Source organism: Leifsonia soli, from assembly GCF_013408745.1.
GTDB lineage: Bacteria > Actinomycetota > Actinomycetes > Actinomycetales > Microbacteriaceae > Leifsonia > Leifsonia soli.
Map to the genome: position 1 here is coordinate 1 of NZ_JACCBJ010000001.1, position 57671 is coordinate 57671.

The 57671-nt window shown below is 71.0% G+C and carries 49 protein-coding genes, 2 tRNA genes and 1 other RNA gene (1 of these 52 running past the window's edge); 39 read left to right on the forward strand and 13 right to left on the reverse strand.

Annotated elements, in window-relative coordinates:
- From BJ963_RS00005 to BJ963_RS00020, 4 genes are all read left to right on the forward strand, one after another.
- A partial coding sequence (locus BJ963_RS00005; protein ID WP_179453685.1) for an ROK family protein occupies positions 1-872 on the forward strand: 872 nt, incomplete at its 5' end.
- A gap of 326 nt (positions 873-1198) precedes the next feature.
- Positions 1199-2428 (forward strand): multidrug effflux MFS transporter, encoded by a 1230-nt coding sequence (locus BJ963_RS00010; RefSeq protein WP_089913639.1) that lies wholly within the window; start codon positions 1199-1201, stop codon positions 2426-2428.
- Positions 2429-2493: 65 nt separating this feature from the next.
- Positions 2494-3216 (forward strand): phosphatase PAP2 family protein, encoded by a 723-nt coding sequence (locus BJ963_RS00015; RefSeq protein ID WP_179453687.1) that lies wholly within the window; start codon positions 2494-2496, stop codon positions 3214-3216.
- Between the two features lie 5 nt (positions 3217-3221).
- A complete protein-coding gene (locus BJ963_RS00020) occupies positions 3222-5081 on the forward strand; it encodes a helicase HerA-like domain-containing protein (protein ID WP_179453689.1) in 1860 nt (619 codons plus the stop codon).
- Positions 5082-5133: 52 nt separating this feature from the next.
- Here BJ963_RS00020 and BJ963_RS00025 read toward each other — a convergent pair whose 3' ends face one another.
- The 4 genes from BJ963_RS00025 to BJ963_RS00040 all read right to left on the reverse strand — a co-directional run bounded on the left by BJ963_RS00025 (position 5134) and on the right by BJ963_RS00040 (position 7961).
- On the reverse strand, positions 5134-5964 hold the full coding sequence (locus BJ963_RS00025; protein WP_179453691.1) for an aminoglycoside phosphotransferase family protein: 831 nt from the start codon (positions 5962-5964) through the stop codon (positions 5134-5136).
- Positions 5961-6797 carry a helix-turn-helix domain-containing protein gene (locus BJ963_RS00030; RefSeq protein ID WP_179453693.1) on the reverse strand — a complete coding sequence of 279 codons (837 nt, stop codon included), beginning with the start codon at positions 6795-6797 and terminating at the stop codon, positions 5961-5963. Before BJ963_RS00030 ends, BJ963_RS00025 begins: the two co-directional genes overlap by 4 nt.
- A 61-nt stretch (positions 6798-6858) precedes the next feature.
- Positions 6859-7425, reverse strand: coding sequence for a hypothetical protein (locus BJ963_RS00035; RefSeq protein ID WP_343037193.1), 567 nt, complete (start codon positions 7423-7425; stop codon positions 6859-6861).
- An 86-nt stretch (positions 7426-7511) separates the two neighbouring features.
- Positions 7512-7961 (reverse strand): iron chaperone, encoded by a 450-nt coding sequence (locus BJ963_RS00040; RefSeq protein WP_089913628.1) that lies wholly within the window; start codon positions 7959-7961, stop codon positions 7512-7514.
- A gap of 179 nt (positions 7962-8140) precedes the next feature.
- On the opposite strand from BJ963_RS00040, the gene BJ963_RS00045 reads away from it, so the two are divergent.
- A complete protein-coding gene (locus BJ963_RS00045; protein WP_179453695.1) occupies positions 8141-9451 on the forward strand; it encodes a DUF445 domain-containing protein in 1311 nt (436 codons plus the stop codon).
- 19 nt (positions 9452-9470) lie between these two features.
- Here BJ963_RS00045 and BJ963_RS00050 read toward each other — a convergent pair whose 3' ends face one another.
- The 4 genes from BJ963_RS00050 to BJ963_RS00065 form a co-directional block, all read right to left on the reverse strand.
- Entirely contained in the window at positions 9471-10049 is a 579-nt protein-coding gene (locus BJ963_RS00050) for a GNAT family N-acetyltransferase (RefSeq protein WP_218856987.1), read from the reverse strand.
- Entirely contained in the window at positions 10042-10557 is a 516-nt protein-coding gene (locus BJ963_RS00055) for a DUF2076 domain-containing protein (protein ID WP_179453697.1), read from the reverse strand. Before BJ963_RS00055 ends, BJ963_RS00050 begins: the two co-directional genes overlap by 8 nt.
- Positions 10533-12059 (reverse strand): alpha/beta hydrolase, encoded by a 1527-nt coding sequence (locus BJ963_RS00060; RefSeq protein ID WP_343037194.1) that lies wholly within the window; start codon positions 12057-12059, stop codon positions 10533-10535. Before BJ963_RS00060 ends, BJ963_RS00055 begins: the two co-directional genes overlap by 25 nt.
- A gap of 290 nt (positions 12060-12349) precedes the next feature.
- Positions 12350-12437: transfer RNA gene (locus BJ963_RS00065), tRNA-Ser, on the reverse strand.
- Between the two features lie 103 nt (positions 12438-12540).
- Here BJ963_RS00065 and ffs point away from each other — a divergent pair.
- The 23 genes from ffs (at position 12541) to msuE (ending at position 41424) form a co-directional block, all read left to right on the forward strand.
- Positions 12541-12637: signal recognition particle sRNA small type (gene ffs, locus BJ963_RS00070), an RNA gene on the forward strand.
- Between the two features lie 114 nt (positions 12638-12751).
- Positions 12752-14086 carry a DUF1254 domain-containing protein gene (locus tag BJ963_RS00075; RefSeq protein ID WP_179453700.1) on the forward strand — a complete coding sequence of 445 codons (1335 nt, stop codon included), beginning with the start codon at positions 12752-12754 and terminating at the stop codon, positions 14084-14086.
- 1 nt (position 14087) lies between these two features.
- Complete coding sequence (gene pta / locus BJ963_RS00080; protein WP_179453702.1) at positions 14088-16223, forward strand: phosphate acetyltransferase; 2136 nt, start codon at positions 14088-14090, stop codon at positions 16221-16223.
- The gene (locus BJ963_RS00085) at positions 16220-17422 is read left to right on the forward strand and encodes an acetate/propionate family kinase (RefSeq protein ID WP_179453704.1); all 1203 of its coding nucleotides are present in this window, start codon (positions 16220-16222) and stop codon (positions 17420-17422) included. Before pta ends, BJ963_RS00085 begins: the two co-directional genes overlap by 4 nt.
- A gap of 14 nt (positions 17423-17436) precedes the next feature.
- Positions 17437-18798 carry an acyl-CoA thioesterase/bile acid-CoA:amino acid N-acyltransferase family protein gene (locus BJ963_RS00090; RefSeq protein WP_179453706.1) on the forward strand — a complete coding sequence of 454 codons (1362 nt, stop codon included), beginning with the start codon at positions 17437-17439 and terminating at the stop codon, positions 18796-18798.
- Between the two features lie 14 nt (positions 18799-18812).
- The gene (locus BJ963_RS00095) at positions 18813-20096 is read left to right on the forward strand and encodes an acyl-CoA thioesterase/bile acid-CoA:amino acid N-acyltransferase family protein (protein WP_343037195.1); all 1284 of its coding nucleotides are present in this window, start codon (positions 18813-18815) and stop codon (positions 20094-20096) included.
- Entirely contained in the window at positions 20093-21331 is a 1239-nt protein-coding gene (locus tag BJ963_RS00100; RefSeq protein WP_343037196.1) for an acyl-CoA thioesterase/BAAT N-terminal domain-containing protein, read from the forward strand. The genes BJ963_RS00095 and BJ963_RS00100 overlap by 4 nt, the downstream gene beginning before the upstream one ends.
- Before the next feature lie 48 nt (positions 21332-21379).
- Entirely contained in the window at positions 21380-23908 is a 2529-nt protein-coding gene (locus BJ963_RS00105) for a DNA polymerase III subunit gamma and tau (protein ID WP_179453710.1), read from the forward strand.
- A 3-nt stretch (positions 23909-23911) separates the two neighbouring features.
- Entirely contained in the window at positions 23912-24508 is a 597-nt protein-coding gene (gene recR / locus BJ963_RS00110; protein WP_089913595.1) for a recombination mediator RecR, read from the forward strand.
- Between the two features lie 160 nt (positions 24509-24668).
- Positions 24669-25955, forward strand: a complete 1287-nt coding sequence (locus tag BJ963_RS00115) for an aspartate kinase (RefSeq protein ID WP_089913591.1) — start codon at positions 24669-24671, stop codon at positions 25953-25955.
- A gap of 70 nt (positions 25956-26025) precedes the next feature.
- Positions 26026-27111: an aspartate-semialdehyde dehydrogenase gene (locus tag BJ963_RS00120; protein ID WP_179453720.1), complete on the forward strand. Its 1086-nt coding sequence runs from the start codon at positions 26026-26028 to the stop codon at positions 27109-27111.
- Positions 27112-27235: 124 nt separating this feature from the next.
- Positions 27236-28711 carry a malate:quinone oxidoreductase gene (locus BJ963_RS00125; RefSeq protein ID WP_179453722.1) on the forward strand — a complete coding sequence of 492 codons (1476 nt, stop codon included), beginning with the start codon at positions 27236-27238 and terminating at the stop codon, positions 28709-28711.
- Between the two features lie 216 nt (positions 28712-28927).
- Positions 28928-30541, forward strand: a complete 1614-nt coding sequence (locus BJ963_RS00130) for an ABC-F family ATP-binding cassette domain-containing protein (RefSeq protein WP_179453724.1) — start codon at positions 28928-28930, stop codon at positions 30539-30541.
- A gap of 27 nt (positions 30542-30568) precedes the next feature.
- Positions 30569-31717, forward strand: coding sequence for an Rv2578c family radical SAM protein (locus BJ963_RS00135; RefSeq protein ID WP_179453726.1), 1149 nt, complete (start codon positions 30569-30571; stop codon positions 31715-31717).
- Positions 31718-31855: 138 nt separating this feature from the next.
- A complete protein-coding gene (locus BJ963_RS00140) occupies positions 31856-33073 on the forward strand; it encodes a sensor histidine kinase (protein WP_343037197.1) in 1218 nt (405 codons plus the stop codon).
- Complete coding sequence (locus BJ963_RS00145; protein ID WP_179453730.1) at positions 33070-34314, forward strand: hypothetical protein; 1245 nt, start codon at positions 33070-33072, stop codon at positions 34312-34314. The genes BJ963_RS00140 and BJ963_RS00145 overlap by 4 nt, the downstream gene beginning before the upstream one ends.
- Positions 34311-35018 carry a response regulator transcription factor gene (locus tag BJ963_RS00150; protein ID WP_218856988.1) on the forward strand — a complete coding sequence of 236 codons (708 nt, stop codon included), beginning with the start codon at positions 34311-34313 and terminating at the stop codon, positions 35016-35018. The genes BJ963_RS00145 and BJ963_RS00150 overlap by 4 nt, the downstream gene beginning before the upstream one ends.
- Positions 35019-35062: 44 nt before the next feature.
- A complete protein-coding gene (locus BJ963_RS00155; protein WP_179453732.1) occupies positions 35063-35737 on the forward strand; it encodes a thymidine kinase in 675 nt (224 codons plus the stop codon).
- 47 nt (positions 35738-35784) lie between these two features.
- Entirely contained in the window at positions 35785-37092 is a 1308-nt protein-coding gene (locus tag BJ963_RS00160; protein ID WP_179453734.1) for a UDP-glucose dehydrogenase family protein, read from the forward strand.
- 67 nt (positions 37093-37159) lie between these two features.
- Positions 37160-39037, forward strand: a complete 1878-nt coding sequence (locus tag BJ963_RS00165; RefSeq protein ID WP_179453736.1) for a DUF4012 domain-containing protein — start codon at positions 37160-37162, stop codon at positions 39035-39037.
- Positions 39038-39090: 53 nt separating this feature from the next.
- Positions 39091-39654, forward strand: coding sequence for a hypothetical protein (locus BJ963_RS00170; protein WP_179453738.1), 564 nt, complete (start codon positions 39091-39093; stop codon positions 39652-39654).
- An 80-nt stretch (positions 39655-39734) separates the two neighbouring features.
- The gene (locus BJ963_RS00175; protein WP_179453740.1) at positions 39735-40745 is read left to right on the forward strand and encodes an MsnO8 family LLM class oxidoreductase; all 1011 of its coding nucleotides are present in this window, start codon (positions 39735-39737) and stop codon (positions 40743-40745) included.
- Positions 40746-40833: 88 nt separating this feature from the next.
- Positions 40834-41424: an FMN reductase gene (gene msuE / locus BJ963_RS00180; protein WP_089913561.1), complete on the forward strand. Its 591-nt coding sequence runs from the start codon at positions 40834-40836 to the stop codon at positions 41422-41424.
- 204 nt (positions 41425-41628) lie between these two features.
- Here msuE and BJ963_RS00185 read toward each other — a convergent pair.
- From BJ963_RS00185 to BJ963_RS00195, 3 genes are all read right to left on the reverse strand, one after another.
- Positions 41629-41702: transfer RNA gene (locus BJ963_RS00185), tRNA-Pro, on the reverse strand.
- A 131-nt stretch (positions 41703-41833) separates the two neighbouring features.
- The gene (locus tag BJ963_RS00190; RefSeq protein ID WP_179453742.1) at positions 41834-42811 is read right to left on the reverse strand and encodes a metallophosphoesterase; all 978 of its coding nucleotides are present in this window, start codon (positions 42809-42811) and stop codon (positions 41834-41836) included.
- Positions 42811-45342: a transglycosylase domain-containing protein gene (locus tag BJ963_RS00195; RefSeq protein ID WP_179453752.1), complete on the reverse strand. Its 2532-nt coding sequence runs from the start codon at positions 45340-45342 to the stop codon at positions 42811-42813. The genes BJ963_RS00190 and BJ963_RS00195 overlap by 1 nt, the downstream gene beginning before the upstream one ends.
- Before the next feature lie 81 nt (positions 45343-45423).
- On the opposite strand from BJ963_RS00195, the gene sp36 reads away from it, so the two are divergent.
- Together sp36 and BJ963_RS00205 are read left to right on the forward strand one after the other, a co-directional pair.
- Positions 45424-45591: a Sp36 family protein gene (gene sp36, locus BJ963_RS00200; RefSeq protein WP_157696942.1), complete on the forward strand. Its 168-nt coding sequence runs from the start codon at positions 45424-45426 to the stop codon at positions 45589-45591.
- Complete coding sequence (locus tag BJ963_RS00205) at positions 45591-46061, forward strand: RidA family protein (protein ID WP_179453754.1); 471 nt, start codon at positions 45591-45593, stop codon at positions 46059-46061. Before sp36 ends, BJ963_RS00205 begins: the two co-directional genes overlap by 1 nt.
- A 54-nt stretch (positions 46062-46115) precedes the next feature.
- Here the strand turns inward: BJ963_RS00205 and acs are convergent, their stop codons facing one another.
- Positions 46116-48065: an acetate--CoA ligase gene (gene acs / locus BJ963_RS00210; RefSeq protein WP_179453756.1), complete on the reverse strand. Its 1950-nt coding sequence runs from the start codon at positions 48063-48065 to the stop codon at positions 46116-46118.
- 344 nt (positions 48066-48409) lie between these two features.
- On the opposite strand from acs, the gene BJ963_RS00215 reads away from it, so the two are divergent.
- From BJ963_RS00215 to BJ963_RS00235, 5 genes are read left to right on the forward strand one after another with little or no spacing between them, the layout of a single operon-like run.
- On the forward strand, positions 48410-49417 hold the full coding sequence (locus BJ963_RS00215; RefSeq protein WP_179453758.1) for a TadA family conjugal transfer-associated ATPase: 1008 nt from the start codon (positions 48410-48412) through the stop codon (positions 49415-49417).
- A gap of 5 nt (positions 49418-49422) precedes the next feature.
- On the forward strand, positions 49423-50325 hold the full coding sequence (locus BJ963_RS00220; protein WP_179457975.1) for a type II secretion system F family protein: 903 nt from the start codon (positions 49423-49425) through the stop codon (positions 50323-50325).
- A gap of 59 nt (positions 50326-50384) precedes the next feature.
- The gene (locus BJ963_RS19490) at positions 50385-50657 is read left to right on the forward strand and encodes a DUF4244 domain-containing protein (protein ID WP_179453760.1); all 273 of its coding nucleotides are present in this window, start codon (positions 50385-50387) and stop codon (positions 50655-50657) included.
- A 44-nt stretch (positions 50658-50701) separates the two neighbouring features.
- The gene (locus BJ963_RS00230) at positions 50702-51031 is read left to right on the forward strand and encodes a hypothetical protein (protein WP_179453762.1); all 330 of its coding nucleotides are present in this window, start codon (positions 50702-50704) and stop codon (positions 51029-51031) included.
- The gene (locus BJ963_RS00235; protein ID WP_246297962.1) at positions 51028-51420 is read left to right on the forward strand and encodes an Rv3654c family TadE-like protein; all 393 of its coding nucleotides are present in this window, start codon (positions 51028-51030) and stop codon (positions 51418-51420) included. The genes BJ963_RS00230 and BJ963_RS00235 overlap by 4 nt, the downstream gene beginning before the upstream one ends.
- A 70-nt stretch (positions 51421-51490) precedes the next feature.
- On the opposite strand, the gene BJ963_RS00240 is transcribed toward BJ963_RS00235, so the two are convergent.
- Positions 51491-51736 carry a hypothetical protein gene (locus BJ963_RS00240; protein ID WP_179453764.1) on the reverse strand — a complete coding sequence of 82 codons (246 nt, stop codon included), beginning with the start codon at positions 51734-51736 and terminating at the stop codon, positions 51491-51493.
- 304 nt (positions 51737-52040) lie between these two features.
- Between BJ963_RS00240 and topA the strand changes: the two genes are divergently transcribed.
- The 4 genes in view from topA to BJ963_RS00260 are tightly spaced (at most 58 nt apart) and all read left to right on the forward strand, a layout consistent with a single transcriptional unit that may run on beyond the window.
- Positions 52041-54803: a type I DNA topoisomerase gene (gene topA / locus BJ963_RS00245; RefSeq protein ID WP_179453766.1), complete on the forward strand. Its 2763-nt coding sequence runs from the start codon at positions 52041-52043 to the stop codon at positions 54801-54803.
- The gene (tmk, locus tag BJ963_RS00250) at positions 54800-55420 is read left to right on the forward strand and encodes a dTMP kinase (RefSeq protein WP_179453768.1); all 621 of its coding nucleotides are present in this window, start codon (positions 54800-54802) and stop codon (positions 55418-55420) included. The genes topA and tmk overlap by 4 nt, the downstream gene beginning before the upstream one ends.
- 58 nt (positions 55421-55478) lie before the next feature.
- Positions 55479-56669, forward strand: coding sequence for a DNA polymerase III subunit delta' (locus tag BJ963_RS00255; RefSeq protein WP_179453769.1), 1191 nt, complete (start codon positions 55479-55481; stop codon positions 56667-56669).
- Positions 56666-57671: the 5' portion of an alpha/beta fold hydrolase gene (locus BJ963_RS00260; RefSeq protein WP_179453771.1), read on the forward strand. It continues 569 nt past the right edge of the window; only the first 1006 of its 1575 coding nucleotides appear in the window; it begins with the start codon at positions 56666-56668; its stop codon lies off the right edge, out of view. Before BJ963_RS00255 ends, BJ963_RS00260 begins: the two co-directional genes overlap by 4 nt.

Consider the following 57671-nt stretch of genomic DNA (forward strand, 5'->3'; position numbering starts at 1 on the left):
TCGACGGGACCGTGCGGCGGCGCGTGCGGTACCCGACCGGGCACATCCCCTCGGCGGCGGAGGCGGTGGCCATCGCCGCGGCGGTCGTCGACGGACTGCGTCCCGACCTCGCCGGGGCCTCGCGCGTCGTCGGGATCGGCGTTGCCGTGCCCGGACTCGTGCGGGAGGAGGACGGGGTCGTGCGGCTCGCTCCCCACCTGGAGTGGGCCGAGGAGCCGTTCGCCGCCGAGCTCGCCGCGGCCACGGGGTACCCGGTGCTCGCCGCGAACGACGCGAGCCTCGGTGCCAACGCCGAGCGCCTGTTCGGCGCCGGCCGTGGCGCGAGCGACCTGGTGTACCTGAACGGCGGCGCCTCGGGCATCGGCGCCGGGGTCATCGTCAGCGGGTCGCCCCTGACCGGCATCAGCGGCTATGCGGGTGAGCTCGGGCACACCCTCGTCAACTCCGCGGGCGTCCGCTGTCACTGCGGAGCCATCGGCTGCCTGGAGACCGAGGTGAGCCAGAGCGCCCTGCTGCGCGTCCTCGGCATGGAAGCGGCCGACCCGGAGGAGCTCGACCGGGCGCTCTCGGCGGCCATCGCCGCGGGCGACCCGGCCGTGGCGGAGGAGGTCGACCGGCAGGTGGGGTTCCTGGCGACGGCGCTCCGCAACGCCACCAACGTGTTCGACCCGCAGCTCATCGTGCTCGGCGGGTTCCTCGGCGCGCTGCACGCGCTCGACCCCGATCGGCTGCCGCGGCTGGTCGGCGAGCAGGCGCTCGCGGCGAGTGCGGAGCGGCTCTCGATCGTCCGTGCGGGGCTGGGCTCCGACATCCTGATGATCGGCGCCGCCGAGCTCGCCTTCGGCCCGCTGCTGGCCGCCCCCGCGTCCTGACCGCGTTCCGTCCGCATCCCGTCGCTCCCTGGGCGTCCGGCCTGCTCAAGATGTGGCGCAAATGTGTGTTTTGGCGCCGCCATAACGCACATTTGGCGCAAATCTGCGCCCTGGGAACGCCTGCAGGAGATTTGGCGCACATCTCGGCGAGGAGAACGTGATGTGCACGTTCACATCGAGGGGCTGTACGGTATAGAGTTTGTTGTAGTCGATCAATCGAATCGATTCGAACCACACTCCCGACAGCACCGCTTGCGCGCGGTGCTGTTCGTGCGTCCGACGGCGGGCGCGACCCGCATCCACCTCGACCTGCCAAGGACCCTCTCGTGACCACCGTCGTGCATCCCGGAGACTCGCTCTCCGGCCGCCAGCGCCTCGCCTACATCCTGATCCTCGGCGCGCTCACCGCACTGGGCCCGTTCACGATCGACACCTATCTGCCGGCGCTGCCGACCCTGCAGAACGACTTCGACGTCTCGACCGCGGCCATCCAGCTGACCCTCACGGCCACGACGATCGGCTTCGGCGTCGGGCAGCTGCTGGTCGGACCGTGGTCGGACAAGATCGGCCGCCGCACGCCGCTCATGGCCGCGACCGCCGTGCACATCATCGCCTGCCTCGCGGCGGCCATCGCCCCGAACGTCGAGCTCCTCGGCGTCGCGCGGGCTCTGCAGGGCATCGGCGCCGCGGCGGGCGGCGTCGTCGCCATGGCCATGGTCCGCGACCTCTTCGGCGGCCGCCCCCTGGTCCGGATGCTGAGCCGCCTGGCGCTCGTCAACGGCCTCGCCCCGGTGCTCGCCCCCGTGCTCGGCTCCTGGCTGCTGCTGGTCATGCCGTGGCGCGGCATCTTCGTGGTGCTCGCCTGCTACGGCGCGTTCGTCATCATCTGCGTCGCCCTGTGGATCGTGGAGACGCTGCCCAAGGCGCGCCGCCAGGATGCGGGGCACTCGACCGTCGGCCAGCGCTACAAGGCGGTCCTCAGCGACCGCGTGTTCGTCGGCATCGCGATCGTCGGAGCCGCCAACTTCACCGGCCTGTTCTCCTACCTGTCGTCGAGCTCGTTCATCTTCCAGGAGATCTACCGGTTCAACGCGCAGGAGTACGGCCTGCTGTTCGCGATCAACTCCATCGGAATCATCATCGGCGTGCAGTCGGCCGCACGCCTCACCAAGTACGTCGGGCCGCAGTGGATCCTGGCGTGCTCCACCATCGTGATGTTCCTGTCCTCCGTGACCATCGTTGTGCTCGACCAGTCGCACGTCGGACTGTGGGGAACGGTCATCCCGCTGTGGTTCTTCATCGCGGCGTGCGGGTTCGGCTTCCCGTGCGTCCAGGTTCTCGCGCTCAACGGCCACGGCCACGAGGCCGGGACCGCGGCCAGTCTGCTCGGCGCGCTGAACTTCGGCATCGCGGGCATCGTGTCGCCGGTCGTCGGCATCCTGGGCGTCGGCAGCGCCGCCCCGATGGGAGCGGTCATGGCCGTCTGCGCGCTGGTGTCGATCGCCTCGCTCTGGATCGTGGTGCGGCCGCGGTCGGTTCCGCAGCTGGCGCACTAGGTGCACTGACTCGGCGCCGGCCGGGCACCTAGGCGGCCCATGCCGCCGCGGGTACGTTGGACCGCATGACCGTACCGCACCCCGCCCCGCCGTCCGAGGACGCCGAAGGACACGACGTCGTCAAAGCGGCCCGCGTCGCGCGGAGGTGGCCCGTCGTCGCCGGCTCGGTGGCCGTCGTCGTCGTGGTGGGCCTCGGGCTGATCATCGCCCTGCGGCCACGCGAACCGTTCGCCATCGATGCCGAGTGGATGGGCGAGATCGTCGAGCACCGCTCCCCGCTCTGGCTGGGCCCGGCGCTGTTCTTCAACTACGCCGGGGGCAGCATCATCGGATCCGTCGTGATCCCGGTGCTGATCTTCCTGCTGCTCCTGGCGTTCCGCAGGCCGTGGGGCGCCGCCTTCTTCGCGATCGCGAGCGTGCTGTCCGTGGTGTGCGTCCAGGTGCTCAAGCACACGGTCGGACGGGCACGGCCGACGGAGATCCTCGTGCACGCCGACACGGGTTCATTCCCGTCCGGGCATACGGCGAACGCCGCCACGATGGTGGTCGTGCTCGGGATCCTGTTCCCGCGGGTCTGGGTGTGGTGCGTCGGCGTCGTGTGGGCCGTCCTCATGGCCGTCAGCCGCACGTACCTCGGCGCCCACTGGATCAGCGACACGATCGGCGGGATCCTGCTCGGTGCCGGCGTCGCCGTCATCGTCTGGGCACCGCTCGCTCATCGCCTCGCGATCGAGGCGACGCAGCCGCATCCGTTCTGGCTCGCCCGGCGGCACGCGCCAGTAGAGTGAGCCGCATGAGCGACGCGGACGCGCTGGCGAAGGCGCAGGCGGAAGCACGGGCGGCGGCCGATGAGGCCGAACGGCTGCAGGCGGAGGCGGCCGAGGCGGTGCGCCGGGCACAGGAGGCATCCGCCGCGGCGGAGGCTCAGGCTGCATCACTGCGCGAGGCGGCTGCGGCAGCGCAGGCGGCTGCCTCAGCGGCTGCAGCAGCGACCCCGGTATCCGGGCCCCTGGACGCAGCATCCATCGAGGCCGTCCGCGACGGCTACGCGTTCGACGGCGACGTGCTCGAGTTCGGCGCACTCGTCAACGGGGATCCTCTTCCGGACGTGCCCATCCGCATCCCGATCGCCATGACCAACCGCCACGGGCTCATCGCCGGGGCGACCGGCACCGGCAAGACCAAGACGCTCCAGGTGCTCGCCGAGCAGCTCTCGGCAGTGGGCGTCCCGGTGTTCGCGGCCGACATCAAGGGCGACCTCTCCGGGGTCGCGACCCCGGGCGAACCGAACGAGAAGCTGCTCGAGCGCACCAGGGGGATCGGGCAGGACTGGACCCCGCACGCGGCGACGACCGAGTTCTTCTCGCTCGGCGGCGTCGGGCGCGGTGTCCCGATCCGCGCGACGGTCGCCGGATTCGGGCCGCTGCTGCTGTCGAAGGTGCTCGGCCTCAACGAGACGCAGGAGTCGAGTCTCGGCCTGGTGTTCCACTACGCCGAGCAGGCGGGCCTGCCGCTCCTCGACCTCGCCGACCTGCGCGCCGTCCTGACCTACCTGGCGAGCGACGACGGCAAGCAGGAGCTGTCGGGGCTGGGCGGTCTGTCCGGATCGACCGTCGGTGTCATCCTGCGCGAGCTGATCGCCTTCGCGGACCAGGGCGCGGACGCCTTCTTCGGCGAGCCGGAGATCGACACGGCCGAGTTCCTCCGCATCGCGCCGGACGGCACCGGCGTGGTGAGCCTGCTGGAGCTACCGGGCGTGCAGGACAAACCGGCCGTGTTCTCCACGTTCCTGATGTGGCTGCTCGCGGACCTGTTCAACGACCTGCCCGAGGTCGGCGACCTCGACAAGCCGAAGCTGGTGTTCTTCTTCGACGAGGCGCACCTGCTGTTCCGCGATGCGTCGAAGGACTTCCTCGCGGCGATCACGCAGACCGTCCGCCTGATCCGCTCGAAGGGCGTCGGCATCTTCTTCGTCACCCAGACGCCGAAGGACGTGCCGTCCGACGTGCTGGCTCAGCTGGGCTCGCGCGTCCAGCATCAGCTCCGCGCGTTCACGCCCGACGACGCGAAGGCGCTGAAGGCGACCGTGTCGACCTACCCGACTTCCGGCTACGACCTCGCCCAGGTGCTGCAGTCGCTGGGGACCGGCGAGGCCGTCATCACCGTGATGAACGAGAAGGGAGCGCCGACGCCCGTCGCGTGGACGCGCCTGCGCGCCCCGCGAGGCTCGATGTCTCCGGCGCCCGAACAGCAGGTGGATGCGACGATCGCCGCATCGCCGCTGCAGGCGGCCTACGGAACGCCGCTCGACCGCGACTCCGCCCGCGAGATGCTCGGACGCAAGCTGGACGCCGCCGCGGCCGCCGCGGCCAAGGCGGACGCCGACGCCGCCGCCGCGAAGGCCGCCGCAGAAGCACAGAAGGCGGCGGAGGCGCAGGCGAAGGCCGACGCCAAGGCGCGGGAGGCGGCCGAGCGGGCGGCACAGAAGGAGTACGACCGCATCCTGCGCCAGACCTCCCCGCGGTCCACGAGCCGTCGCACGTCGTCCGGCTCGTCGAAGACGGTGCTGGAGCAGGTGCTCGGCTCGAAGGCGACCCGAGACATCCTGGGCGGTGTCGTCGAGGGCATCTTCGGCACGCGCCGTCGGCGCTGACGCCTGCGCGCTGACGCAGGGGGTCTGACACCCGTGGGCCGGATCGCCCGGGTCAGAGCCCGAGGAGCGCCCGCGCGCGCAGCGCCACACCGGCAGCAGCGGTCGCCTCTCCGCCGTCCTGCTCCGACCACACCGCCGAGAGCGCGCCCCAGGCGAGCGCCCAGCGCAGCACCCTGTCCTCCGTCAGCTGCGCCTCCGCGGCGATGACCGCGACCGTCCGCTCCAGGCGGCCCGGCGCGAGCGCGGTCGCGGCATCCGGATTGCAGAGGATGTTGGCGACGTCGAAACCGGGATCGCCGTGCAGCGGCTTGGGGTCGATCGCGAGCCATCCGCGCGACCCGAAGTCCAGCACGTTGCCGTGGTGGAGGTCGCCGTGCAGCACGACGTCTCCGGCGGGATGCCGCAGCAACTCGTCCGCGACCCGCACGGCGACGGCGTCCAGCTGGTCGCCTGCGCCGGGCGCCTCCCCGCGGCGCAGCAGCTCCCGGAACCAGCGCCGGAGGTCGAACAGGCCGTCCGGGCGGGGCCCCTTCCCCGCTGCGTGCAGACGACGACCGGCCCGGCACAGGATGCGCGTCGCCTCGTCGTCGCCCTCCGGCCCCGACCGCGACAGCTCCGCGAGGTCGCCCGGACCGGTCGCGCGCTCGAGGAGCACCGCGTCCGCATCCGCCTCGATGACGGCGGCGGCACCGTCTCCGCTCCACCAGGCGATCACCGCGCCGCCCGCCCGCTCTTCGCCGGACGCGGCCAGCTTGAGGAAGAGCGGGTCCGCATCGCGACGCACCGGCTGCACGACGCTCGACGGGGTGGCGAACGCCGCGCCGTCGGGTTCGAGGCGCCAGCGTTCGCGCCAGGGCGCCAGCGCGGCCTCGGGCCCGGTCACCCGCGCCCCTCTGCGGCGGCGTACGTCCCCGGCGTCGACCCGACGACCGACGTGAAGTCGCGGCTGAAGTGCGCCTGGTCGGCGTAGCCCAGCTCGGCGGCGAGGGCGGCGAGTGCGGGAGGTTCGCTCGATCGGAGTGCCGCGGCCGCCTCCTGCAATCGGTACCGCTGGATGAGCCACTTCGGGCCGAAGCCGATGTGCCCCGCGACCAGCCGCTGCAGGTGGCGGACGCCGAGCCCGAAGCGGTCGGCGAGCTGCTCGACCCGCAGCAGTTCGCGGTCCTCCTCGACCGCCGCCACGATGCGGTCGACCAGGCGGGCGTCGTCATCCGGTTCGGGGAGGCGGTCCAGCCAGGCCTCGAACGCCGCGATCGCGCCGGAGTCGTCGTCGTCCGCCATGCGGTCGCGGACGGAGGCGACCATCCCGGCCGCTCCCTCCCGGACCGTCAGCCGGTCGAACGGCAGGACCGGCGGCACGCTGCGCATCGACGCTCCGGCCCATGCCCGCGAGACGCCGGGACGGAGCAGGATGCCGAGCGCCCATCCCGAGCCCTCCAGCGTGCGGGACCCCCGCCCCCGGCCGGCGCGGTACAGGGCGGCGGACCGCTCCTCGACGACGAGGTTCGCCGTCGGATACTCGAGCACGTCCTGCCGCACGGTCGCGCCGTCCGCGAGCTGCCAGCGGGGGAGCCAGTAGTGCCGGACGAACAGAGCCGAGCGGCCGTCCGCAGCGCGCCGTGCGATCGCCACCGGCGGCGCGGTCGCCGCCGGGGCGACGCGGCTCGGCGTGAGCAGGCCCTTGCTGCGCGGCTCGACCTCGGTGCGCGGCGTCACCCTGCCATCCTGGCATGCGCCCGCGGGCGTGGGGCTTCGCGGCCGGGCGCCGCGGACGGGTTCAGCGCCCGAGCGGGATGCGTTCGAACCAGTACAGCAGGCGCGGCCAGGCGCGGCGGAGCTGGCCGTGCGTCATCGGCTCCTCCGGCCGCGTGACGGGAACGTCGAGCTCTTCCGCGACGCGCTCCATGTCGTCCGCCGACCAGAACTGGCCGCGCATCCGGATGAGCAGCCGCCCCTCCTTCGACGCCACGAACAGCTGGGGCAGGACGTCGAGGGTGCTGCGTTCGTAGACCTGCACCAGGATCACCGCGCCCGCCTCGCCGTGGCCCACCCGGACGGTCCGCCCGAAGAATCCGCGCTCGCGCACGCCGTCCGGCCCGTAGCCGATCGTCGTGTTGAGGAACGACGCGACCCCCACCACCGTCGCCGCGATGACGACGAGATGAGCGACGAGCACGAAGACCCAGGCGCCGGACGGGATGGTCAGCCAGTACAGGACGGCGAACACCGGAGTGGTGAGCGCCAGCACCGCGACGATGCCCCGGGTGAACAGGTGCCGGTGCGGGCGGAGGACGGTCTCACGGGTCGCTGCCACATCCGTCCCCACCTCGGCCTGCTCACTCACCAGACGAGCCTTTCTCAATCCGGGAGGCTCCGGTAGCGGCATTTTGGGGGACACCCGTTCGCGGGGCGGTCGGGTGTCCCGCGGGGTCACCCGGCTGCGGTGCGCACCAGGTCGCGGATGCGCTGTTCGTCCTCCGGGCCGAGGTCGAGGATGGCGAAGGCCGTCGCCCACATCGTGCCGTCGTCGAGCTTGGCCGGATCGTTGAACCCGAGCGTCGAGTAGCGGGTCTTGAACTTCGACGACGGCTGGAAGAAGCAGAACGTCTTGCCGCCGATGGCGTAGGCGGGCTGCCCGTACCAGAGCTTCGGCCAGACGTCCGGGACCGTCTCGGTGACGATCGCGTGGATGCGCTCGGCCAGCGCCCGGTCGTGGTCGGGCAGCTCGGCGATCTTGGCGAGCAGGTCGCGGGTGTCGTCCTCGCGCGTCGTCTTGCCCTTGCGCGCGGTCTTCACCTCTTTCGACCGCTCTTTCATGGCGGCGCGCTCCTCCTCGGTGAACGCGGCGGAGCTGGATGAGGACTCGGTTGTGTTCGTCATGCCTCGACCGTAGAGCGGGACGGGTGCACAGCGCTTCTCCGAAACTGCTCACCTGGCGCTCCTGGCACTCGCCGTACCGTCGGAGATATCGCCCCACGCCGACCGTGAGTACGGTGGACACCGTCCGCAACATTGGCCGGGAGGTACGAGGTGCGCATCCAGGACGCCATGGCCGCCGAATGCAGCGGCGGGCACAGGCGGAACACCGACCGCCCGCTGTGCAGCGCCGCGTGAGCGCTCTGCCCACCGACGCCGAACGCCGTCTGGCCCTGCGGCGGATGAAGGTGTTCGCGACGAGCCTGCTCGCCGTCGCGGCCGTGGTGTTCGCGGTCGCGTTCGCGCTCCAGGACCACTATCCCTGGCTCGGGTACGTGCGCGCCGCCGCCGAGGGTGCGATGGTCGGAGCGCTCGCGGACTGGTTCGCCGTGACCGCGCTGTTCCGGCATCCGCTCGGGCTGCGCATCCCGCACACGGCGATCATCCCGACCCGCAAGGACGAGATCGGGGCCAGCCTCGGCGAGTTCGTCGAGACCAACTTCCTCTCCGACGCGGTCGTCGCCGGCAAGCTGGGCACCATCGACCTCGCCGGAGCGGTGGCCGACTGGCTCACCGAGCCGCAGAACGCGCGTCGAGTGGTGGCGGAGTCCTTCCGCGGCATGACCGGGCTGGTCGCCCTGCTCGACGACGACCGGATGCGCGAGGCGCTGGAGGCGGTCGTGCGCACGCACGTCGTCGCACCGGTCTGGGGCCCGCCGCTCGGCCGGCTCGGCGCGCGGGTGCTCGACTCGGGCGGTCACCACGAGGCCGTGGATCTGCTGCTGGACCGGCTGGACGAGTGGCTCGCGGCGAACCCCGAGGCGTTCGGGCCGGTGGTGTCGCGTCGGCTCCCGTCGTGGTTGCCGTCGTTCGTCGACCGCCTGATCGACGAACGCCTCCACGCCGAGGCGCTCCGGTTCGTCCGCGAGATGCGCGAGGACCCCGACCACCGCCTCCGGCGCTCGCTCGACGAGTACCTCGCCCAGCTCGCCGATCGGTTGCAGCACGACGAGGCGACCATCGACCGGCTCGAGCTGGCGAAGGGTCGCGCCTTCGACGATCCGCGCATCCGCGAGCTGGCGGCCTCCACGTGGACGGCGGCACGCTCCGCCGCGGTGGATGCGCTCTCGGACGAGGACGGCGAGCTGCGCCGCCGCGCGGAGGCCGTCGTCGCCGATGTCGCCCGGCGCGTCCTCGCCGACGACGACCTGCGGGCGTCCCTCAATCGGCGGCTGACGGACGCAGCGCTGCACCTGGTGACGAGCTATCGCAGCGACATCTCGCACGTCATCACCGAGACGGTGCAGTCGTGGGATGCGGCCGAGACCACCGAGAAGATCGAGACCCAGGTGGGACGCGACCTGCAGTTCATCCGCATCAACGGGACGGTCGTCGGCGCGCTCGCCGGTCTCGCGATCTACGCCGTGGCGACGGGAGTCTCGGCGTTCCTGTAGCGCTGCCGTCGGGCGGCGATCATCGCCGAGCGTCGCTCCCATCGTCCGGTCCCATGACCTTCTCGAAGCGGAACATCAGGTCGTCCTCGCCCGATTTCCGGGGATCGTCCGCCGGACGATCGGGCTCGGGGTGGTACGGGTTGAAGAACTCGACGATGTCGAAGCCGCACACGTTGACATAGAAGTGGATGTTGCGGGTCTCGAAGTGCGGCGTCATCGTCTCCCAGACGCGTGTCTCCGGGTGCCGTCGTTCGGCCGCCGACCAGGCCCGGCGGCCCAGTCCGAGGGAATGATGTTCCGGGTCGATGAAGAAGAGCTCGAGGCCGTTGCGGTGGTCGGCGGGATCGATGCGGAGCACCATCCCGCCGACCCTCTCGCCGTTCGCTGTGACGTGCAGGACCTCGGACTCCGGAGCGTCGAAGCACTCCCGCAGTTCCCGGTCGGAGGGAATCGGCTCGTCGTCCGGCCGGTGGTGCGGGTCGTCCTTCAGCGCGAGGGCGAAGGCGGTCTGCAGTCGCCGGCCGAGGTCCGGGAGGTCGTCCGTCGACGCCGGGCTGAGGGCGACGTCGATGTGAGGCGTGTCCGTCATCTCAGACATCGCCCCAGTCGCTGTCCATGCCCCAGTCCGACTCGGCGTCGTGACTGTCGGCTTCGGAGCCGTTCTCGCCGGCCGGCGGCGTGAACATCCCGGAGATCCCCTGGGCGAGCAGGACACCGCCCGCGACACCCGCCGCACCGGCTGCGGCGGTCTTCAGGAAGCTGCCGCCTCCCCCTGCCGGGCGCGCGCCGTCGGCGCTCCCGGAGGCCTGAGACGGGCGCGCGCCGAACAGACCGCCCCACCGTCCCCGCTGCTCGGGGGCCGCGGTCGTCGCCGGCACGGCGTCCGACGCTCCCTGGAACGCGGGCCCGCCGGACGCAGCGCTCTGCTGCCCGGCGAGCGCCTCCTTCTGAAGCAGCACGGTCTGGACCAGGAAGTAGAGGGCGTCCGGCTGGCTTCCGATGAGCTGGTTGATGAGCTGTGCCGCCTCCGGGTCCTTCGGGATGGGCGCCGCGTTGCGGACGGACTCGGCGAGGTCGACGATCAGTCGGATGTCGGAGTTCTGCATGGCTGTTTCCTCTCGCAGGTGAGCGTTGGCACCGCCGTGGCCGGTCGGTTGCGCTGAGTCCATGCTCGCTGCGCGACGGCCTGAGAGGACCCGCCGTCCGGCGGGAGACGGTCCCCGCCCGGGGGGCCGGGCGGGGGAACGTGGAAGGACGAGGGAGCGAGACCTCGGGCGGACGCCTCGACTCCTGGACGGGACAGCCCCAGTACGGGATACGCCACAGCGAAACCGTCCGTCAGGCCGCCGATCAGCGCCCCGGCGCCGTGACCGCCGCGATCGAGCTCGCGCAACTGTGTGTTCATTCCGGCGGCGCGTGCGGCCGTCGCGAGCCTCCGGGCCACCTCGAGGTAATGCGGATCGTCCTTCGCGGCGGTGAACACGGCTGTCGACCCGGGGAACTGCCGCATGCTGAGCAGCGTGACGGGCTTTTCCCGCTCCAACCGGTCTCGGTCTCCGCCGAACAGCGTCGTCAGGGCGTGAGCCGGATTGCTGGCGCCCGGAAACTCCTCGCCCGACGCGCTGATGATCGTGCGGAACAGTTCCGGGTGCTCGGCTCCGAGCGAGATCGCGCACTGACCGCCGTTGGAGTAGCCCGCGACCGTCCAGAAGCGCGGGTCCGGCAGGACGTTCAGGTGCGTCCGCATCCACGGGATCACGTCTTTCAGGAGGTAGGTGCGCGAGCGTCCGTACGCGGTCGAGTCGACGCATCCGGTGTCGGCGACCTTCTCCCCGGTCTGGTCGGCGACGAGGACGATCGGTGCCAGCCCGTTGTTCTTGGCGGCGTAGGCGTCGAGGACCCGGCTGATCGGACCGGGGTCGGGACTTCCCGGCTGGCCCATCAGCATCAGGACGACGGGGAGGCGCGGCGGATGGGGAACGAGCGCGGCCGGCGGCAGGTAGACGCCGGCCGGTCGCGCCGCGAATCCGCTGGCCGTGTTCGGGATGGACGCGGTGCCCGTCCTCCCCGCGCTCGGCATCTCCGCCGGCGGGTGCCACGTCTTCCACAGAGGTGAGCCCGCCGACGGGGTGACCGCATCGTCTGAGGGCGGAGTCAGGTGGATGGGACTGTTGACGACGACGTTGAGGAGGTTGCCGAGGGTTCGATTGATGCCGAACTCGGCGTTGATCGCGAAGACCCCCGCGACCGCGACCGCGATGACGGTCACCGCCGACACCGCCCGCCGCAGGGCGCCGCGCCGGACGAGGCTGACCATGGCGATCGCGACTCCGGCGAGAGTCGCGGCGAGCCAGGCGTACGTCGGCAGGCCCAGGCCGCCTCCGAACAGATCGAGCCACCGGACGCAGATCAGCCAGAGCGCGACCGCCGCGAGGATCCCGACGACGGCGGCGAGCACCGAGAACAGCAGCCAGCGGCGGCTCGGGCGCCACAGCAGCACGGCGAGGAGTCCCGTGGTCGCGGCGAGGTACACCAGCACCGGCGCCGGTCCGGACAGCATGTCGACCTGCAGGACGGCAGCCCGCACGGACGCGAAGAGATCATCCACCACGCCAGCCTCCCGGCGGGCGGCGGATGTCGCATCCGGCGAGGGGATGGGATCACACGCCGATCGGCGGCGGGATTCCCGCCGTTCGGCGGCTCAGCCCGAGGGTCGGCCCTGATATGGAGCGGAGGTGCTGTGCGCGCTCCTGAACAATGGCGGAGAATGGGGGATTCGAACCCCGGTGTGGTGCTGTGCGCGCACCCGGCGGCGCATCCTGAATAGTTGGCGGAGAATGGGCGATTCGAACCCCGGTGTGGCGCTGTGCGCGCACCCGGCGGCGCATCCTGAACAGTTGGCGGAGAATGGGGGATTCGAACCCCCGAGGGCTTGCACCCAACACGCTTTCCAAGCGTGCGCCATAGGCCACTAGGCGAATTCTCCTGGTCGTCGCCTTCCGCTGTCGCGGCCGGCGGCTCCCAGTATCTTACCCGAACGCCGGAGGGCCTCGCGCACACGGCTCCCACCCGCACCCGCTACACTGGTTCCCGGCTCCCCACGTGGCGCCATCCAGGCCAACTCCCCCAGGGCGGAAACGCAGCAAGGGTAACCGGGCTCTGGCGGGTGCGTGGGGAGTCTTTCCGTGTCCAGCCGCGGGTCACCGCCGCCGCGTATATTGTGGCCAGCAATGCCGGAGCTTCTACGCCCTGTAGAATGATCCGTGTCTTCCGTGGAGCGCTGGATGGACGGGGTGCCGCATGACCGAGCAGCTGACCGAGCTGGCGACCGAGGCATACGTCGTGGGCTTCCCTCTCGTGTTCGACCTGGAGCAAGTCGCACGGTTCACCGAGGCGGGCATCGGGTCGGTCGCCTCCACTCCCTACAACTCTTTCGGGCACGCGCGCGAGCTGGCCGGGCCGGGTGACACGTTCGTCTCGATCAACAACGACACCGTGTATTCGATCGCCCAGGTAGATCTGGGCGTCGGGCCCGTGAAGCTCACCGTCCCCGCTACCGGTGACCGCTACTTCGTGCTGCAGTTCGTCGACGCCTGGACCGACAACTTCGCGTACATCGGCACGCGCTCGACCGGGGGAGGGGGTGGCGAGTTCCTGCTCCTGCCGCCCGATGCCGACGAGGGGGCCGACGACGCCGCAGGTCTCCCGACCGTCCGCTTCCCCACGCGCGTCGCCACGATCGTCGGGCGGTGGGCCGTCGACGGCGCCGACGACCTGCCCGCGGTGCACGCGCTGCAGGATGCGCTCACACTCACCCCGCTGCACGAGACCCTCGTCCCGCCGGAGGGAGTCCCGGCCGTGGACGGGGGCCAGGGCGAGGCGCTCGACTTCTTCGAGAAGCTGCGCGTCTGGTCGCAGGCCTTCCCGCCCGCGCCGCGCGACCGCGCCGCGCTCGACTCGTACGCGCCTCTCGGACTGGTGAGCCCGTACCCGATCGCCGAGCAGCCGGAGGGCGTCCGCCAGGCCCTCGTCGACGGGTACGCCCTCGGCAAGGAGGCTCTGGAGTCGGCGTTGCGCACCTCCGGCACGCTGATCGACCACTGGATGGTCAACCTCCACGTCTTCGACTACAACCTCGACTACTTCGAAGTGGGCGCGATCGACTCCCCGGAATGGAAGCTGACCGACCCGCGGACGCGATACGCGACCCGGGCCGGCGCGGCTCTGGGTGGCCTGTGGGGCAACCACGCCTACGAAGCGGCCTACATCATGACCTACGAGGACGCCGACGGCGAGCCGCTCAGCGGCGAGCACGTCTACCGGCTGCGGCTCAGCCCGACACCGCCGGTCGGCGCCTTCTGGTCACTGACCATGTACGACCTCCCGCACTACTACCTCGTCGCCAACCCGATCGACCGCTACTCGGTCGGCGACAGGACCCGCGGGCTCGTGTACGACGACGACGGAGGACTGACCATCACGATGAGCGCCACCCGACCGACCGACGAGAAGGCGGCGGCCAACTGGCTGCCTGCGCCTGCCGGACGCTTCCGGCCCATCCTCCGCCTGTACCTGCCGGGCGACGAGGTGCTGGACGGGCACTACCGGATCCCGGCGATCGAGCGGATCGGCTGACGTGGCGCGCTCCATCTACATCACCTCCGCCGAGGGGCACACCGGCAAGTCGACCGTCGCCCTCGGCGTTCTCGAGTCGCTGCGCCACTCCGTCGAGCGCGTCGGCGTGTTCCGGCCGATCGCCCGCTCGACCGACGAGCGCGACTACGTGCTGGAACTGCTGCTCCAGCGGATCACCGCGGACATCTCGTACGAGGACGCCCTGGGCGTGACGTACGAGGACGTCCACGTCGACGCCGATGCGGCGCTCGCCGAGATCGTCCAGCGCTTCCGCGCGGTGGAGGCGCTGTGCGACACGGTCGTCATCCTCGGCTCCGACTACACGGACGTCGGCAGCCCGACCGAGCTCGGCTACAACGCCCGGATCGCCGCGAACCTGGGCGCGCCCGTGCTGCTGGTGCTCGGCGGACGGATCGGACAGGGCTTCGGCGAGCGTCTCGGCCAAGCCGACCCGCGCTCGCCGGAGGAGCTCCGCCAGCTGGCGGAGATCGCCGTCGCCGAGCTGCGGGCCGAGCACGCCGGGCTTCTCGCCGTCATCGCGAACCGTGCGGACGCCGGGATGCTGGAGCCGATCGTCGCCGCCGTCGGCTCTGTGGTCGGCGCCGCGGCGGCCGCGGCGGGCAGCGCGGACCGGCCGCCGGTGTGGGCCATCCCGGAGGACCCGTTCCTGGTGGCGCCGAGCATCCGCTCCATCATGGAGGAGACCGGCGCGACGCTGATCGCCGGGGAGGAGGGCCTGCTCACCCGCGAGGCGCTCGGGGTCGTCGTCGCCGGCATGTCGATGAACAACGTGCTCCCGCGGCTGGTGGACGGCGCGGTCGTCGTCGTTCCCGGCGACCGCACGGAGGTGCTGCTGGCGGTGCTCATGGCGAACGCCTCCGGCACCTTCCCGTCCGTCGCCGGCATCGTCCTCAACGGCGGGTTCGACCTGCCGGAGCCGATCGAGCGGCTGCTGGCCGGCCTGCGCTCGCCGTTGCCGATCGTGCGGACGGGGCTCGACACCTACGACACCGTCGTGCGGATCACGCACGCGCGCGGGCGGCTCGCCGCGGACTCGCAGCGCAAGTACGACACGGCGCTCGCCCTGTTCGAGCGGCACGTCGACGCGAGCGCCCTGCTGGCCCGCCTGAATGTCTCCCGCCACGATGTCGTCACCCCGCTCATGTTCGAGTACGACCTGATCGAGCGCGCGCGGGCGGCGAAGAAGCACATCGTCCTTCCGGAGGGGGAGGACGACCGCATCCTGCGCGCCGCCCACACCCTGCTGGCGCGTGGAGTGGCCCGGCTGACCATCCTGGGCGAGCCGTTCGAGGTGAAGTCGCGCGCGATCGAGCTGGGACTCGACCTCTCCGGCGCCGAGGTGCTCAGCCCGTTCGACGATGTGCTGCGTCTGCGCTTCGCGACGGAGTACGCCCGGCTGCGTGCGCACAAGGGCATCACGGTCGAGCAGGCGTCGGACACGATCACGGACACGTCCTACTTCGGCACGATGATGGTGCACCTCGGACTCGCCGACGGAATGGTGTCCGGCGCCGCGCACACGACGGCGCACACCATCCGGCCGGCCTTCGAGATCATCAAGACGACGCCGGGGGTGTCGGTCGTCTCCAGCGTGTTCCTGATGGCCCTCGCCGACCGCGTTCTCGTCTACGGCGACTGCGCCGTCATCCCGGACCCGACCTCCGAGCAGCTCGCCGACATCGCCATCTCGTCCGCCCGCACGGCCGAGCAGTTCGGGATCGAGCCGCGCGTCGCGATGCTGTCGTACTCCACCGGGGACTCGGGCGCCGGGGCGGACGTGGAGAAGGTGCGGACCGCGACCGAGCTGGTGCGCGAGCGTGCGCCGCAGCTCGCGGTGGCCGGTCCCATCCAGTACGACGCCGCGGCGGATGCGGCCGTCGGCGCCGCGAAGATGCCCGGATCGGAGGTGGCCGGACGGGCGACCGTGTTCATCTTCCCCGACCTCAACACCGGCAACAACACGTACAAGGCGGTGCAGCGCAGCGCGGGCGCCGTCGCGATCGGCCCCGTGCTGCAGGGCTTGCGGAAGCCCATCAACGACCTGTCCCGTGGGGCGACGGTCGACGACATCGTCAACACCGTGGCGATCACCGCGATCCAGGCGGCGCTGTCATGAGCGCTGTCCTGGTCGTCAACAGCGGCTCGTCGTCGTTCAAGTACCAGCTCATCGACAGCGAGACCGAGAAGTCGCTGGCCTCCGGCCTGGTGGAACGCATCGGGGAGTCGAGCGGGCATACGACGCACCGCGGCCCGAACGGCACGAGCGAGCGGTCGCTCGAGATCCCGGACCACACCGTGGGGTTCCGCGCGATGCTCGACGCATTCGCGGCGGAGGGCCCGAGCCTCGACGAGAACCCGCTGGACGCGGTGGGCCATCGCGTCGTCCACGGCGGCAAGCGCTTCTTCGAGCCGACGATCGTGACGCCGCTCGTCGAGATCAACATCGAGGACCTCTCCGACCTCGCTCCGCTGCACAACCCGGCGAACCTGGAGGGCATCCGCGCCGCGAAGAAGGCGTTCCCCGACGTCCCGCACGTCGCCGTGTTCGACACCGCGTTCCACCAGACGCTGGCGCCGGAGGCGTACACGTACGCGATCGACGCCGAGCTGGCGGAGCGTCACCGCGTGAGGCGGTACGGCTTCCACGGCACGTCGCACAAGTACGTGTCCGAGACCGCTGCCGCCTACCTCGGGCGCCCGCTCGGCGAGCTGCGCCAGATCGTGCTGCACCTGGGCAACGGGGCGTCCGCGTGCGCGGTCGACGGCGGGCGCTCGGTGGAGACCTCCATGGGGATGACGCCGCTGGAGGGCCTGGTCATGGGCACCCGGTCCGGCGACCTCGACCCTGCGGTGCTCATCCACCTCGCACGGCGCGCGCAGCTGTCGACGGACGACCTGGACGAGCTGCTGAACCGCCGGAGCGGGCTGCTCGGCCTCTCGGGGCGCGGCGACATGCGCGACGTGCGCCGGGCCGCCGGTCGCGGGGACGATGCAGCCGCGCTGGCGCTGCAGGTGACGGTGCACCGCCTGAAGCACTACATCGGCGCCTACACCGCCCTGCTCGGGCGACTCGACGTGCTCACCTTCACGGCCGGCGTCGGCGAGAACGACGCTGCGCTCCGCGCCGAGGTGCTGTCGGGGCTGGAGGTGCTCGGCATCCGGCTCGACCCCGAACGCAACGCGACCACATCGCGGGAGGCCCGGGTCATCTCCGCGGACGACTCGGCCGTGACGGTGCTGGTCGTGCCGACGAACGAGGAGCTCGAGATCTCCCGGCAGTCGCTCGAGGCGGTCCGGGGAGCGACCGGGGGCTGACGGGAGCGGAGGCTATGCGGCGACGGCGCGGCGAGGGCGAACGGCACGGGATGCCGCGACGCGTCTCCACCGCGCGCCGCACGAGCCGGCCGGCCCGGATCGCGGCCGTGCTGGCCTCCGCCCTCCTCGCGGTGACCGTGCTCGCCGGATGCGGCGCCGCGGACCCGGGAGCGGGCGCGCGCTTCGTGACCTCTCCGCTTGTCCGCTACAGCGCCGTGCTGTGGCCGTTCCCGCTGCAGCTGGTCGGTGCCGAGCCGGGCGCGCGGCTGCGGCTGACCGCGCGTCTCGCCACGGTGCACGGGACCTGGACGTCCGCCGCGACCTACACGGTCCCGGCCTCGGGAACCCTCGACCTGGCGGCTGCGCGGCCGCAGCTCGCCCCCTTCACCGAGCCGGACTCGGCCGGGCTGTTCTGGTCGCTCCGCGGTCCGCGGCTGTCGGGCGAGGAGGCGGCACGGCAGTGGATGCTCGACACCATCCACGTCACGATCGCCGCTTCCGACGCCGGCAGGGTCATCGCCACCCGGGCGTTCGAGCTGGACGGACTGGCGTCGACCCTCCCGGTGCGGACGATCTACACGCGCGACCTGCGACCGGCCATCGATCCGCGCCTGCCGCGGCAGACGCACGAGGACGTCGCGCTCGCCACCTTCTACAGCGCGGCGAGCCTGGAGCACCCGCAGACCCCGGTCGTCCTGATGTTCGACGACGCGCGGCCGGGGGCGTCCGGGGACTACGTGGCACCGGTGATCGCGCAGTTCGGCGCCTCGGTGCTGCTGGTGCCGGTCGCGGCCGCGGCGGACGGCGTCCGCTCGACCGGCATCATCGCGGACACCACGGTGCAGGCCGTGTTCGACTGGCTCGCGGATCGGCCCGATATCGAGCAGGACCGCGTCTATCTCTATGGCACCGGCGCGGCCGAGCAGGTGGCCGTCTGGGCGGCCACCCGGTTCCCGTCGCGCATCCACGGGCTGTTCGCCGCCGGGGGGACACCGGCGCTGCTGTGCCTGCCGGCCGCACGCGTCGCGCCGGTCTTCGAAGGCGAGTCCGGCCTGCCCTGCCTCTCCGACGCCGGCACGGTCGTCCCCTCCGCCGTCCCGTCCATCGACGTCGTCGACGGCCCGGTCGTCCTCGCGTGCGGTGTGCAGGATGCCACGCTCCCGTCGGCGTGCGGGTGGCAGCGCGCGCTCGCCGCCACCCGGGTGCCGCGCCCCGGCGACCGGATCATCTACGCCGACGGTGCGACGCATCCCGTCAGCGTGCCGCCCGGCCTGCCGATCGCGCTGCCGGCGACCGGTGGCCAGCCGACCGAGAAAGCCCGCATCGCGTTCTGGAACGCTGTCGGCCGCGATCTGCTCCGGGCGGTGCTGGGATGACGCGGCGCGGGAGGGTGGCGCGGTTGCTGCGCATCGCGGCCGCCGGAGCGGTGGCGGCCGTCGTCCTCTCCGGGTGCGCGCCGGGCTCGGGCGGCGGAGCCCGGTTCGTCTTCAGCCGGTTCGGGGACGGCATCACCCAGCCGGTCGGCATCCAGGTCAGCGGACTCGAACCGGGAGAACCCGTCGTGCTCACCGCGCGGGCGCACTCCTCCTCCGGCTCGTGGTCGTCGCGGGCGGTCTACGCGGTGCCGCCCAGCGGGAGCGTCCGGCTGTGGTCGCAGGAACCGGCGGCGGCGCCCTACCCGCGCCCCGACGGGTCCGGTCTGCTGTGGAGTCTGACCGGACCCTCGCTCAGCCAGCAGCAGCTGGAGGCGCAGTGGGCGTTCAGCCCGCTCGACATCCGGTTCTCTGCGGAGCAGGGAGGCCACCAGGTGGCGTCCGGCGAGCTCCACCGCGCCGCGCTCTCGGCGGGGACGATCAGCCGGGACGTGCTGGGGAGCGACCTGATCGACACGGGCGATCCGGAGGCGTCCGGTCTCGCGCCGACGGCCAGCATCGGGACGCTGGTCGACTCCGTGCCGACGCCGGTGAGTCTGCGGCCCGGCGTCATCATCATCGACGGCGACGACGGGGGAGCGTCCGGGGCGTTCGCCTCCCGCGTGATCGCGTCGGCGGGCTTCCCGGTCGTCATCCTCCCGGCCTTCGTCCCGGCCGGCCGCATCCCCGGCTCCGCCGCCCTGTCGGTGGAGACCTTCGACGCGGTGCTGACGTGGTTCTCCTCCCTCCCGGTCGTGGATGAGGGACGCGTCTTCGTGTACGGAACCGGCCGGGCGTCGTCGCTGGCCCTGTGGTTCGCCGCGAACGATCCGGAGCGGGTGCACGGCGCGTTCGCCGCCGCCGGCGCGACGGCGCTCCAGTGCACATCCTCCGCGGGCAGCCCTCTGCTCATCGAGCACGGGAGGGCGCTGCCGTGCGCCAACCCCGAGCGCACCATCGCCGGCACCGACATCCTGCCGCTGCAGCGCATCAGCGGGCCGCTCGTGCTCGCGTGCGGCACCGCCGACCGGCTGCTTCCCACCGCCTGCGACTGGACGCGGGCGGGAGAGCAGGCGCGCGGCGACGAGCCGGGGGACGCCTTCCTCTACTCCGAAGGCGCCGGGCACGACATCACCACCCCGCCCCTGCTGCCGATCGGGCTGAGCGATCTCTCCCCGGCGACGGCACAGGCGACCGAGGATGCGCGCACGGCGTTCTGGCAGGTCGTCATCGCGAAGCTGGCGGGGGCGATGCGGCCGTGAGGCGCGTGCTGGCGGGGGTGGTGCTGTCGCTGCTGGTCGCATCGCTCGCCGGATGCGTCGCCGCGCCGGGCGGTGCGGGGCCGCGCGTCGAGATCAGCGAGGAGCCGAGCGGTGTCTGGGAGCCGGTGCACGTCCGTCTCGTCTCTCTGCCGCCCGGCGGCCGGGTGACGGTGCGCGCGACGGCGCGATCCGGTGCGGCGGCGGGTGAACGGTGGAGCTCGCAGGCCGTCTACGGCGTCCCGTCGTCCGGCGTCGTCGACCTCGACCACGACGTTCCGGTGGAGGCCCCGTTCCGCGGAGCGGATGGGATGGGGCTGTTCTGGTCGCTGCAGAGCGATTCCGGCAGGGAGGCGACGTCTCCCCATCTGTGGGGCGGGACGACCCTGACGGTCGACCTGGAGGCCGTCGTCGACGGGCGCCGCGTCGCGCTCCGCCGGCTGCATCGCGTCGGCCTGTCGTCCGTCGCGCCGTCGCGGGCGGTGTTCGACGACGGCATCACGGGCGACTACTTCGAGCCGGCCTCGGCCTCCGCAGCGCCCCGGCCCGCGGTGCTGGTCTTCGACGGCACGGAACCCGACGTGCAGACCGGCGTGCTCTCGGCGGCCACCCTCTCGGCGATGGGATACCCGGCCCTCGCGTTCTCGACGTACGGCTCGGCGGGGCAGCTCGGGCCGGTCCGGACGCTGCCCGCCGAACGCGTCGTCGCCGCGCTGAACTGGCTGCGGTCTCAGCCGGGGGTGGATGCGCGGCGCGTGTTCGTGTTCGGGGCCTCGCGCGGTGCGCAGCTCGCGCTGTGGACGGCTGTCGCGCATCCCGAGCTGGTCTATGGCGCCATCGCCCCGGCCGGCACGACCGGATTGGTCTGCCCGTCGCCCGTTCCCGGCCCGGCGATCACGGTGGGCGGGTCGTGGGTGCCGTGCCTCAGCGGCACCCACGAGGTCACGGCGGCCGCGGTGCTCGACCTCGGTCGCATCCCCGGTCCGGTGGTCCTGGGATGCGCCGGGCAGGACGAGCAGCTCGACAACGGCTGCCGGTGGCTCGACGCGGCGGCCGATGTGCGGCCGGCGCGCGGGGGAGACGCGTACGTCCGCGCGCCGCGGGCGACGCACAGCTTCTCGCTGCCTCCGTACACGCCGCTCGACTTGCCCCCGGCACCGCAGGCGCAGCCCACGGAGGACGCCAGGGTCGCCCTGTGGTCGGCGATCGGGCGCGCGCTCGATGTCCGCGGGCCGTGATCTCCGCGGACCCAGCCGAATGTCGGCGGCGATGAGTAGCATGTGTGAGTGGTAACCGCCCTGTATCGCCGCTATCGGCCCGACACCTTCGCCGAGATGATCGGCCAGTCTCAGGTGACGGAGCCGCTGATGACGGCGCTGCGCACCAATCGGGTGAATCACGCCTATCTGTTCTCCGGTCCCCGCGGCTGCGGCAAGACCACGTCGGCCCGCATCCTCGCCCGCTGCCTGAACTGCGCGGAAGGTCCCACCGACACCCCGTGCGGAAAGTGCGCGAGCTGCATCGAGCTGAGCCGCGACGGCGGCGGCTCCCTCGACGTTGTCGAGATCGACGCGGCCAGCCACAACGGCGTCGACGACGCGCGCGACATCCGCGAGCGGGCCATCTTCGCCCCCGCCCGCGACCGCTACAAGATCTTCATCCTCGACGAGGCGCACATGGTCACCCCGCAGGGCTTCAACGCCCTGCTCAAGATCGTGGAGGAGCCGCCGGAGCACGTGAAGTTCATCTTCGCGACGACGGAGCCCGAGAAGGTGATCGGGACGATCCGCTCCCGCACCCACCACTATCCGTTCCGGCTCGTCCCTCCCGCGCAGATGCTGGAATACGTGCAGAGCCTGTGCGACAGCGAGGGCATGACGGTCGCACCGGGCGTCCTCCCGCTGGTGGTGCGCGCGGGCGGCGGTTCGCCGCGCGACACCCTCTCCCTGCTCGACCAGTTGATGGCCGGCTCCGAGGGCAGCGCCATCGACTACGAGCGGGCGGTCGCGCTCCTCGGCTACACGCACGCGGCGCTCCTGGACGACGTGATCGACGCGATCTCGGCGCGGGATGCCGCCGGCGCCTTCGCCGCGGTCGACCGCGTCATCCAGACCGGACAGGACCCGCGGCGGTTCGTCGAAGACCTCCTGGAGCGTCTGCGCGACCTGATCGTCGTCGCCGCGACGAGTGTCGAAGGGGCATCGGCGGTGCTGCGCGGCGTCCCGCAGGACGAGCTCGACCGGATGGGCGTGCAGGCGATGAAGTTCGGCGCGGCCGAGCTGAGCCGCGCCGCCGACATCGTGAACGCGGCGCTCACCGAGATGACCGGCGCGACGTCGCCGCGGCTCCACCTGGAGCTCATGATCGCGCGCGTGCTCGTGCCGTCGAGCGACGAGAGCGAGCGGGGAGCGCTCGCTCGCGTGGAGCGTCTCGAGCGCCGCGTGGGCGTGAGCGACGCCATCGGATCCGAGCCCGGTCGTGCCGAGCCTGCTCGTGCCGAGCCTGCTCGTGCCGAGCGGGCGGCGCCTCCCGCTGCGCCGAGCGCACCGGTCGCGCCGCAGGAGCCGGCCCGTGCCGCAGCCCCGTCGGCCCCGTCCGCTGCACCGACGCCTGCTCCGTCCGCCGACGCTCCCGCGGCGGAGACGACGGCAGCCGGACCGGCCCCGTCGCAGACCGCCGCGGCCGCGCGCGCCGTCGGCGAGCAGGCAGCTGCGGAGCAGACTCCTGCCGCGGATGTCCCGGCACCCGAGCAGACCCCCGCAGCGGCGGCGGAGAAGCCGGCTCCGGCCGCGGCCCCGGTCGGCCCCGTCAGCACGCAGCAGGTGAAGGACGCCTGGCCGCAGATCCTCGACGCCGTCCAGCGTGCGAAGCGCAGCGCGTGGATGGTCGTCTTCACCGCGCAGGTGCGCTCCCTGAACGGCGATGTCCTGTCGCTGTCGTTCCCGAGCGACAACGATGTGCAGAGCTTCCGGCAGCCCGACGCCGCCGGCGCCCCGGGCGTCAGCGAGTACCTCCGCCAGGCGATCGTCGACGTCCTCGGCATCCGCGTGAAGTTCATCGCGAAGGCCGACTCGGCTCCCGGTTCCGGCGGATCGCCCCGCCCCTCCGGCGGTGCGCCCGCCGCCCCGGCGGCCGAGTCCTGGCCGGGTGCTGAGCCCGCCGCGGCGAGCACGGCGGTGCCGGGCGCGCGCCCGGCACCCACGCCGGCATCCGTCCCGACCGCTGCACCAGAGACGCGCGAAACCGCGCCCACGCGGTCGGCCGCGACGGCCCCCTCGGACGCCACGGCTCCCGCATCGGTGGTCACCGAGTGGGCGACGGTCACCATCCCCTCGTCGAGCGAGACCGCCGAGGCTGCCGCAGCGGTGACGTCCGCGGTCGTGACCATGGAGCGTCCGGCCACGCCCGCCGCTGCCCCGCAGGCGGCGGCTGCACCGGCCGCGCCCGCTGCCCCGCCGAGCGATCCCGCTGCCCCCCCGAGCGCCCCGGAGGAGCCGCCGTACGACGACGTCCCCCCGCCGGAGATCGAGCCGCCGTTCGAGCCGCCGGTGCCCGAGGAGCCCGCGGGCGACTGGGCCGCCGGCCCCTCCGCGACGGCGGTCGCTGCGCCGTCCCCGGCGGCGTCCGCGCCGACCGGCGAAGCCGCGCCGTCCGCTGCCGGACGCCCCGCGCGCTCGTCCTCCGCCCCGGCGGCGGGCTCCCGCACGCCGACCTTCCAGCAGCCGCAGCGCTACGGCGAGGCGGTGGTGCGCGAGATCCTCGGAGCCACCTTCATCGAGGAGCAGCCAGCGCCTCCGACCCCGGGGATGAGGTAGCCGGTGTACGAAGGCATCGTCCAGGAGCTGATCGACGAGCTCGGGCGGCTGCCGGGCATCGGCCCGAAGTCCGCTCAGCGCATCGCGTTCCACATCCTGCAGACCGAGACGTTCGACGTCACGCGCCTCGCCGAGGTGCTGCTCGAGGTGCGCGACAAGGTGCGCTTCTGCGAGATCTGCGGCAACGTGTCGGAGGAGGTCACCTGCTCCATCTGCCGCGACCCCCGGCGCACGCCCACCCTGATCTGCGTGGTCGAGGAGGCGAAGGACGTCGTCGCGATCGAGCGCACGCGGGAGTTCCGCGGCCTGTACCACGTGCTCGGCGGCGCGATCAGCCCGATCGACGGCGTCGGCCCCGACGACCTGCGCATCCGTCAGCTGATGCAGCGGCTCGCGGACGGCACGGTCCAGGAGGTCATCATCGCCACCGACCCGAACCTCGAGGGCGAGGCGACCGCCACCTACCTCAGCCGGCTGCTCACCACCCTCGAGATCCGCGTCACGCGGCTCGCGTCCGGCCTGCCGGTCGGCGGCGACCTCGAGTACGCCGACGAGGTCACGCTCGGTCGCGCGTTCGAGGGCCGCCGCCAGGTCTCCTGACCCCCGCACCGCTCGCCGAGTCGTGAGTCGTGGCCGGAATTCCCCGCGAGTGGTGAGCAGATGCCGCAACTCGTGGAGGCCTGTCCACCGGTGTCGTCACATGAAGGAACGGTCATATCCCACTCGGTAGGATGGGAAGCCCGTGAGTTCAGGAGAGTCCGTGGCCCTCATCGTCCAGAAGTTCGGCGGTTCGTCCGTCGCGACAGCTGAGAGCATCAAGCGCGTCGCGAAGCGCATCGTCGAGACGCGCAAGGCCGGCAACGAGGTCGTCGTCGCCGTCTCCGCCATGGGCGACACGACGGACGAGCTCATCGATCTGGCGCACGAGGTCACCCCCATCCCCGCGCCACGGGAGCTCGACATGCTTCTCACGGCCGGCGAGCGCATCTCCATGGCGCTTCTCGCCATGGCGATCAAGAGCATGGGATACGACGCGCGGTCCTTCACCGGCAGCCAGGCCGGCATGATCACCGACGCGCAGCACGGGTCGGCCCGCATCGTCGACGTCACGCCCGGCCGCATCCAGGACGCCCTGACCGAGGGCGCCATCGCGATCGTCGCCGGCTTCCAGGGGTTCAGCCGCGAGTCGCGCGACATCACGACGCTCGGCCGCGGCGGCTCCGACACGACCGCCGTCGCCCTCGCCGCCGCCCTGGGCGCCGAGGTGTGCGAGATCTACACCGACGTCGACGGGGTCTTCACCTCCGACCCGCGCCAGGTGCCGCTCGCGCGCAAGATCGACCGCATCACCAGCGAGGAGATGCTGGAGCTCGCGGCCGCCGGGGCGAAGGTGCTGCACATCCGCGCCGTCGAGTACGCCCGGCGTCACAACGTGACGCTGCACGTGCGGTCGTCGTTCTCCAACAAGGAGGGCACGTATGTCCTCAACGAAGCAGCGGCCGCCGAGGCCGCCAAGAAGGATGGAACCGTGGAAGAGCCCATCATCTCCGGCGTGGCCACCGACCTGAGCGAGGCCAAGATCACCGTCGTCGGCGTGCCCGACGTTCCCGGAAAGGCCGCGCAGATCTTCAAGATCGTCGCAAAGGCCAATGCGAACGTCGACATGATCGTCCAGAACGTGTCCGCTGCGGCGACCAGCCTCACCGACATCTCCTTCACCCTTCCCAAGTCGGAGGGGCAGCGGGTGCTGACCGCCCTCACCGCCGAGCACGACGAGGTCGGCTTCCAGTCCCTGCAGTACGACGACCAGATCGGCAAGCTGGCGCTCGTCGGCGCGGGGATGCGCACCAACTCCGGCGTCTCCGCGAAGCTGTTCGAGGCGCTCTACGACGCGGGCATCAACATCGAGATGATCTCCACCAGCGAGATCCGCATCTCCGTCGTCACGCGCGCCGACACGGTCGCCGAGGCGGCCCGCGTCGTGCACACCGCCTTCGGCCTCGACGGCGACGAGAAGGCCGTCGTCTACGCCGGCACCGGGCGGTAGACCGCACGGCGAACGGGAATGGCCGCGCGACCGGCGCGGTTGACCACACGAAACGACCCAAGGGGCTGACATGACCGAGTTCACCGATTTCGACAGCAACGGCGTCCGTCTGGCCGTCGTCGGCGCGACCGGCCAGGTGGGCGGCGTGATGCGCCGGCTGATCGAGGAGCGCGCGTTCCCGGTGAAGAGCATCCGCTTCTTCGCCTCCTCCCGTTCGGCCGGCACGACGCTGCCGTTCAAGGGGCAGGAGATCGTGGTCGAGGATGTGGCGACCGCGGACGTCTCCGGCATCGACATCGCGCTGTTCTCCGCCGGCGCCACCGGGTCGAAGGCGCACGCCCCCCGGTTCGCCGAGGCGGGCGCCATCGTGATCGACAACTCAAGCGGCTGGCGCATGGACCCGGATGTCCCGCTCGTCGTCTCGGAGGTCAACCCCGACGCCATCGCCGGGGCGCGAAAGGGCATCATCGCGAACCCGAACTGCACGACCATGGCGGCCATGCCCGTCCTCAAGCCCCTGCACGACGAGGCCGGTCTCTCGCGTCTCGTGGTCAGCACCTACCAGGCCGTCTCCGGCTCCGGTCTGGCCGGCGCCGAGGAGCTCGCCGAGCAGGCGCGGGCCGCGGTCGCCGACGAGCACCTGCTCGACCTCGTGCACGACGGCTCGGCGGTGACCCTTCCCGAGCCGGTCAAGTACGTCCGCCCGATCGCCTTCGACGTCATCCCGCTGGCCGGTTCGATCGTCGACGACGGGCTGAACGAGACCGACGAGGAGAAGAAGCTGCGCAACGAGTCGCGCAAGATCCTCGACCTGCCCGGCCTCCTCGTCAGCGGCACCTGCGTCCGCGTCCCGGTCTTCACCGGCCACTCGCTCTCCATCAACGCGGAGTTCGAGAAGCCGATCAGCCCGGAGCGTGTCGCCGAGCTGCTGGCCGATGCGCCGGGCGTGCAGCTGACCGACGTCCCGACCCCGCTGCAGGCGGCCGGAAGCGACCCGAGCTTCGTCGGCCGGATCCGTGCCGACGAGGGTACGCCGGAGGGCCGGGGAATCGCACTGTTCATCAGCAACGACAACCTGCGGAAGGGCGCCGCGCTCAACGCGGTCCAGATCGCCGAGCTGGTCGCCGAGCGTCTGTCGAACCCCGTCACCGCCTGAGCGGCTCGCCGTCCCGTCGTTTCCGCGGGGAGGGAGTTGTCTCGACATCGAGACAACTCCTCGCCAACGGGCGGTGTACGCGCCGTCGGGCGGTGTCACGTCCGCCGCATCATAGGATTGACGGGTGAGCAATTCTCCCATCGACGTCGTCCTGATCGGCGGCGGCATCATGAGTGCCACGCTGGGGGCCATGATCCAGCGTGTCCAGCCCGACTGGAGCATCCGCATCTACGAGCGCCTGGGCGAAGTGGCCCAGGAGTCGTCGAACCCCTGGAACAACGCGGGCACCGGCCACGCGGCCCTGTGCGAGCTCAACTACATGCCCGAGGCGTCCGACGGCACCGTCGACCCGGCCAAGGCGATCAGCATCAACGAGCAGTTCCAGCTCAGCCGCCAGTTCTGGGCGAGCCTCGTCGCCGCCGGCGATCTGCCGGAGCCCAACACGTTCATCAACTCCACCCCGCACATGACCTTCGTGCGCGGCCGTGACAACGTGCGCTACCTCCGCAAGCGCTACGAGGCGCTGAAGGACCAGCCGCTGTTCGCCGGCATGGAGTACTCGGAAGACCCCGCGGTCATCGGCGAGTGGACGCCGCTCCTCACCAAGAAGCGCAACGCGCGCCAGCGCATCGCCGCCACCCGTCAGACCTCCGGCACCGACGTCGACTTCGGCGCGCTGACGCGCGCGCTCATCGACAACCTCATCGAGAACGGCGCCGAGCTCGCGCTCAACCACACCGTCCGCAGCATCAAGCGCACCAAGGACGGCCTCTGGCGGCTCTCCGTCCGTCACGAAGTGGGCAACACGCCGCACGTCGCGACGGCGCGGTTCGTCTTCGTCGGCGCGGGCGGCGGCGCGCTGCACCTGCTGCAGAAGTCCGGCATCCCCGAGATCAGGGGCTTCGGCGGTTTCCCGATCTCCGGCCAGTTCCTGCGCACCACCAACCCGAAGCTGGTCGCCCAGCATCAGGCGAAGGTCTACGGCAAAGCGGCCGTCGGCGCCCCGCCGATGTCGGTGCCGCACCTCGACACCCGCGTCGTCGATGGTCAGGCCTCGCTGCTGTTCGGCCCGTACGCCGGATTCAGCCCGAAGTTCCTCAAGACGGGCTCCTGGTTCGACCTGCCCGGCTCCGTGCGGCCCGGCAACATCGGCCCGATGCTCGCGGTCGCCCGCGACAATTTCGACCTCATCAAGTACCTCGTCGGCGAGCTCCTCGCCAACCGCGCCAAGAAGCTGAAGGCGCTGCAGGAGTTCATGCCGACCGCGAAGATGGAGGACTGGGAGCTCATCACCGCGGGCCAGCGTGTGCAGGTGATGAAGAAGGATGCCAAGAAGGGCGGCGTCCTGCAGTTCGGCACCGAGGTGGTCGCCGCGGAGGACGGTTCGATCGCCGGTCTCCTCGGAGCCTCGCCGGGTGCATCCACCGCGGTCCCCATCATGGTCGACCTGCTGAAGCACTGCTTCCCCGACCGGTTCGGCGAGTGGCTTCCGACGCTGAAGGAGCTCATCCCGACCGTCGGCACGACGCTGAACGACCGGCCCGCCGACGCCAAGCGCGTGCTCGAGACGACAGCGGAGACCCTGCACCTGCAGCACTGATCGCTGGACAGTGGCGAGGGCGACCTGTTATGGTCGTCCTCGCTATGAAGTGAGAACCTCCTGACGTCCCGCGCCTGAGGCGCCGTCGATGTGAGTGAGGACCCTTCGGTCGCTGCGCTGCCCGGTCAGGCACCTGGGCGCTCCGGCGCCCGCTCACGACGGATATCGCCCGGCGGGAACCCGCTCCTCGTGGAGCGCCCGGAAAGGCGATTCCCCATGTCAACGATCACGTTCACCCCGCTGCGCGCCGACGGCGTCTCGGTCAGCTACGGCGAGCGTCGCGTCCTCACCGACGTCTCCCTCACCGTCGGCCCCGGCGCCCGGGTCGGGCTCATCGGCGAGAACGGTGCCGGCAAGTCCACGCTGTTGCGTGTGCTCGCCGGCGCCGAGACGCCGGACTCCGGCGCGCTCACGCGACCGGAACGCACCGGCTTCCTCTGGCAGGAGGTGCGGTTCGAGCCGGGAGACACGCTCGCGGCGCTCATCGAGCACGCCCTCACCGACGTGCGCGCGATCGAGCGGGAGCTCGAGGCGGCCGCCGCGGCGCTCGGCTCCGGAGACGCAGCGTCCGACGCGCGCTACGACGCCGCCCTCGCGGCGGCGGAACGCGCCGGGATCTGGAGCATCGAGGCGCGCCGGGACGAGGTGCTCGACGGACTCGGTGTCGGCGGCATCCCGCTCACCCGTCGGTTGAGCGAGGTGTCGGGGGGTCAGCGGAGCCGGTTCGCCCTGGCCGCGCTGCTCCTCGGCCGGCCGGACGCCCTGCTGCTCGACGAGCCGACGAATCACCTGGACGATGAGGCGGCCGCCTTCCTGGAGCGACAGCTGCGGGAATGGGCCGGGCCTGTCGTGTTCGCCAGCCACGACCGGGCGTTCCTCGACGCCGTCGCCACCGGGCTGCTCGATCTCGACCCGGCGCGGTCGGGCACCACGGCCTTCGGCGGGGGATACAGCGCGTATCTCGCCGAGAAGGAGGCCGAGCGGGCGCGGTGGGAGAAGCAGTACGCCGATGAGCAGCAGGAACTCAGAGAGCTCACGCACTCCGTCGATGTCACCGCGCGGTCCATCGCCTGGTCGGGGAAGGTGCGCGACAACGACAAGTTCGTGAAGTCCGTGAAGGGCAACGCCCTCGATCGCCAGATCAGCCGACGCATCCGCAATGCGGAGGGGCGGCTGGAGGATCTGCGCACCGCCCAGGTGCGCAAGCCTCCCGCGCGTCTCGGCTTCGCGGGCATCCCCTCGGGGTTCCAGAGCCTCGACGACGGGTCGGGGCTGCTGGTGCATGCGCGGCAGGTGCGCGTGCCCGGCCGTCTGCAGGTCGACGACTTCGCCGTCGCGCCGACCAGCCGCATCCTGGTCACGGGTGCGAACGGTGCGGGCAAGTCGACCCTGCTGTCCGTGCTGGCGGGCCGCCTCGAACCTGGGAGCGGTGCGCTGCAGCGACGGCGCGGCCTCCGGGTCGGGCTGCTGGAGCAGGACGTGCGGTTCGCCGACCCGGGGCTCTCGCCGCGCAGGATCTACGAGGCGGCGGTGGGGGAGCGGCGGGCGGAGGCGGTTCCGCTCACCTCGCTCGGGCTGATCGCACAGCGCGATGCCGACCGGCCGGTCGGTGCACTGTCGGTCGGTCAGCAGCGACGGCTCGCTCTCGCGCTGATCCTCGCCCGGCCGCCGCACCTGTTCCTGCTCGACGAGCCGACCAACCATCTCTCGCTCGCCCTGGCGACGGAGCTGGAGGATGCGCTGGGCGCCTATCCCGGGGCGGTCGTGGTCGCCAGTCACGACCGCTGGCTCCGTTCCGGATGGGCGGGGGAGACGGTGCACCTTGATTAGCCTTCGAACATATGTTCGAATGGTGGCATGCGCTGGAGTGGTCAGGAGTTGTCGGTCGACGAGCCGTCCGCTCTGCCCGGGCTTGCGCGGCTGAACAATCTGGTGCGCTCCGTGCGCACCCCCGACTTCGCCGGCATCACGTTCCACGAGGTGCTGGCGAAGTCGGCGCTCAACCGCATCCCGGGCGGTGGAGGGCCGATGCCGTTCGGGTGGACGATCAATCCGTACCGGGGGTGCTCGCACGCGTGCGTGTACTGCTTCGCGCGACCGACGCACACCTACCTCGATCTCGACTCGGGGAAAGACTTCGACAACGAGATCATCGTCAAGGTGAACGTGGCCGATGTGCTGCGCAAAGAACTCGCCAAGCCCAGCTGGGGCCATCATCCGGTCGCGCTCGGCACGAACACCGATCCCTATCAGCGTGCGGAGGGCCGGTACGGGCTGATGCCGGGCATCATCGACGCGCTGGCCGAGTCGGGCACGCCGTTCAGCATCCTCACGAAGGGGTCACTGCTGCGACGCGACCTCGACCGGCTGGTCGAGGCGAACAAGCGGGTCCCGGTCGACCTCGCCATGTCGATCGCCGTCTACGACGACGACCTGCAGCAGTCCGTCGAGCCGGGCACCCCGACGACCAAAGCGCGTCTCGCCACCGTCACCGCGGTGCGCGAGCACGGTCTCGACTGCTCCGTCTTCCTGATGCCGATCATCCCGTACCTGACCGACACCCGTGCGCATCTCGACGAAGCCCTCCGCCAGGCCAAAGAGGCCGGGGCCACCTCCGTGCTCTATTCGGCCCTGCACCTGAAGCCGGGCGTCAAAGAGTGGTTCTACCTGTGGCTCGGGCGAGAGCACCCGGAGCTGCTGCCGCAGTATCGGCGCATGTACGGCCGTGGCACGTATGCGCCCCAGGAGTATCGCCGGTGGCTGGCCGGTCGCATCAAGCCTCTGATCCGGGCGCACGGGCTGGAGCGCGGCCGCGAAGATCCGCTGACCGGCGGTGTGCGATCGAGCGCGCTCGGGATGCTGCGCGATGACGAGGGGGAGCGGCAGCTGGTGGGGTCGGCGGCGCGTGCGGTGTCGTCCACTCCGCCGCACGGAGAGGCGCCCGACGCGGCGTCGATCGTGAGCGCATCGCTGACCGGATTGGGGGTCCAGCCCACCCTGTTCTGACAGCGGTCCTCTCCGCACCAACTCCATAGCGTCGGCGCGGCGATCGGGGTACGAGCGGCCGGGGTACACAGACGCCGTCTCGGATGCCATAATCCGGGAGGGGACCGAGGAGTGCTCGGGCTCGGAAGGGACGGCGACGTGTCGCTCGGTCTGCCCAGCCATCTGGCACGACCTGCGAACTCGCGCGCTCTCGCCACGGCCGCCCGCTGGGCCGGCCTGATCTGCCTCGGCGCCGCCGTCGTGAACGTCGGCAGCGCCAGCCTGGCCGACGGCAACGTCACGTCGTGGGTGACCCTGCTCGTGCTGGTGCCGATGGTCGCGCTCCTCCTCGCGCTCGCGCGGGGCCGCACCGTGGGGCTCACGGTCGCGTACCTGCTCGTCGGCACGGTCTGCACCTACTTCTACGTCGTCGCCCTGTTCACCAGCACACCCGCGTACCGCGACACCAACCTGTTCGTCGTCGCGCTGCCGGTGGTCGCCATGACGCTCGTCGGCGGGACGGGCACGGGGGCTCTCGCCGGCATCCTCTGGGCGACTCTCGGCTTCGCGCTCGCGGAGGCGGCCGTGATGCTCGGCGCAGCGACGACCGGCCGCGCCTACATCCCGGATGCGATCTCGCTGGGTGCCTACCTGCTGCTGGTCGGCGTCCTCACCTTCGATGGACTGACCCGGGGCACCCGGTCGCGCGCTCAGGCCGCGTTGCATCGCGCCGTGCGCGACGCCCGGCTGATCGATCTGCGGCGCGAACTGCTGGCCGCGTCCACCGCCGACCTGCACGACACGGTGCTCAGCGAGCTGGTGGCCGTCGCCGCCGCGCAGCCCGGCCCGCTGGACGAGCGCCTCGCCCGCCGCATCGACTCCGACCTCCGCGGTCTCGCCGCCGGGGTTCCGACCGCGGACGGGGACGGGGCCGTCACGACCGCCGAGGCCGACCCCTGGTACGACAGCGAACTCCATCGCGCGATCGAAGCGGCCCGCGACGAGGGCCTCACGGTCGATATCTCGGGCGATCGCACGGCATACACGACCCTGGGCGACGACGCCCGCCGCGCTCTCGGCCTGGCCGTCCGGCAGTGTCTGGTGAACGTCGTCCGGCACTCCGGAAGCCCGAGTGCTGAGGTCGCCCTGTCCGCCGGAGGGGGATCCCTCTCCGTGATGGTGGTGGACGGCGGCAGCGGCTTCCCCACATCGGCTCCCGCCGCCGACCGTCTCGGGCTCCGCCAGTCCGTCGGCGACCGGATCGCCCGCGTCGGAGGAACGGTCGACATCTACTCGAGCGCCGATGTCGGCACGACCGTCATCCTCACCGTTCCGATCGCGCCTGGCGCCTCGATCGCCGAGGGGTGCGGCGGATGACCGCCCTGAACCCGCGCACCATCGTCCGGGCGCGATCGGTGACGCTCGAGCGCACGCCCCAGCGATTGGACCCCCTCGGAGCCCAGTCGGCCTGGCCGCTCGTGCCGCTGCTCGGGGGCGTCGCCCTCGCGTACGCCGTCTACTCCACCATCATCCACGCCGGCCAGATCCGGGACGCGTCGCTCGCCATCGTCGCGATCGGCGTCCTCCTCCTCGCCGTGGTGATCGCGACGATCCGCACGCACCCCGGCTTCGCACCGTTCGGGCGGTGGTCGCACTTCTCGGTCGTCGCCTTCAGCGTCACCGCCGCCGCGCTCTTCGATTCGTCCGTGTGGGGACGCAACGAGCGCATCCAAGACGACTGGGGGCAGATCGCCGTCGCCCTCCTGCTCATCGCGATGCCGCTCTATCGGCCGATCGGCGAGGTCGCCGGGTCCGCCGTCGTCGCGGCCATCGTGCTCGGCGGCCTGGCGGCGGCCCAGCACTCGCTCGTCATCGCGAACATCCCCCTGGTGTACGCGACCGTCGCGGCGACGCCCATCCTCGCCCTCGCCGCCGGCGGCGCCGGATATGCGTGGACGCTCACCGGCGAGACGCTGCGCTGGAGGGAAGTCGCGCGCGAGGGGCAGCTCCGGCTCGAGGCCGAGTTGCGTCAGGCGGCCGAGCGGATGGTCGCCCAGGAGCGCATGACCGCGCTGAACGCCGAGGCGGTGCCGTTCCTCACGTCCCTCGCCCATCGCGGCACGGTGACGGCGGAGGACATCGACAGCGCCCGTTCCATCGCCGAGCGGTTGCGCAGGATGTCGGTGCGTGCCGTCTCCCGTACCTGGTTGGAGGACACCCTCGAGCTCGCCCTCGCTCCCCGGCTCGTGGAGGCGCCGGCGGCGGCGACCGACGAGCGAGACGGTCCGCGCGTCGACGACCCCGACCGGCTCGAGCGCGTGCTGACGGCCGACCAGCGCGCCATCGTCGGTGCCATGATCGCGACGGTGGCGGGGCGCCCTGGACTCGACCCGTGCTCCGTCCTCCTCACGGCGAGAGAACCAGAACGGCCGTCCTTCGCGCTGCACGCGGCGATCGCGGAGCCCCGCCGCGACCTGCGCCGCGAACTCCTCCCGTTCGTCAGCTCCCTCAACTCCGTCGCCATGCGCGCGACCATGCGGTTGCGCGCAGGCGACGTCACCATCCGGTTCGCCTACCCCCACGGCGGATTCCCCGACAATGAAGGCAGAAGACGATGAGAACCATCCGCCCGGACGACCCCGGAGCGACGGCGACCTCGACCGGTGCGCGGTCCATCGAGCCCCCGATCCGCCTGGCCATCCTCGACGATCACGAGATCCTGCTCGACAGCCTGTCCTCCTGGATCGAGAAGAACGCCCCCGAGTTCGATCTCGTCGTCCGGGCCGGGAGCTGGCTGGAGCTCGTCCACAGCGACGCCTTCCCCACCGACCTCGTCATCATGGACCTGCAGCTGAAGGAGTCGGTGTCGATCGGCGCCCGGGTGCGCACCTGCCGCGCGGCGGGTGCGAAGGTCGTCGTCCTCAGCGCCGTGGACACGCCGGAGGACCGGGATGCGGCGCTCGCCGCCGGCGCCGTCGCCTACGTCACGAAGTCGCAGCCGATGACCGAGCTCGTCGCCGCCGCGCTGGCGGCTTCCGGCCGCGGCGCCGGCCGCGCCGCCGCCGCGCCGCCCGCCTGGCGGCCGAAGCCGCTCATCCCGGAGTCCGCCCGGCCGCGGCTGAGCGACGGGGAGCGCCAGGCGCTCGTCCTCTACGCCGACGGACGCACGACGTCCGAGGTGGCACGCGCCATGAACGTGCAGTACGAGACGGCCAAGACCTACTTGCGCCGGGTGCGCGAGAAGTACGGGAAGGCGGGTCGTCCGACGAGCTCCCGCGCCGACCTCATCCGCCGCGCCGCCGAGGACGGCTACCTCACCTGACGCGCCGTCGGGCTTCCCCCGCCCCCGCCCCGTAGGATCGGTGCGTGGCAAAACTGTATTTCCGCTACGGAGCGATGAACAGCGGCAAGAGCACGGCCATGCTTCAGGCCGCGTACAACTACGAGGAGCGCGGCCACCGCGTCCTGCTCACGAAGCCGTCGATCGACACCAAGGGCGATCTGGGCATCCTCTCCCGTCTGGGCGTGACGAGGGAGGTCGACTTCCTCATCGCCCCGGAGACCGACGCATACGGCTCCTTCCACCGGCACCGCGAGCGCACCCTCAAGCGCTTCGGCACCGACGTCAGCGCGCTCCTCGTGGACGAGGCGCAGTTCCTGACCGAGGCGCAGGTCGACGATCTCCTGCGCATCGCCCTGCTCGACGATGTCCCGGTGCTCGCCTACGGCATCCGCACCGACTTCCAGACCGTCGCCTTCCCGGGGAGCCGCCGCCTGCTCGAGGTCGCGCACAGCCTGGAGGAGTTGAAGACGATCTGCCGCTGCGGGCGGAAGGCGATCTTCAACGCCCGCAAGATCGATGGGGTGTTCGTCTTCGACGGAGACCAGGTCGCCATCGACGGAGCGTCGGTGTCGTACGAGTCGCTCTGCGGAAACTGCTACCTTCAGGAAAGTCGAGGCATCCTCAACAACGGTCGGAGGCACTGGCCCGTCGAGGCGGCTCCCGCCTACGTGGACGAACCCGACCCCGACTTCACCTGACCCCGCGTCACGCTCGACGGCGACCCCACTCGAAGGAACGGAACACCATGAGAATCTCCGTGATCGGATGCGGCTACCTCGGAGCCGTGCACGCCGCGTCGATGGCCCATCTGGGTCACGACGTCGTGGGCATCGACGTCGACGAGGCCAAGATCGCCCTGCTCTCCGCGGGTCGGCCGCCGTTCTTCGAACCCGGACTGCCGGAGGTGCTCGAGTCGGCGACGCCGTCGGGGCGCCTGCGCTTCACCACCGACTTCTCCGCCGTCTCCGAGTCCGACGTGCACTTCGTCGCTGTCGGGACACCGCAGGTCGCCGACGGGGACGCCGCCGACATGCGCTTCGTCGACGCCGCCTTCGCCTCGCTCCTGGAGCATGTGAAGCCCGGCGACCTCATCGTGGGGAAGAGCACCGTCCCGGTCGGGACGGCCGCGCGCCTGGCGGACCTCGTCGCGTCGGTGCAGCCGGAGGTCACGCTCGCCTGGAATCCCGAGTTCCTCCGCGAGGGATTCGCGGTCAGCGACACGGTGAACCCCGACCGGCTGGTCTACGGAGTGCCGGAGGGGGAGTCGGGGGAGCGCGCCGCGCGGTTGCTCAACGAGGTGTACGAGTCCGCCGTCGCCGCGGGCACGCCGGTGATCGTGACGGACTACGCGACGTCGGAACTCGTGAAGGTGTCCGCGAACGCCTTCCTCGCCACGAAGATCTCGTTCATCAACGCGATGGCCGAGATCGCCGAGGTGACCGGGGCGGATGTGACGAAGCTCGCGGATGCGATCGGGCACGATGCGCGCATCGGACGCCGCTTCCTCAATGCCGGCGTCGGCTTCGGCGGCGGCTGCCTCCCCAAGGACATCCGGGCGTTCAGCGCTCGCGCGCGGGAGCTCGGAAAGGGCGAAGCGGTCCGGTTCCTCGACGAGGTCGACAAGATCAACCTCCGCCGCCGGACCCGGGTCGTCGAGCTGGTCCGCGAGGAGGCCGGCGGTCTCGCCGGCGTTCGTGTCGGCGTGCTGGGCCTCGCGTTCAAGCCCCACTCGGACGACCTCCGCGACTCGCCGGCACTGGACATCGCCATGCGGCTCGCCGACGCTGGGGCCATCGTGACCGCGTCCGATCCCCAGGCGATCGAGAACGCGCGGCACCGCGCGCCCCAGCTGCTCTTCGCCGAGACGGCGGAGGATGCCGTCCGTGGCGCCGATGTCGTCGTCCTGATCACCGAGTGGCCGGAGTTCACGGGACTGGATCCGGTCGCCGTCGGCGACCTCGTCGCGCATCGCACGATCATCGACGGTCGCAACGCGCTCGATCCGGCCGCGTGGCGCGCGGCCGGCTGGACGTACCGCGGTTTGGGCCGCTGAGCACCCCTCGCGCGAATCGCCCCGTTTGGGGGCCGCCAAAAAAGTGAGGATTTGTTAGATTTGTCGCATGGCGACAGGTCTCACGGAGCCGGACGCGCCGCCGCGTCCCGCGGTCGGGCCGTCGGCCGCGCCACGACGGCGGCTCCGGCTGCGACACCCCGTCGTCGTCGGCATCCTCGTGGGGCTGGGCATCATCCTGCTCTTCACCGTCGTGTGGATCGGCGTGCGCGGCTTTCTGGCGCAGCGCTCGCTGACCGATGCGATCCCCGCCGCCGAGCGGGTCAAGTCCGCCATCGGGTCGGGTGACCTCGTGGCCGCGGGCCGCGCCGCGGACGAACTCAGCCGGCACACGCGCGACGCCGCGGCGCTCACGTCCGACCCGGTGTGGGTCACGGTCGAGGCCGTCCCGTGGCTGGGCCCGAACCTCACCGCCGTCCGGACCGCCGCCGCCGCGTCCGACGACGTGGCCTCGCGCGTCGTCCGCCCGCTGGTCGCCGCGGGAGCGGGGGTGGACCTCCGTGCCCTGGCCATCACAGGCGGCCGGATCGATCTCGCGCCGATCACGGCGGCTCAACCCGCGGTGGCGAAGGCGCGGAGCGCGTTCGCCGACGCCCGCGCGAGCGTCGCCACGATCGAGACCGGGGCTCTCGTCAGCCCGGTCGCTGAGGGAGTGGATCGGCTGCACGACGTGCTCGACAAGGCCGCGCCGGACATGGATGCCCTGGGCAACGCCGTCCGCCTGCTTCCGGCGATGCTCGGCGCCGATGGGCCGCGCGACTACCTCCTCGCCGCGCAGAACCCCGCAGAGCTCCGGGCGACGGGCGGCCTCATCGGTGCTGTCGCCCTCGTCCACGCCGACAACGGCGCCGTGACGCTGCAGCGTCAGGAGGCGGGCACATCCATCGGGCCGTGGAAGGCGCCGGTCGCCGACATCCCGCTCAACACCGAGGGGCTCTACGGCCCCCTCGTGGGGCGCTACCTCCAGGATGCGAACCTCACGCCGGACTTCCCGCTCGCCGCGGCGACGGCGTCGCGGATGTGGACGACGACCTACGGCGGAACGGTCGACGGCGTCGTCGCCGTCGACCCGGTCGTCCTCAGCGGGCTCCTGAAGGCGACCGGGCCGGTCACGCTCCCGACCGGGGATCGGCTCACCTCCGCCAACGCCGTGCAGCTGCTGCTGAGCGATGTCTACCAGCGATATGCGGATCCCGCGCAGCAGGATGCCTTCTTCGCCTCCGCCGCGAGCGCCGTGTTCGACCGGATGTCCTCCGGCGACGTGGATGCGAAGAAGCTGCTCACCGCGCTGGCCGACGCGGGAGAGTCGCGTCGCGTGCTGATCTGGACCAACCACGGCGACGATCAGAAGGTGCTCAACGGCACCACCCTCGCGGGCGGTCTTCCCGCATCCGACCTCTCGACCGCCGGCATCGGCGTCTATTTCAACGATGCCACCGGCGCCAAGATGGACTACTACCTCCGTACCTCCGTCGCCGCCGGCTCCGCCGTGTGCCGAGCAGACGGCAAACCCTCGACCGTCGTGACGGTGACTCTCACCAACCGGGCTCCTGCGGACGCGGCGACCGCGCTTCCCCGCTACGTGACCGGTGGGGGCACATACGGGGTGACTCCCGGGAACATCCGCACCCGGGTGGCGGTCTACGGGCCGACGGGGGGCCTTCTGGCAGCGACGCTCAGCGGCGGCGAGAACTACACGACCGTGGCGGGGGTGGACAGATCCCGGCCGGTCAGCCTCTACACGGTCGAGCTCGCGCCGGGCGAGTCGAAGACGGTCACCGTGCAGTTCCTCAACGACCAGCAGACATCGTCGGATCTCAGCGTCGTGACGACTCCGACGCTGCCGGGGGACGGGACGACCCCCGATATGGGGGCACGCAACGCCGTCGCGCCCATTGTCGTGCAGTGCTCATCCGTCGTAAAGTGAGAATTACTCATTCAACCCCGACCGTGAGCCGGGCCCCAACAGAAAGGCGGCCGATGTTCAAGAAGATCCTGGCGGCTGTCGCCGTGACCGCGGGGCTGCTGCTTGCGGCCCCGACTGCGGCGAACGCCGTCAACTACACCGACGGCGCCCAGTGCAAGTTCGACGTCAGCGTCGCAGAAGCGGGTGGAACAGCCACCCTCATCTGCATCCCGGGCACGTGGTCGCCGGGCGAGGCGATCAACTGGACCGTGAGCGGCCAGGACGGCGCGGGCTTCAAGCTCGCCTCGCTCCGCACCGCAGACACCAGCCTCACCTTCACGAAGCACGCGAACGCGGACGGCAGCGACGTCCTCACCGTAACGCTCCCCGCGAGCGCCTCTGGCACCTACAGCGTCGTCGGACTCGGACAGAGCAGCGGCCACGAGTGCCCCGCCTCCCTGACCGTCCTTCCGGCCGACCAGGCGAGCACCGTCCTCGACCCGGGCAGCAGCGACGGACTGGCCCACACGGGCTCCGTCGTCGCCAGCTGGGCGGCATGGATGGGCGGCTCGCTCGTCGTCCTCGGCCTGATCGCCCTGGCGATCGTCGGCTGGGTGCGCAAGGTCAAAGCGTCCTGACGATCCACCCTCGGTGATTCCCGGTCCGGCCGTCTGGCCGGGCCGGGAATCGCTGCGTCCGGGGCTGCGTTGCAGCAGTGGTGAGCAGCATCCCCCTCAACGTCCTCGATCTCGCCAGCCGCCCCGCCGGGGGCACCAACGCCGATGCCGTCGCCGGCACCATCGCACTCGCGCAGGCGGCGGAGCGCCTCGGTTACGAGCGGTTCTGGGTGGCTGAGCACCACGGAATGCCCGCCATCGCCTCCAGCGCCCCGGCCGTCCTGATCGCCGGCATCGCCGCGGCGACCGACCGCATCCGGGTCGGCAGCGGCGGTGTGATGCTGCCCAACCACGCGCCGCTGGTGGTGGCGGAGCAGTTCGGCACCCTGCGCGCCCTGTACGGCGACCGCATCGACCTCGGCATCGGCCGTGCGCCGGGCACGGACGGAGCGACGGCGATGGCCTTGCGGCGCAGCCCGGAGGGGCTGGGCGTCGAGGACTTCCCGCAGCAGCTCCTCGACCTGTTCGGCTTCTTCTACGGCGGCATGAGCGACGCGAACCCGCTGCACGGCATCACGGCCATCCCCGGCCTCGGCGACGCCCCTCAGATCTGGCTGCTCGGGTCGAGCGGATACAGCGCCCAGGTGGCGGCAGCGCTCGGCATCCCGTTCGCCTTCGCCCACCACTTCGCCGACGAGAACACGGAGGCCGCGCTGAACCTCTACCGGTCTCGGTTCGAGCCGAGCGACACTCTCGCCGAGCCGCACACGATGATCGCCGTCAACGTCATCGCGGATGAGGACCCGCAGACCGTGCGCTCCCTCTCGCTGCCCGGTCAGCTGTCCTTCCTGCGGATGCGGCAAGGACTCAAGCCGGAGCCGGTCAGTGTCGAGGAGGCCCTGGCCCACGAGTTCACGCCGCTGGAAGAGGAGTTCATCGCCGCCCGCAACGCCCGGCAGGCCATCGGCACCCCCGACGAGGTGAGTGCCCGCCTCGAGTCGCTGCTGGCCTCGACCCAGGTGGACGAGCTGATGGTGTCGTCCGGAGCCGCAACGCTCGAGGGGCGCATCCGTTCGCTGGAGATCGTCCGGGAGCTGTACCCCGCAGCATGACGGACCGTGACGCCGCCCCGCGCGATGAGGGGCGGCTCCGGGTACCGTTGGGCGAAATCCCGGTCCCCAGCCAGAAGGCGGTTCCCACATGTCGCATCCACTCAGCGTGGTCGGAGTGAGCGGAAGCCCGACGCACCCCTCGCGCACCACTGTGCTCGTCGACGAGGTCACCCGCGCGTACGCCGAGGCGTCCGGGGGCGTCGCCCGCACCATCCGGCTGGCGCCCCTTCTGCCCGAGCTCGGTGCCGGACCCTTCCGCAGCAGCCTCAGCCCGACAGTCACGGAGGCCCTGGAGGCTGTCGAGAACGCGGACATCCTGGTGGTCGGGTCGCCCGCCTACCGCGCCACCTACACGGGCTTGTTCAAGCTCTTCTTCGACCACGTCGGCCAGTACGCCCTGGTCGACAAGCCGGTCATCCTGACGGCGACAGGGGGCAGCGACCGGCACGCGCTTCTGGTCGAGCACCAGATGCGTCCGCTGTTCGGCTTCTTCCAGTCGCTGACCCTGCCCCTCGGCATCTACGCGAGCGAGAGCGATTTCGCCGACTACGAGATCCGTTCGCAGGACCTCCGCGACCGCATCGACACCGCGGTCGCGCGCACGCTCCCGCTCGTCCGCTCGGACGACACGGCGTCGCGTCTGGCCGAGCCGGAGTTCGCCCGTCCCGACGCGTTCTGAGGTCGAGCCAGGGCCCGTCAGCGGCTTCTCCACGGGTGTCGCGTGGTGCGCCCCACCCGCTACCCCGAACGCCGGTCCTCGCTGGCGCTCGGAGCGGCGCCCGGGGCCCCTCGCGGGCGGGGACCCCAGGAGACACCAGCGAGCAATGGAAAAGAGGAAGCCCCGGCTCGCGATGCGAGCCGGGGCTTCCTCTTTTCCATTGCGTCGGGGTGACAGGATTTGAACCTGCGGCCTCTTCGTCCCGAACGAAGCGCGCTACCAAGCTGCGCCACACCCCGAAGGCCTCATCCAGGATACACGAGCGGGGGAGTGGTCATGACCACAGCGCCTCCGCCCGGCACCCGTCGCCCCGGCACCCGTCGCCCCGGCACCCGTCGCCCCGGCACCCGTCGCTCCGGCACCCGTCGGCTCAGGGCGCTGCGGTCAGGGTGACCAGGGTCGCCTCGGGGCGGCAGGCGAAGCGCACCGGCGCGAAGATGGATGTTCCGAGCCCTGCCGACACGTTCAGGTAGGCGGAGCGGAAGGCGTGACGCCAGATGCTCAATCCCTTCACCTGCGCGCGCGGGATGTCGCAGTTGGTGACCAGCGCTCCGAACCCGGGAACGCAGACCTGACCGCCGTGGGTGTGGCCGGCGAAGATCATCGAGGCGCCGTAGGTGACGAACGCATCCAGGATGCGGCGGTACGGAGAGTGCGTGACGCCGATGGTGACGGCCTGCCGCTGCGCGCTCGGGCCCTCGTCCGGCCACGTGTTGTCGTCTGAAAAGGGGTCGTCCTCGCGCAGCTCGTCCAGCGCGCCGGGGATGGCCTCCACGCGGTCGAAGCGGATGTGCGGGTCGTCCACCCCGAAGAACTCGAGATGCGTTCCCCGGATCTCCAGGCCGGCCGCACGATTGTCCAGATCGGTCCAGCCCAGCTCGCGGAAGTACGCGGTCAACGCAGCGGTGTCGAGCCGCGGTGCGGTCGACGTGCGCTTCTTCGACGGCCCCAGGAAGTACTTCAGCGGGTTCTTGGCCTGCGGCCCGAAGTAGTCGTTGGATCCGTGAACGAACACGCCGGGGACGCCGCGGAAGCCGTCGTACGCTGCACGGACGCCCTCGAGCCCGCGGGCATGACCGAGCACGTCGCCGGTCTCGACGATCAGGTCCGGCTTCAGCCGGGCGAGGGAGCGGATCCACTCCTGCTTGTCGCGCTGCCAGGGCGCCATGTGCAGGTCGGACAGGTGGAGGACCCGGATCGGCTGCGCACCGGCCGGAAGGACCGGAGCACTCACCTCACGCAGCGTGTACGCGCGACGCTCGACCAGCGAACCGTACGCGAACGCGGCGGCACCCGCACCGGCGAGGACCGCCAGCGCGGACGCCGCAGGTCGGACTCCGCGAGCCACTATCCGCCGGTGCCCTGGGTCGGCGGGGCGGCGGGTGCCGCAAGCGTCAGAGTCACTTCGGTACCGGGTTTCGCCGGAGCGTTGCCCGCCGGATCCTGCGCCTGCACGGTCGCGGTGGGACTGTTGCCGCCGTTGGTTTTCACCTTGAAACCCGCAGCCGTCAATGCGGCGAGGGCGTCGCCGTACTTCTGCCCGACGACGTTCGGGACGGGGACGAGAGATCCGTTGCTGGTGAACAGCGTGATCACCGTTCCCTTGCTGACCTGGGTGCCGGCGGCCGGATCAGTGGCGGAGATGGTGCCTGCGGGAGCGACCGAGTCCTGCGGGCCGCCGTCAGCGGAGTCCAGTCCGAGGCCCGTCAGGATCGACTTCGCCTCGTCGGGCGTCTTGCCCGTGAGGTCCGGGAGGGCCACCTGGACGCCGCGCGTCAGCTTGTCGGGCGCCGCGGGGAAGTCGTCGCCACCGTATTTGCCCACCGCCGCGGTCATCATCGTTCGCATGACGGCCGTTCGGGCGATCGCCGGCGTGGTTCCATGCGTCGGATAGATCCGGCGCATGTCGACGTGGCCGCTGATGTTGCCCACCCAATAGGCGCCGGCGACCTTGGTGGTCGACGCGACCAGCCAGAGCTGCTCGTTGCCGTCGGTGGTTCCGGTCTTGCCGAGCATGTCCTTGCCGGTGCGGTTCATATTGGCCGCGGTACCGTTCTGGATCGGGCCCTGCAAGGCCTTGGCCATCGTGTTGGCGATCGCAGGGTCGACCGACTGAGTGCACTTCGTCGCAGGGGGAGCAATCTCCTTGCCGTTGCCGTCGACGATCTTGTCGATGGCGATGGGGGAGCAGGTCATGCCGTTGTTGGCGATGCCGGCGAACGCGGTGGCCATGGTCAGCGGAGCGATGTTGTTCGTCCCGAGGACAGAGGCGGGGTTCGTGTCGAGGGGGCTTCCCGTGGCGGTATGCACGCCGAAGGCCTCGGCATCCTTCTTGATCTCGCACAGGTCCAACTGATAGGCCATGGCCACGAACGCGGTGTTGATCGAGTTCGTCGTCGCGTTCTGAGCGCTTCGAATGCCCTCCTCGCCGCTACTGTCGTTGGTCGGTTTCCATGGGCCACCCCATGCGGCGCCCGGGCAGGTGTCCTTGAATTTCGACTGGTCGTAGGTGCGCACGTTCGCGTTCACCGTCTCATTCAGGGAGTGTCCCTGCTTGAGCCACTCGGCGAGGGTGAAGACCTTGTACGTCGATCCGACCTGGAAGCCGTTCGAGCCGCCGTAGTTCTGGTCTGTCGCGTAGTTCACCGAGGTGTACTGCTTGCCCTGGTTCAGGATCTCCGGGTCCTGACTGTATGTCTTGTTCTGCGCCATGTAGAGCACGCGCCCTGTGCCGGGCTGCACGCCCACGAGCACGCCACCGAGGTCGGCTCGGTCGTACGCCTGGGGCACGTAGGAGTTGATGGTCGACTCGGCGACCTGCTGCAGCTGGAGGTCGAGGCTGGTGTAGATCTTGTAGCCGCCGCGGTTGAAGTTGGAGGCTCGGGTGTCCTCGTCGGCGCCGAAGGTGGGGTCGTTGAGGATGATCTTCTGGACGTAGTCGCAGAAGTACGCGGACCCGCCGGCGGTCTGGCAGCCGCGTTCGGAGGGGGTGATCACCGGCTGGATCGGGGTCTTGACCGATTCGTCGTACTGCGCCTTGGTGATCCGCTTGTACTGGTACATCTTCTGCAGGATGTAGTCGCGGCGTTCTTTGTTCTTCGCGTACCCGTTCGCGGCGCCGTTGGTCTCCGAGTCCGGGTTGTCGATCTTCAGGCTGGTCGGCTCGTTCACGATCGCGATCAGGCTGGCCGCCTGCGCCGGGGTGAGCGCGGCCGCGGTGGTGTTGTAGTAGTAGTGCGCAGCAGCCTCGATGCCGTACACGGTGCCGCCGAACCCGGCGATGTTCAGATACCCGACCAGGATCTGGTCCTTGGTGTACTTCTTCTCGATCCCGATCGCGTACTTCATCTCCTTGACCTTCCGGTCAGGAGAGACCCCGGTGGAATCATCCACACACTGCTGGTACGTGGCCTTCTGCTCCTTGGTCTTCACCGGAAGCGCCTCGCACTTCTGCAGCAGCACGTTCTTCACATACTGCTGAGTGATCGAGGAACCACCCTGCACCCCACCACCGGCGACCGTGGAGAGCACACCACGCACCGTGCCCTGAATATCCACACCGCCATGCGTGTAGAACCGGGGATCCTCACCCGCGATCGCCGCATCCTTCGCCGCCTGCGAGATCTGATCGAACGCGACCGGGAGCCGGTTCTGGGAATAGAACGTCGCCAGAGGCACATCCTGGTCACCGTTCTTGGCATAGATGGTGGTCGGCTGAGCCAGCTGATCGACGTTCAAATACTCCGGAAGACCCTCGAACACGCCGATGCTGTTATTCGCCGCCATCCCCGTCACCGCGATCGCAGGCGTGACAGCAGCAGTGACCAGAAGACCGGCCACGACACTCATGCCGATGAACGCACCGGCGGCGCCGAGCACACCTCTAGCCTGTGGTTTTTGCGCAGACATAGGATCAGAGTAGGTGATGAACCTGCAAAATCCCCCGATCCGAGGAGCACGATGCCGCGCTGGGAATACCTGACCACCCCGCTGATGATCCACAACACCGCAGCGATCCTGAACAACTGGGGGTCGGAGGGCTGGGAGCTCGTGCAGATCGTCACCGGTCCGGAGGGCGGGCTGGTCGCGTATCTGAAGCGCCCCGTGACGGACGAGGAGCAGGCCTGATGGCGGATGTTGAGGCGCGTCTCGCGCAGCTCGGGATCACCCTGCCCGACGTCGTCCCGCCGGTCGCGGCCTATACGCCGGCGGTGCTCGACGGGAACCACGTCTACACCTCGGGCCAGCTGCCCATGGTGGCGGGCGCGCTCCCGGCGACAGGCAAGGTCGGCGAGGGTCCCGGGCTCGTCCCGCCCGCCGACGCCAAAGGCTACGCGCGGATCTGCGCCCTCAACGCGCTGGCCGCCGCGAAGAGCGTGCTCGGCTCCCTCGACCGCGTCTCCCGCGTCGTCAAGGTCGTCGGCTTCGTCTCGTCCGACCCCGCGTTCACCGGCCAGCCCGCGGTCATCAACGGCGCGTCGGAAGTGCTCGGCGAGATCTTCGGCGATGCCGGCGTCCACGCCCGCTCCGCGGTCGGAGTCGCCGTGCTGCCGCTCGACGCGCCCGTCGAGGTGGAGCTCGTCCTGGCGGTCGACTGACCCTATCCACGACGAAGGGGCGGCGCCGGTCGGCGCCGCCCCGTCGTCGTCCGGTCAGGAGAGCTTGGCCTGGATGGAGCTCATCACGGCGGTGTCCGCCAGGGTGGTGGTGTCGCCGACCTCGCGGCCTTCCGCCACATCCCGCAGCAGACGCCGCATGATCTTGCCGGAGCGGGTCTTCGGCAGCTCCGTGACGATGAAGATGTCACGCGGACGCGCGATCGCACCGATCTGCTCGGAGACGTGCTTGCGCAGCTCGGCCGCCACATCCATCGCGCCGGCCTGCTCCAGCTGGTTCTGCTTGATGATCACGAACGCGACGACGGCCTGCCCGGTCGTCTCGTCGTTCGCGCCGACCACCGCCGCCTCCGCCGTGAAAGGATGCGCGACCAGGGCCGACTCGATCTCCGCCGTCGACAGGCGGTGACCTGACACGTTCATCACGTCGTCGACGCGGCCGAGCAGCCAGATGTCGCCGTCCATGTCGTACCGTGCGCCGTCGCCCGCGAAGTACTTGTCGCCGAACTTCGACCAGTACGTCTCCGTGAAACGCTCCGGGTCGCCCCAGATGCCGCGCAGCATGCTCGGCCACGGCTCGGTGACGACGAGCAGACCGCCCTGATCCTTGCCGACGGGAGTTCCCGTCTCGTCGAGGATGTCGATCGAGATCCCCGGAAGAGGCACTTGGGCGCTACCCGGTTTCAGCGTCGTGACGCCGGGGAGTGCCGAGACCATGATGGCGCCGGTCTCGGTCTGCCACCAGGTGTCGACGATCGGGGTCGTGTCGCCTCCGATGACCTCGCGGTACCACATCCATGCCTCGGGGTTGATCGGCTCACCGACCGAGCCGAGGACACGCAGGCTCGACAGGTCGAACCGCTGCGGGTGCTGGCGGCCGAGCTTCATGAACGAGCGGATGGCCGTCGGCGCCGTGTAGAAGATCGAGACCTTGTACTTCTCGATGATCTCCCACCAGCGGCCGGGATGCGGCGTCTCGGGGGTGCCCTCGTACATCACCTGGGTGGCGCCGTTCGCGAGCGGGCCGTACACGACGTACGTGTGGCCGGTGATCCATCCCACGTCGGCGCTGCACCAGTAGACGTCGGACTCGGGGTGGAGGTCGAAGACGAACTTGTGCGTGAACGAGGCCTGCGTGAGGTACCCGCCCGTCGTGTGCAGGATGCCCTTCGGCTTCCCGGTCGTTCCGGACGTGTAGAGGATGAAGAGCGGCTGCTCGGCGGGGAACGCCTTGGCGACGTGATCGGCGTCGACGAGCGCGAGCTCGTCGTGCCACCACAGGTCGCGACCCTCGGTCCAGGCGACCTCGTTCTCGCCGCGCTTCACGACGAGCACGTGCTCGACCGTGGTGGCGTCGCCGGTGAGTGCGGCATCGACCGCATCCTTCAACGGGAAGACCCGCCCCTTGCGCCAGCCGCCGTCCGCGGTGATGACGAGCTTCGCCTCGGCGTCGTCGATGCGCGAGCGCAGGCTCTCGGCGCTGAACCCGCCGAACACGACCGAGTGGACGGCGCCGATGCGCGCAACGGCGAGCATGGCGATGACGGCCTCCGGGATCATCGGGAGGTAGATCGCGACGCGGTCGCCGGCGCGGATGCCCAGGCTCGTGAGCAGATTGGCCGCCTTCTTGACCTCTGCCGTCAGCTCGGCATAGGTGATCGTGCGGGTGTCGCCCGGCTCGCCCTCCCAGTGGATCGCGACCCGATCGCCGTTGCCGGCGAGCACGTGGCGGTCGAGGCAGTTGTAGGCGACGTTCAGCTCGCCGTCGTCGAACCACTTCGCGAACGGAGGCGCGCTCCAGTCGAGGGTGCGCGTGAACGGCGTGTGCCAGTGCAGCAGCTCGCGCGCCTGGTCCGCCCAGAAACCGAGCCGGTCGGCGGCAGCGCGCTCGTACAGCTCCGCGTCGGCGATCGCGTTCGCAGCGAACTCGTCGCTCGGCGGGAACCGGCGGGCTTCATGCAGCAGGTTGTCGATTGTGTTGCTCATGGGGAGTCTTTTCGCTCCTTTGCGATGCGGTCGATACGGGTCGTGGCGCGACAATGCCTGACTCTACAACCTGGTCGAGCGACCGCCCCAGGAGACTTGCGTTTGCATCGATTCTGCGTAAACTGGACCCCGGCCGAATGTAAATTCGTGCGTGCGGCGCAATCGATTCCCCCCAATCCTGCGCCGCAGTGGCCGCACCTGTTCCCCCCAATAGGTGCGGCCCCCCTTTTTTTAACCGGCCGGCCCGGCCTGCGGCCGTTGTGCACAGGCCGGCCGAGCTGCATTTCTCCACAGATCCGGTGGCGAGACCCCGGCTGGCCGGCCGGCATCCATAGCGTCATCGCATGACGAATCCACAGCGCGGCGACGACCCACCCGGATTCTGGCGCACCTTCGGACCACTCGCTCCCTACCTCCTGCGTGCCGGGGTCACAGACCTCTTCGTCACGGCATCGGGGGAACTGTGGAGCGACGGACCTCCCGATGGACTGCGTCGGGAGGACGGCTGGCGCGCCGACCGGCAGACGGCACGAGAACTGGCGGTCCGGCTGATCGCCGCGGGCGGGCGTCACATCGACGAGGCGACTCCGTTCGTCGATGTGCGATTGACCGGGGGCGTGCGCGTCCACGCCGTCCTCCCACCGGTCTCCACCGGGGGCGCACTGCTGTCGATCCGGGTGCCTGCGCGCGACCAGCCAACGCTCGACGACCTCGTCGCGCACGATGGACTGGGTCCGTCCGAGCGCGATCGGCTGCTGGAGGCGGTCGAGGCGCGGACGAACCTGCTGATCACCGGCGCAGGCGGCGCCGGCAAGACGACGCTCCTCGCCGCTCTGCTGGGGAACGCCCCGCCGGACGAGCGGATCGTCGTGATCGAAGACGTCGCCGAGCTCCGCATCGACCATCCCCACGTCGTCGGACTCGAGACCCGGCAGCCGAATCTCGAAGGCGCGGGAGGCGTCGGCCTTCGTCGTCTGGTTCGAGAGGCCTTGCGGATGCGCCCGGACCGGCTGGTGCTCGGGGAGTGCCGGGGCGAAGAGGTGCGCGACCTCCTCGCGGCTCTCAACACCGGCCACGACGGCGGCGCAGGCACTCTGCACGCGAACTCGCTGGAGGACGTGCCCGCGCGGCTCGAGGCGCTCGGCGCCCTGGCGGGACTGGACGACCGAGCCCTGGCGAGGCAGGCGGTCAGCGCCATCGGACTGGTGGTGCACCTGTCCCGGTTCGGCAGGACGAGAAGGGTCACGGGCTTCGGGCGGCTGCGGCGGGATGAAGCGGGACGACTGATGATCGCCCGGCTCGGGGAGCGCGGAGACGGCGAGCGCGCCTCCGGCGTCGGCGGCGGGCCGTGACGCGGATGCGCCGGGCGGCGGGGGCGGAGGCGGACGCCGCCGCAGCACTCGCCGAGTCGCTGGCCGTTCTGCTCGACGCGGGCCTGTCGCCGAGATCCACGTGGGAGGTCGTCGCCACCGACGGCGTCCACCCGCTGGCGGAACGCGTCGTGAGCGCGTTGCGGCAGCAACCGTCGTGTGCTGCTGCGCTCGTGAGGTCGGTGGATTCCGACGACCTCCGGATGATCGCGGTCGTGTGGCGGGTGGCGGAGCGGACGGGCGCTCCGCTGGGTCACACGTTGCGAGCGGCCGCGGAGATCCTGCGCGACGCGGCGGAGACGGAGCGCGAGGCGGAGGTCGCGTTGAGCGGACCCCGCGCGACGGCGCGGCTGGTGTCGTGGCTGCCGGTCGTCGGGGCGCTGATGGCCGTCGCCCTCGGAGCGGATCTTCTCGGCGCGGTGGGGTCGGTCGCCGGTGCGACGGCCGTGGCTGTGGGCGGTGCGCTCCTGCTGGCGGGGCGGTGGTGGATGAGCACGCTGGTCAAGCATGCGACCGTCCGGGCGCCCCATGCCGGGCTCGCGGAGGAGCTCATCGCGGTCGGCCTCGCCGGTGGGGCGTCAGCCGACGCGGCTCGGGAGATCGCGAGAGGGGCCATCGCGGAATCGGGGCTCGCCCCGCTCGACGAGCGGCAGGCGTCCCGTGTGCTCCGGCTGGCATCGGCGGCGGGGGCGCCCGTGAACGAGCTGCTGACCGCCGCGGCTCGTCAGCAGCGGCGTGTGGCGCACGCCGACGGGCGACGGCGGGCGACAACGCTCGGCGTCCGGTTGATGCTGCCCCTCGGCGTCTGCGTCCTCCCCAGCTTCCTGTCGCTGGCCGTTGCGCCGCTCGTGCTGTCGCTGTTGTCGTCCACAACGGCCGGGCTGCGCTGAGTCTCCACAGATCCGGCGCCCGTCTCCCGACCGCGAGCCGCAGAACGAAGGATGGAGTCATGAACAACACGACGAGCGAAGTGCGAGCGACGGAGGGGCTGCGCCATCCTCTCGGCACCGAGAGGTGGCCGCGGTGGCAGTGGCGGTGGCGCAAGCTGGGCCGGCGATATCGCCGACGACTGACCGACGACCGCGGAGCGGCGACCGCCGAGTACGCGATCACCATTCTGGCCGCGGTCGGGTTCGCCGGCCTGCTGGTCGCGCTGTTGAAGGGCGATGAAGTGAAGGCCATCCTCTCCGACCTGGTGCACCGTGCGCTGTCGGGCGGATGAGAGTCCCCGCGGGGTCCTGTGTCGCCGCCGACGTGCCGGCTCGCATGACGGCGCACGACGAGCGGGGCAGCGTGACGGCCGAGTTCGCGGTCGCGCTGCCTGCCGTGCTCGCCTGTCTTGCACTCTGTCTCGGTGCTCTCCACGGAGCGGCCCAGTACGGAGCGCTTGCGGCGGGCGCAGCGGCGGCAGCGCGCCTGGAAGGGCGCGGCGACGATCCTGCCGGGGTGGTGCCGTCGGGAGCGGTGGCGGAGATCGAACGGGAGGGGAGAACGGTCTGCGTTCGGCTGACGGCAGCGGGCGACACCGTCCTCGGCCGGATCGGCATCCGGCTCAGCGCCCGGGCGTGTGCGCTGGACGAGACGGCGGTCGGATGAACCGGGTGGTCCGCACGATGTCCGAGGCGCGAGCGCAACTCGCAGCAGCTCTTGCGTCCGACGATCGGGGGAGCGGCTCCGTGCTCGCTCTCGCGGTCGTGTGCGGGATGCTCACGGTCGCGGCGGGCGGGGCGGCGGTGGTCGGGGCCGCAGCGGCGCATGCGCGCGCAGCCGTGGCGGCCGACCTCGCGGCGCTGGCCGGTGCCGATGTCGCCGGCGGTCGCGTGGGTGGGGTGCCGTGCGACGTGGCTCGCGAGGTCGCCCTCGTCAACCGAGTGGAGCTCGCAGCCTGCGATCAGCTCGGAATGGTCGTGACTGTGACCGCATGCGAACGCTATCTGGGCCTCGACGCCTCAGCCTCAGCGCGCGCCGGACCGCCCGACGGGTGACATCGCGCCGGGTGAAGTCGACGCCGGTGATGTCGATGCCGGGTGGCCAGCGGATGCCGAGCGGATCCGGTCAGTCGAAGACCGTCTCGAGGTAGCGGTAGGAGACGGCGGTGGGGCGCTGCCCGCGGCCGTCGTCGGACGCGTACTCGAGCTCCGCTCCGGAGGCTCTCACATACAGGTAGTGCTTGGAGCCTGCGGGCGCCGAGATCTCCAAGCGGGGGCGGGCGTCTCCGGAGTCGAGGAAGCCGGTCGAGATCGTCTTGCCCTCCAAGGGTCCGTCGATCAATTTGGCGGTGTACGTCATCGTCGTTGCCATACCGGCATTGTCCTCCAGAGGGCAGCATCGGCATAGGGTCCTCGACCGTCCTCCGGCGGCTCTCCGGCCGCTCCCTCGGCCGCTCGGCCTTCGAAAGCGCGCTCTGCCGCTCCTGCGCCCAGGGCGAACGTCGGACATCCGATTAGGCGGACAAGCGGCGAAGGTGTGTATGGTTTGCCTGTCGGCCGCACGGACCATGCCAGGCGTGGACCGGCGTCTGCGGGGGGAGCGCGCCACGCCGGTCCAGTCGTGACGACACCGTGAGCTGTGGCGACACAGTCTGTGCATATATAAGAGGAGTCAGGTGCCTGACACGAAGAAGCTCGTCATCGTCGAGTCTCCGAACAAGGTGAAGTCGATCGCCCAGTATCTCGGCGACGGCTACGAGGTCATGGCCTCGGTCGGGCACATCCGCGACCTCATCGAGCCGAAGAACCTGCCCCCCGAGCTCAAGAAGGGGTCGCTCGGCAAGTTCTCCGTCGACGTCGAGAACGAGTTCGAGCCCTACTACGTGGTGTCGGACCAGAAGAAGAAGACGGTCGCCGACCTCAAGCGCGCGCTCAAGAACGCCGACGAGCTCCTGCTCGCGACGGATGAGGACCGCGAAGGAGAGGCCATCGCGTGGCACCTCGTCGAGGTGCTGAAGCCCAAGGTGCCCGTGAAGCGGATGGTCTTCCACGAGATCACCCGGGAAGCGATCGAGAAGGCCCGCGACAACACCCGCGAGATCGACACGGCGCTGGTCGATGCGCAGGAGACCCGCCGCATCCTCGACCGCCTCTACGGCTACGAAGTTTCCCCTGTCCTCTGGCGCAAGGTCGGACCGGGCCTGTCCGCCGGCCGTGTGCAGTCCGCGGCCACCCGGCTCGTGGTCGACCGCGAGCGCGAGCGGCTCGCGTTCGTGCCCGCCTCCTACTGGGGGCTCACCGCCCAGCTGGCGCCGGAGGACGCCAACGCGTTCGACGCACGTCTCGCCCGCGTGGACGGCGACCGCGTCGCCACCGGCCGCGACTTCGACGACCACGGTCGCCTCACCACCAACGCACGGATCCTCGACGAGGCGTCCGCGACGACCCTCGCGGCGGCCATCCGGCAGCCGAGCACGACGGTCGCCGTCTCGAAGGTCGACTCCAAGCCGTACTCGCGGCGACCGGCCGCTCCGTTCACGACCTCCACTCTCCAGCAGGAAGCAGCGCGCAAGCTCCGCTTCTCCGCGCGGCAGACGATGAGCGTCGCCCAGACCCTGTACGAGAACGGGTACATCACCTATATGCGCACCGACTCCGCGTCGCTGTCGCAGCAGGCGACCAACGCGGCGCGGACGCAGGCCGCAACGCTCTACGGCCCGGAGACGGTTCCCGACAAGCCGCGGACCTACGCATCCAAGAGCAAGAACGCGCAGGAGGCGCACGAGGCCATCCGTCCGTCGGGTGAGACGTTCCGCACGCCGGCCGAGCTGGAGCGCTCGCTGCGCGGACCGGAGCTGCGCCTCTACGAGCTCATCTGGAAGCGGACCGTCGCCTCCCAGATGGCCGACGCGAAGGGGCAGACCGCCTCCGTCACGGTCGAGGCGCGGCTCTCGGAGGGACCGCTCGACGGAACCGTGGCCGAGTTCACGGCCAGCGGAACCGTCATCACCTTCCGCGGGTTCCTGAACGCCTACGAGGAGAGCCGCGACGAGGAGCGCAACGCGACCGACGCGGCCGAGGCCAAGCTCCCGCCGCTCACCGAGAAGCAGCCGCTGAGCGTCCGCGACATCGCCGCGGACGGCCACGAGACCACCCCGCCGCCGCGCTACACGGAGGCGAGCCTCGTCAAGACGCTCGAAGAGCTCGGGATCGGTCGTCCCTCCACCTTCGCGAGCATCATCTCCACCATCATCGACCGCGGTTACGTGACCCAGCGCGGTCAGGCACTCGTCCCCAGCTGGGTCGCCTTCTCGGTCGTCCGCCTGCTCGAGGACTACTTCGGCGACCTGGTGCAGTACGACTTCACCGCCGAGATGGAGGACGACCTCGACCGCATCGCCGACGGCGAGGCGGAGCGCGTCGACTGGCTGAACAGCTTCTACTTCGGCAGCGACAAGCACAAAGGCCTCCGTCGTGTCATCGACAACCTCGGCGACATCGACGCGCGCAGCATCAACTCGATCGCCATCGACGACGGCGTCACTCTCCGCATCGGCAAGTACGGCCCCTACCTCGAGGTCGCAGACCCCGATGCCGGACCGGACGCTCCGCCCCGCCGGGTCAACATCCCGCCGGAGCTCGCTCCCGACGAGCTCACGCCCGCCAAGGCGCACGAACTCATCGAGGCGCCCGTCCAGACCGACCGCGTCCTCGGGACGAACCCCGAGAGCGGCAAGCTCGTCCTCGCCAAGGACGGCCGCTTCGGGCCCTACGTGACCGAGGCCGATCCCGAGGACGAAGCCGCCGTCGACCAGAAGACGGGCGAGGTGAAGGAGCCGGCGAAGACCACGAAGAAGGCCGCCGCCGCCAAGCCGCGCACCGCATCCCTCTTCAAGTCCATGGACCTCGCGACCCTCGACCTCGGCACCGCGCTGAAGCTGCTCGACCTGCCGCGCGTCGTCGGCGCCGACCCCGAGAGCGGCGAAGAGATCCAGGCGCAGAACGGCCGCTACGGCCCGTACCTGAAGAAGGGCGCCGAGACGCGTTCGCTGCCGAGCGAGGACGACATCTTCGACATCGACCTTCCCGGGGCCCTCGAACTGTTCGCCCAGCCGAAGTACGGCAATCGCCGCGCGTCCAGCGCGCTCAAGGAGTTCGACGCCGACCCGGTCAGCGGCAAGCCCATCCGTGTGAAAGACGGCCGCTTCGGCCCGTACGTCACGGACGGCGAGACCAACGCCACGATCCCGCGCGGGGAGACGGTGGACGAGGTCGACTTCGACCGCGCGGTCCAGCTGCTCGCCGACAAGCGGGCGAAGGGCCCGGCCAAGAAGCCGGCGCGGAAGGCTCCCGCGGCCAAGGCGACGGCCAAGAAGCCCGCCGCCAAGAAGGCTCCGGCGAAGTCCACGACCGCCGCTGCGAAGAAGTCCGCCGAGTGAGCGAGGGCCTCTTCATCACGCTCGAGGGCGGAGACGGGGTCGGCAAGTCCACGCAGGCCGCGCTCCTGGAGGAGTGGCTCACCGGGCGCGGGCGCACCGTGGTGCGCACCCGCGAGCCCGGTGGGACGGACGCCGGTGTCGAGATCCGCGAGATCGTGCTCCACCACCGCGGAGACATCGCGCCGCGTGCCGAGGCGCTGCTCTACGCCGCCGACCGGGCGCACCACGTCGCCACCGTCGTCCGTCCGGCTCTCGCCCGAGGGGACGTGGTGGTTCAAGACCGCTACATCGACTCCTCGGTCGCCTACCAGGGAGCCGGCCGCATCCTCGACGCACAGCAGATCCGCGACCTCTCGCTCTGGGCGGCGGAGGGCCTGCTGCCGGACCTCACCATCCTGCTCGACCTCGACGAGGACACCGCCCGCACCCGGCTCGACTCCGCGCGCACCCGGTACGACCGGCTGGAGGCGGAGCGCTCCGACTTCCACGCCCGCGTCCGAGCCGCGTACCTCGCACTGGCCGACGAGGAGCCCGAGCGCTTCCTCGTCGTGGATGCGGGCCGGCCGGTCGACGACATCGCCGCAGAGATCCGCGACCGGCTCGCCGCTCGCGTCTGAGGCCCGTCCGTGCAGAGAGCGGGCGGGGGTGTCCGTCGTGCCAGCTAGCCTGGAGACCATGACGGTGTGGGACGAGCTGACGGGGCAGGACGAGGCGATCGAGATCGTCCGTGCCGCCGCGGTCGGCTCCGCCGCGGGCACGGGAGCCGGTGCGCCGGGCCGGGGCATGACGCACTCCTGGCTCATCACCGGTCCGCCCGGCTCCGGCCGCTCGAACCTCGCGTACGCGTTCGCGACCGCCCTGCTCAGCCCCGGCACCCCGGAGGGCGACCTCGCCACCCGCCGCCAGGTCGACGCCCGCACCCACCCCGACCTCGCCGTCCTCAGCACAGAGCGCGTGATCATCTCCATCGACGAGGTGCGCTCCCTGGTCGCCAGCTCCCAGTTCGCGCCGTCGGTCGGGCGCTATCGCGTGATGGTGATCGAAGACGCCGACCGCATGACGGAGCGCACCTCCAACGTGCTGCTGAAGGCACTCGAGGAGCCGCCGGAGCGCACGGTCTGGATCCTCTGCGCCCCGAGCGACGCCGACCTGCTTCCGACCATCCGCTCCCGCGTCCGCACCGTACGGTTGCGGGTGCCCGGCGTCGACGATGTCGCCCGCCTCATCCAGCGACGGGACGGCGTGGATGCGGAGACCGCCGAGCGCGCCGCCCGGCACGCCCAGAGCCACATCGGCATGGCGCACCGCCTCGCCACGCACGAGGAGGCCAGGCGCCGGCGCGAGCAGACGCTCCAGCTGGCCCTCGGCATCCGCTCCGTCTCCGATGCCGTCCTCGCGGCGGCGACGCTGCTCGAGATCGCCGGAGCGGACGCGAAGGCGATCACCGAGGAGCGGGACGCCGAAGAGCGCGAGCACGCCCTGCGCTCGCTCGGCATCGAGCCGGGCGGCACCATCCCGCCCGCGCTGCGCGGCCAGCTGCGGCAGCTCGAAGAGGACCAGAAGCGCAGGGCGACGCGCAGCCTCCGCGACGGCATCGACCGCATCCTGGTCGACCTGCTCTCGCTGTATCGCGACGTGATGATGATCCAGCTCGGCAGCGCCAGCGAGCTGGTCAACCGTGAGCTGCGCGCCGAGCTGGATGCTCTCAGCGCCCACACGACTCCGGCCGCTACGCTCGCCGCGATGGACGCCGTTGCGACAGCACGCGAACGCATCGACGGCAACGTCGCCCCGGCCCTCGCGCTCGAGGCCATGCTGACCACCATCCTGCGCGGCACGACCGCTCGAAAGGGGACCGACCTGTGACCACCCGAGCCGGCCGTGCCCCGGAACGCGACCAGGCCGCTCGGCGGCGCACCGCACGCACCGCGCTCGTCGCCGTCGCGGCCGTCGTCGCGCTGACCCTGAGCGGGTGCGTGACCTGGTTCCTGCCCGCCAAGACGGTGACCACCTCCACCCCGGCGCCCGACGCGGTCTCCGCCGAGCTGCAGCCCTACTACAGTCAGGTGCTGCACTGGACGGACTGCAGCGGCGGAAAGCAGTGCGCGACCGCCAAGGCGCCCCTCGACTGGGACCACCCCGGAAAGGGCGACGTCGAGCTCGCACTGATCCGGCAGCAGGCGAAGGGCACCAAGCAGGGCTCGCTGCTGACGAACCCCGGCGGCCCGGGCGCATCCGGCTTCGACTTCGTCAAGGACTCTGTCGACTTCGTCGCCGACCGCACGCTGCAGGAGCATTTCGACATCGTCGGCTTCGACCCGCGAGGAGTCGGCCGTTCGACTGCGGTGAAGTGCTACGACGCCGAACAGATGGACCAGTACCTGTACGGGATCACCCCCGGCGAGCGGGGCTCCGATCAGTGGATCGCCGAGAACACCACCATCGCGAAGGACTTCGGCGAGGCCTGCAAGAAGAACACCGGCGCACCGCTCCCGAAGGTCGACACCGTCAGCGCCGCCCGCGACCTCGACCTGCTCCGGGCGACCCTCGGCGACACGAAGCTCAACTACCTCGGCTACTCGTACGGCACCTACCTGGGCGCCGTCTACGCGGGGCTCTACCCGGGCAAGACCGGTCGGCTGGTGCTCGACGGCGCCCTCGATCCCGCCGCGACGAACTTCGACGTGACCGAGGTGCAGGCGAAGGGCTTCGAGAGCGCGCTGCGCGCCTACCTGACGGACTGCCTGACCCGGAAGGACTGCCCCTTCAGCGGCACGGTCGACGAGGCGATGGGCACGGTCGGGCAGCTGCTCGCGGCGGTGGAGAAGAGCCCGATCCGCAACTCCGACGGCCGGGAGCTCGGCGCCA

Coding starts and splice junctions, on each gene's coding strand:
- BJ963_RS00230 (WP_179453762.1), top strand. CDS start 50,702: ATGACGGCGCACGACGAGCGGGGCAGCGTGACGGCCGAGTTCGCGGTC.
- sp36 (WP_157696942.1), top strand. CDS start 45,424: ATGCCGCGCTGGGAATACCTGACCACCCCGCTGATGATCCACAACACC.
- BJ963_RS00255 (WP_179453769.1), top strand. CDS start 55,479: ATGACGGTGTGGGACGAGCTGACGGGGCAGGACGAGGCGATCGAGATC.
- BJ963_RS00240 (WP_179453764.1), bottom strand. CDS start 51,736: ATGGCAACGACGATGACGTACACCGCCAAATTGATCGACGGACCCTTG.
- msuE (WP_089913561.1), top strand. CDS start 40,834: ATGTCGCATCCACTCAGCGTGGTCGGAGTGAGCGGAAGCCCGACGCAC.
- BJ963_RS00160 (WP_179453734.1), top strand. CDS start 35,785: ATGAGAATCTCCGTGATCGGATGCGGCTACCTCGGAGCCGTGCACGCC.
- BJ963_RS00170 (WP_179453738.1), top strand. CDS start 39,091: ATGTTCAAGAAGATCCTGGCGGCTGTCGCCGTGACCGCGGGGCTGCTG.
- BJ963_RS00015 (WP_179453687.1), top strand. CDS start 2,494: ATGACCGTACCGCACCCCGCCCCGCCGTCCGAGGACGCCGAAGGACAC.
- BJ963_RS00055 (WP_179453697.1), bottom strand. CDS start 10,557: ATGCAGAACTCCGACATCCGACTGATCGTCGACCTCGCCGAGTCCGTC.
- BJ963_RS19490 (WP_179453760.1), top strand. CDS start 50,385: ATGAACAACACGACGAGCGAAGTGCGAGCGACGGAGGGGCTGCGCCAT.
- acs (WP_179453756.1), bottom strand. CDS start 48,065: ATGAGCAACACAATCGACAACCTGCTGCATGAAGCCCGCCGGTTCCCG.
- BJ963_RS00205 (WP_179453754.1), top strand. CDS start 45,591: ATGGCGGATGTTGAGGCGCGTCTCGCGCAGCTCGGGATCACCCTGCCC.
- BJ963_RS00220 (WP_179457975.1), top strand. CDS start 49,423: ATGCGCCGGGCGGCGGGGGCGGAGGCGGACGCCGCCGCAGCACTCGCC.
- BJ963_RS00135 (WP_179453726.1), top strand. CDS start 30,569: ATGCGCTGGAGTGGTCAGGAGTTGTCGGTCGACGAGCCGTCCGCTCTG.
- BJ963_RS00020 (WP_179453689.1), top strand. CDS start 3,222: ATGAGCGACGCGGACGCGCTGGCGAAGGCGCAGGCGGAAGCACGGGCG.
- BJ963_RS00075 (WP_179453700.1), top strand. CDS start 12,752: ATGACCGAGCAGCTGACCGAGCTGGCGACCGAGGCATACGTCGTGGGC.
- BJ963_RS00130 (WP_179453724.1), top strand. CDS start 28,928: ATGTCAACGATCACGTTCACCCCGCTGCGCGCCGACGGCGTCTCGGTC.
- BJ963_RS00145 (WP_179453730.1), top strand. CDS start 33,070: ATGACCGCCCTGAACCCGCGCACCATCGTCCGGGCGCGATCGGTGACG.
- BJ963_RS00085 (WP_179453704.1), top strand. CDS start 16,220: ATGAGCGCTGTCCTGGTCGTCAACAGCGGCTCGTCGTCGTTCAAGTAC.
- BJ963_RS00045 (WP_179453695.1), top strand. CDS start 8,141: ATGCAGCGGCGGGCACAGGCGGAACACCGACCGCCCGCTGTGCAGCGC.
- BJ963_RS00040 (WP_089913628.1), bottom strand. CDS start 7,961: ATGACGAACACAACCGAGTCCTCATCCAGCTCCGCCGCGTTCACCGAG.
- BJ963_RS00235 (WP_246297962.1), top strand. CDS start 51,028: ATGAACCGGGTGGTCCGCACGATGTCCGAGGCGCGAGCGCAACTCGCA.
- BJ963_RS00090 (WP_179453706.1), top strand. CDS start 17,437: ATGCGGCGACGGCGCGGCGAGGGCGAACGGCACGGGATGCCGCGACGC.
- BJ963_RS00215 (WP_179453758.1), top strand. CDS start 48,410: ATGACGAATCCACAGCGCGGCGACGACCCACCCGGATTCTGGCGCACC.
- BJ963_RS00120 (WP_179453720.1), top strand. CDS start 26,026: ATGACCGAGTTCACCGATTTCGACAGCAACGGCGTCCGTCTGGCCGTC.
- BJ963_RS00150 (WP_218856988.1), top strand. CDS start 34,311: ATGAGAACCATCCGCCCGGACGACCCCGGAGCGACGGCGACCTCGACC.
- BJ963_RS00165 (WP_179453736.1), top strand. CDS start 37,160: ATGGCGACAGGTCTCACGGAGCCGGACGCGCCGCCGCGTCCCGCGGTC.
- BJ963_RS00050 (WP_218856987.1), bottom strand. CDS start 10,049: ATGTCTGAGATGACGGACACGCCTCACATCGACGTCGCCCTCAGCCCG.